The organism is Sinomonas gamaensis (genome assembly GCF_005876955.1).
In the GTDB taxonomy this organism is placed as follows: Bacteria; Actinomycetota; Actinomycetes; order Actinomycetales; family Micrococcaceae; genus Sinomonas; species Sinomonas gamaensis.
The window spans coordinates 1-55,722 of the sequence record NZ_SSCL01000005.1; the positions used below are offsets into that span (position 1 = coordinate 1).

Below are 55,722 nucleotides of genomic sequence, written 5' to 3' on the forward strand. Positions count from 1 at the left end.
CACGCCCTCCGCGCGATGCAGACGACGGATCTCGGCCCAATCCTCCACTCCCAACACCCTCCAAGCGTCGCGGAGGGGGTCAAAATTCACGCGACCCCAGAGGGTCAGTCTTCACGAGTCGCCGACACCCCGATGAGGACCGAGCCCTCCGTGGGGGTCAAGAGTCCCGTGAGGATGTGGAGGCCGGTCGTCTTTCCGGAGCCGTTCGGGCCCAGCAGGCCATAGATCTTGCCGGCCTCCAGACGCAGGCTGAAATCGGACAGCGCGACCTGCTTTCCGTATCGCTTCCCGACGCCGTGGACGTCAACGCTGAAAATCACACCAGCCCCCACATCACTGTCCGTCAGGCCTTGCAGTAGGCCTTGAAGGTGCCACCCGAGTTCCACGACGGGAAGTCAAGCGCGGGATACATGCCCTTTTGCTGGCACGCGATCCACCACGCAGTGAAAACGCCGAAGACCACGATGAGCGCCAGAGGGACCAAGATGAAGACGGCCCACCGGTCGGTCCGGTACTGCGAGCTGGCGGCGATTTCTGCTCGTTCCCGGATTGTTGATGTCAGCACAGCGCCTGCCACGGCGCCCCTTGCCAGGAGTAGGTTCATGAGTTCCTCACTTCCATGCGAAATGAACGAATTGATGGTCTGCGGCTCTACGGCCGCTGCGGATTAGTCCTCGCCTTCCCCGCCTCCCTTCTCGGACTGCCTAGTATTGCTAGACAAAACGGGTACGAAGAAGATCTCAACAGGCAAGCCGAGGGCCTCGCTGATAAGCCGAGCCTTCTTGGGGCCATTCACTGATCGAGTCCGCCCTGCCACGAGATTGTCAATGGTCCCCGGAGCACAGCCCACATACTCGGCGAGGCTGCGGTTCGTCCATCCCTTCCGGGCCATCTGATCCACGAGGATGTCACGCGCAACGAGCCTCATCCGCATCTCGGCGTGCCACCCCCTTCGGTACGTCCGACCCCCAAAGCATGCAGTGAAGCCATTCAATCTGGGGGAACGCATCTTCGTCAAGTCAGAGGTAACGCAAATTGAAGTATAGTTAGGCAAATCTTAGGCACCGTTTGGGCATCTTCCGCGCCAAGCCAGCGCTGGCAGGTTGGAAAAGTTAGGCACTTCTTAGGCATGGCCTGCAGCAATGTCAGCGACGGCGGCGCCAAGCTGCCTAAGATTCAGAGGTTGGAACAAGGATGAGGGAACCGTGATGAGTCAGCAGGACCTTGCGTCGTTGCTGGCAGACGTGAAGTCTGCCCGCCGATGGTCGTTCGAGGCCATGTCGCGGGCATGCGGGGGCGTGCCCACAGGCAAGCGGCTATTCCAACTCATCAACTCGCCGCTGAAGAACTTCCCTGACCCGGACACGATTCGGGGCCTTCAACGGGCCACTGGGGCGAGCGCGACGGAGATCGTCATGGCGGCGGCACGCTCTCTGGGGCTGGATGTGAGCGAATCTGATCCGGATGCACTTCACATTCCCGGGATCTCCCATGCCCCGGACTCGACAAGAGAAGCCCTCCTCGCCCTTGGACGCGAGGTCTCGGCCCTCGTCGGCGACCAGAAGCCGGAAGCCCTCCCCCGCGATTGGCATGACTTGGCCGCATACGAGGGCCCACAGGATCACCTCGAGCGCGAACACGCCTGGAACGCCAGAGGCGAAGAACCTCAGGCATAGCATCAGCCGCAGCCCATCGGCTGACGGGCGGCAACGAGAAGGCCCCGGAATCCAGAACGATTCCGGGGCCTGGTAGGGCTACTGGGACTTGAACCCAGGACCAAGGGATTATGAGTCCCCTGCTCTAACCGGCTGAGCTATAGCCCCCCAGCCCGGGCGCAGTGCACCCGGGCCTTCCCATCCTAGTCGGTCTCCTGAGAGGCCGATCAAACGTGGGGTGGAATGGTGTCCGCGCCCCGGTACAGCGCCTCGAAGGTGTCGAGCGTGTACGTGATGCTGTGCTTCTGCACCATCTCGTGGCTGACCTTGCCCATCGCGAGCCGCTCGGCCTCGGGCAGTTCCAGAATCGCCGCGATCTTGGATGCGAGGTCGTCGCTGTCGTTAGGCCGGAAGAGGAAGCCGTTGTCGCCGTCGCGCACTAGATGCGGCAGCGCCATGGCGTCCGCGAGCACCACCGGGGTCGAGGCGCTCATCGCCTCGAGCGTCACGAGGGACTGAAGCTCTGCGGTGCCGGGCATGCAGAACACGTCGGCGCGCAGATACGCCTCGCGCAGCTCCTCATCGGACGCCAATCCGAGGAAACGGACACGCCCGCCAAGGCCAAGCCGCTCGACCTGGGCGTCAAGACGGTGGCGAATTTCGCCGTCGCCCACAATCTCGAGGTGTACATCGAGCTGGGCTGGCAGCTTGGCAACCGCGTCGATGAGGACATTGATGTTCTTCTCTTCGGCAAGACGTCCGGCGAAGAGCACCGTGGGCCAGGGATTCCTGCGGGCCTGCTCGCCCGGGCGCAACTCATAGGCATGGGCGTCGATCCCGTTCGACAGCGGGATGACCTTGTGGAGGAAGGCATGATTCCGCATGGCCTCTGCGGCCAGCGGCGTGGGAGTGGTGACGACATTCGCCTTGCCCATGACCTTGCCCATGTCCTTCCAGGACACCCGGCCGACGATGTCCTTGAACCACTGGGGGAACGGAAGGAACGGGTTGAGGTTCTCCGGCATGAAGTGATTCGTCGCGATGATCCGAATCCCTCGCCTGGCCGCCTCGTAGAGGACGTGCTCGCCAATCATGTAATGGCTCTGGATGTGCACGACGTCCGGCTGGACACGATCGAACAAGAGGGAGATTTCCTTCTTGATCTCCCAAGGGAACACCACGCGGAAGTACGGGTGGGTCGGCACCGAGTGGGAGCGGAGCCGGTGCACTGTCGCCTCCGGCCTGAACTCGCTGAAGCTCTTGCCCTTCTCCGAGCGGCTCGCGAGCACGTGGACATTGTGGCCGCGCGCTGTCATTCCCTTCGCGAGGCGGTAGCCGAATTGCGCCGCGCCATTGACATGAGGCGGGTAGGTGTCGGCGCCGATCAGGATCGTCAGCGGCTTGGCGCTCTGTGCCGCGCGGTCGGGCTCAGGGTCGGATGGAGTCACGGTTCCTCTTCTGGTCGGCCGGTCACTGTCCTGGCTCAGCGGACCCCCGGAGTTCACGGGCGGCCTCGTTCCGTCGGCTGGTCACCTCGGGATGGTGCCGGGACAGGGCAATGACACCCACGATAGCAATGAGGGCCGCAGCAGCCATGGCAATCCCCACCACGGGCGGCACGTGGGGCATGAGCTCGTGGAGGATGGCGATGCCGATCGCCACCCCCACCATAGGGTCGATCACCGTCAGGCCGGCGATGACGAGGTCCGGCGGCCCGGAGGAATAGGCGTTCTGCACGAACCACGAACCGAGGCCGCCCGCCGCAGCGATCGCGATGATCGAGTACCACTGCACGTTCAGCAGGAACAGCCCGTTCGGGTCGAGCAGCTGGCGTCCGATGATCCGTGTCAGCACCGCGACGAAGCCGAAGAGGACGCCCGCGCCGAGGATGAAGACGAACGCATTGAGCCGCTGGCGCAACGCCACGGCGAGACTGCCGAACACGGCGATGGCGACTGTCAGGAGAAGCACGATCGTCAGCTCTTCGGTGGCGGAGACGTTGTGGTTCTCCTGGGTCGCGTTCACAGCCAGGAGGACGAACAGGGCGGATCCGGTGACGCAGGCGGTAATGGCGACGACGGTCGCACGGTTGAGCGTGATCCCCTGATCTTTGGAGTTCACCACCGTCGTGATGACGAGGGCGATCGCACCGATGGGCTGCACAACGGTCAGCGGCGCCGAAATGAGGGCGACCATGTTCGACACGAGCCCGAGGAACAGCAGGAAGAGACCCAGAAGCCAGCGGGGATTTCGGAGCAGCCGGAAGAAGCCGTTCGAGCTCAGCCCGAGACCGCCCGTGTCGAACTTCACAGCGCTGCCTTGGCGCTGTGCTCCGAGCGCGAGGAACAGGGCTCCCAGGAGCGCGAGGATGACGGCGAACCACACCATCAGGAGCGCACCCCACCAATGCCGCGGGCACCGTCGTCCTCGGATCGCCGCCCGCCGCGCACGGGGCGGCCCTTGCGGACGATGGCCCAGAAGTAGTTGTAGCCAGCCACCCAATGCCCCGCGAGGCCGAGGCTCAGGAAGACCCATGCGGCGACGAGGTAGGCGTCGGCCCCCGGGAGCGGCAGTTTCGAGACCACAAGCAGCGGCGTTCCGATCAGCAGGAGCGCCGTCCGCAGCTTGCCCACGCGGCTGACCGGAAGATCAGGGTGGCTGTGGAAATAGAAGAGGGAGGCTGCGCCGAGAATGGCGTCCGGCACCACGAGCGCAGCAAGGTACCACCACTGGACCACGTCCGCGAGGACCAGCGTGAGAGCCACGGCGAGCAGGGCGAGCCTGTCCGCCGCAGGATCCAGAATGCGCCCCAGTTTGGAGGTCTGGTCGAAGCGGCGGGCGACGTAGCCGTCCACCCAGTCCGTCCCGCCCAGGAGCGCCAGGACGAGGACGGCCCAGCCGTATTCCCGCGCGCCCAGGACAAGCCACATGAACAAGGGCACGCCCATGAAGCGGATAACGGTGAGGACGTTGGGAATCGTCAGCACGCGGTCATGGTGGACAGCCGGCCGTCCGGGCCGGGAACCAGCACCGAACATCCTCATCGGATACCCCGTAAAGAGGCCGGCGGCCTCAGCTTTGGACCAGCTTGCGCAGGAGGACCACGAAGGCCGTCGTCGACACCGCGAAGGCGGCGATCGGGGCCCAGCGCTCCCTGACCGCCTCGCCTACCGCATTCGGAGCTGCTGGACCGCTCTCCGACGAGCGGGCTGCCGACGACGCACTCGGCGTCTCCGCCCCCCGGGCCGTCGCACGCGCCGTCGCCGAACGGGCCATGGAGAGGGCGGCCGCGCGGAGCCGGTAGAAGCTCTCGCGGGCATCCTCGGCCAGGCCTTCAGCCTGGCGCTTGACGTCGAGTTCCTCGACCAGATCATCCCTGACGTCAAGAAGATGGTCGCGCCGCTTGGCGATGCGTTCGCGAAGCTCCGCTTCGCTGGGCGTCGGCGGCTTGATGCGTCCGTGGGCCCGGTCCTCTGCGGCCTTCTCCATCTTTGCCTTGGCCTCGGCGGCTTCCTTCGCTGCCTTGGCCCGCTTGTACTGGATTGTAGAGGGGTCGAGAACCCGCGGGTCGAAGGTGCGCCCCTCCTTCATCACGCCGAGATCATGGCGGAAGCTACGGATTGCCTCGGCTGGGATCAGGGGCATGGCTTTCTTGACCCTGCCGACGCCCACCAGCGAGGCAATCAGCAGGAGGACAAGGCACACAGCCCCGACGATGAGGGCGGCAAGCCACCCGGGCATAATCGTCGCCAGACCAAGGATCGCTGCGACGACGAGCGCGATGACGAGCAGGCCGAGGAAGACGAGGGCGACACCGAAGAGGGCCGCCCCGATTCCGGCCTGAGTCCCGCGATCCTTCAGCTCGTACTTGGCGAGCGCGACCTCGTCGTTGAATTGACGGGGCCCCAGCCGTGCCGCCTGGCCCACCAGGTCCGGCAGGGCCGCGAGGCGCGGCCGCCTCCCGGCAAGCGTGTGGCGTCCACTCATCGCTGGGCCCCTTCCCCTTCGGGCATTCTCTTGACAGGACCGTGGCGGTCCGTCACCAAAGCTACCATCGACCCCGCTGTCAGCGGGCCAAGCAGGGGTGAATGCGGGCAGAGAGGCGGCTTCAGCAGCAGATGAAGTCAGCCGATAGTCCCGAAAGCCGCTTCGGCGACGAGGAACTGCTCGGCGGCTACGACGGCGGCCGCGAAGGCATCGGCGTCGGTGGTGGACCCGCGGGGACCCCGCGGCTGCCACTCGTGCCTGGCCGTCAGCACAGGCTCAAGTCCGTCGCCCGGCGGCGCGTAGTAGATCGCGAACCGTTGGACAGGCCAACCGGCGGGGGTTTCAGGGGCTACGAGCAGCGCGGAGTTGGCGGAGTAGTTGATCCACTGGGCGATGGGGCGCCGGTGATCGCGGACGAACATCCCGTCGGCGTAGTGCTCCGCGGATCCATCACCGTAGATCCGCTCGTACCGGACCCGCCAAATCGTCAGGAGTGGGCCCTCGTAGCGGGTCCATCCCGCAGGCAACGACACCCTCTGCGCGGCCATGGATCCATGATATTCCGGGTAGTGGCTCCCCCGACTGGACTCGAACCAGTAACCCTTCGATTAACAGTCGAATGCTCTGCCAATTGAGCTACGGGGGAATGGGCTGTCTGCCCTCACGAGGGCAGACAGCTCCAAGCTCCCCCGACTGGACTCGAACCAGTAACCCTTCGATTAACAGTCGAATGCTCTGCCAATTGAGCTACGGGGGAAGGCGCAACGCGGTCCAGAGTAGCAGGATGGGGGCCCCGACCGGAAATCGGCTCAGTCCCTCTGACGGAGCTGCCGCCGCCGGAGCTCGAGCTCCATGAGCTCCCGGTTCAGCCGGTGCCGTTCGTCCGCAGAGGCGTCCGGTTCGAGCCGCTGGAGCTGGCCCATGAGCTCGGCTTTCCGGGCCGTGATCTGCAGTTCGAACAGGCCGGCGAGGATGTCCCGGCAGTACCGTTCGAGGGATTCGGGGGTCGCGGCAGGCAACGGTGTCACGGCGAGCTCGGCAAGCAGAGGGCGGAGCGGCTCCGGGGACTCGTCGCGGATCCGCTCCATCCAGCGTGCAAGTCCCTCACGCCCTGATTCGGGACGCCCTGCCGCTCCGAGAGCAGCGTGGACCGCCTGATAGGCCGGCGCCGTGAAATGGGCCTGCCCCACGTGCAGCCACGCGTCGTCGTCCAAGAGGTCTGGGTGCTGGAGGACGACTTCGAGCGCTTGCCGCTCCATCGTCGCCACAGGGTCGCGAGGATCGGGTCGTGCAGAGCGCTGGGGCGCAAAGCCTTCGACGGGGGCCGGGGTCGGTGCCGAGGCTGGCGCAGACGATGGCGCGCGGCGACTTGCGGCGCCCACGGCGCGGGAAACGTCGTCGGGCGCCATCCCGAGCCACTTCGCGAGCTCTCGCGTGTAGGCGGGACGGATGGCGTGATCGCGGATCTGGGCGACGACTGGCGCCGCTTCCCGCAGCGCGGCGACCCGGCCCTCCACCGTGTTGAGGTCATGCTTGCGGAGTGAGGCCTGGATCGCGAATTCGAACAGGGGCCGCCGCGAATCGATCAGCGCAACGACAGCCGCGTCGCCGCAGTGCTGGCGCAGCTCGCAGGGGTCCATCCCGCTGCGCTCCACCGCCACGAAGGTCTGTGCGACGAAGCGCTGGTCCTCCTCGAACGCCTTGAGCGCGGCCTTCTGCCCGGCCGCGTCGCCGTCGAACGTGAAGACGACCTCTCCCCCGGTCCCGTCATCCGACAGAAGGCGACGGGCGATCTTGATGTGCTCGCTCCCGAAGGCCGTGCCGCAGCTCGCAACTGCCGTATCGACCCCGGCGAGGTGACAGGCCATGACGTCTGTGTAGCCTTCGACGACGACGAGCTGGCGCTTCTTCGCGATGTTCCGCTTCGCGAGGTCGATCCCGTACAGGACCTGCGACTTCTTATAGAGCGCGGTCTCCGGCGTGTTGAGGTACTTGGGACCTTGATCGTCGTCGAACAGACGCCGCGCTCCGAAGCCGATGACATCCCCGGCGATGTCCTTGATGGGCCAGATCAGACGTCCACGGAAGCGATCGTAGAGCCCCCGATTGCCCTCGGAGAACATCCCGGTCAACTTCAGCTCGTCGTCCCGGAAGCCCTTGCCCCGCAAGTGCTTGAGGAGGCCGTCCCACCCCTGGGGCGCAAACCCGACGCCGAACTGCTCCGACACCGTGCGGTCGAATCCCCGGTCGAAGAGGAACTGCCGTGCGCCGGCAGCAGGGGGGGTCAACAGCTGGTCGCGGAAGAACTCCGCGGCGATCTTGTGGGCATCGAGCAGGCGCTGACGCCGCCCGACTTCTTCGCGGCGCGGTCCTGCGCCTTCTTCGTAGTGGAGCTCGTAGCCGATCCGCGCTGCCAGCTTCTCGACGGTCTCCGCGAAGGCCGTATGGTCCAGCTTCATGACGAAGCTGATCACGTCACCGCTCTCGCCGCAGCCGAAGCAGTGATAGGTGCCCACCTGCGGGCGCACATGGAACGAGGGAGAGCGCTCGTCGTGAAATGGACAAAGACCTTTCCACGAACCGATCCCGGCACTCTTGAGGGTGACATACCCCTCGACGACTTCACGGATGTCGGTGCGCGCACGCACCTCGGCGATGTCTTCCGGTTTGATCAGGCCTGCCACGCCACCACCTTAGTCACCACAGACTGGGCAGGCTTCCGACGAGCCTCTCGTACCAGGCGAGAGCGGATGCGTCGGTCAGCGACGCGACTTGATCGACGACCACCCGGAGACGCGCCCCATCGTCGTCCGCGGCTCGCCAGTCGGCTGCGAACATCGGCTCCAGATGCCGGTCTCCGCTTGCACTGAGGGCAGAGACCAGGGAGTGGAGCACCTCGCGCTGCCGCTCATAGATGGGCTGGCGATGATCCGTGGTCATGACGAAGGTGGTCGCCAGCCCCTTCATGACGGCAATCTCCAACACCGTCTCCTGAGGCACGACGACCTCGCCCGCATAGCGTGTGAGGGCGGACTCCCCGTATGCGGCGCGGGTCAGTCCCAGCGCGCTGTCACAGAACCGGCCGATGAGCTGGCTGGTCATGTTCTTGAGCGCCGCCATCGACTTTCTCGAGCCGTCCGCCTCGAGTACCCAGACGGGCGTGGACTCGAGCCGCGCGAGGGCGGCATCGATCTCCGCCGGGTCGCTGTGGGGCAGGTACCACTGCTGGGTGTAGCCGATGACCCTCGCCCGATGGTCGGGGTTTGCCATCCACCTGAGCTGGAACTTGCCCGCCACGATGGCGTCTTCGACGTCGTGCACCGAGTAGGCGATGTCATCCGAGAGATCCATCACCTGGGCTTCGATGCAGCTCCGCCCCGGTGGAGCGCTTTGACGAATCCACTCGAAGATCGCCAGATCGTCCTCGTAGGCACCGAACTTGCTGGTGCGCTGACCGTGGACGAGCGGGGCATCCCTTGCGGTCCAAGGGTATTTGCAGGCCGCGTCGAGGCTTGCACGGGTCAGGTTGAGCCCGGCCGGCCGGCCTTCAGGGTCCAGCACCTTTGGTTCAAGGCGCGTGAGGAGCCGCAGAGTCTGGGCATTGCCCTCGAAGCCCCCGATCCGGTGTGCGATCTCGTTGAGCGCGCTCTCCCCGTTGTGGCCGAACGGGGGATGCCCGAGGTCGTGGCTCAGGCACGCGGCATCGACGACGTCCGGGTCGCAGCCGAGAACCCGGCCGAGCTCACGTCCCACCTGGGCAACCTCGAGCGAGTGTGTAAGACGCGTGCGGACGAAGTCGTCGGTGTCCGGTGCCACGACTTGGGTCTTGGCACCGAGCCGGCGCAGCGCCGACGAATGCAGCACGCGGGCGCGATCCCGTTCGAAGTCGCTCCGATAGCTCTTCTTCCTGGGTTCGGCCACCCAGCGCCGGCTGTCCTCTTCGGTGTAGGCGCCGAGGACGTTGCGTCCGTCCTTGAGCGCCTCAGCCACCTGACACATCCAGCTCGGCGGCGGCGATGTCCTGCGTCTGCTCGTCGTTCATGCTCCGGCTCTCGAGCCATCGGTGCGGTAGCGCGGGCCGCTTGGGCGATCCCGCCCGGCCCCTCGGCCCTTCGGCGTCCGCCCCCGGGTAGGGAGCCGACGGGTCGACTTCGTCGAGCAGCTCGCGGAGACCCGCGAGCGACGAAACCTGGGCCAGCCGCGCACGCAGTTCGCCACCCACGGTGTACCCCTTGAAGTACCAGGCCACGTGCTTGCGGATATCCCGCAGGGCCTTGTCCTCGTCCTCGAAGTAGTCGACGAGAAGCTCTGCGTGCCGGTAGAACGCTGCGGCCACTTCGCCCAGATTGGGCTGGATCCGGTCTGCGCGCCCCTCGAAGGCCGCTTGGAGATCTCCGAAGAGCCATGGCCTGCCTTGGCATCCGCGACCCACCACGACGCCGTCCACGCCCGTGTGCCTCACCATCCGGATGGCGTCTTCCGCGCTCCAGATGTCTCCGTTGCCGAGGACTGGGATGTCCGGCAGAGCTTCGCGGAGCCGCGCGATCGCGTCCCAGTCGGCCGTCCCCGAATAGAACTGGGCGCAGGTGCGGCCATGGAGGGCAACCGCGGCCACCCCGGCATCCCGTGCGATCCGTCCGGCGTCCAGATAGGTCAGGTGATCCTCGTCGATGCCCTTGCGCATCTTGATCGTGAGCGGAACGCCGCCGCGCTCCGCCTCCCGCACCGCGGTCGTCACGATCGAGGTGAAGAGATCAGTCTTCCACGGCAGGGCCGAGCCCCCACCGCGCTTGGTCACCTTCGGAACGGGGCAGCCGAAGTTCAGATCGATGTGATCCGCCCTGTTCTCCTCGACGATCATCCGCACCGCCTGGCCCACCGTCACGGGATCAACCCCGTAGAGCTGCACCGAACGGACCTTCTCGTCCTCGTCGTGGGCAATGATCCGCAGCGACTCCGGATGACGCTCGACCAGCGCCCTCGAGGTCACCATCTCCGCGACATACAGGCCGCCGCCGAATTCACGGCAGAGCCGACGGAAGGCCGTATTGGTGATGCCCGCCATCGGGGCGAGGACAACAGGGGTGGTGATCGTGTGGCGACCGAGCCTGAGCGGCGGCAGCTCGAGCCGGGCCGGCGCAGATCCAGCGGGGGCAGCGGCTTCGGAAGGAACGGTGGTCACGGCAGTCACCCATCCATTGTGTCAAACTCCCGCGGGCGCTCTGGGACGGCGGCGGGCGTTCCGATTGGGATCTCTGCCGTCACTGGCTTTCCGGGGGCCCACCAGAAGACTTCGCTGCTGAGCGGGGCCACCTCGTCCGCCCCCAGGATCGACGCGAGATCGCGGATCCGATCCACGTCCTCCTGCGTGGTCTCTTCGGTCACGAGATGAAACCCGAGGAGCCGGTGCGCCGGAATGCAGAACAGGACGCCGAGCGGGCCGACCTCGAGCCCGAGAACCTCCATGAGACGCTCCGGGTACGCGAGCCAGGCCGCTTGGCGCGGGTGCTCTGATTCGAGGACGACCATCGCCGCGCCGCTGGGTGCCGCGTAGACCGTCGGCGCACCGAGTCCAGCCTCGAAGAGGTTGGCCGCCCCCACCTCCCACGCCGCCTCGGGCCCCCCGGCCTTCGAGAGGTGGATGTCGGCGAGGAACGCGGACGTCTGGCGATGGCGGACCGCGAGGAGAAGAGGCAAGCCGCCGACCCGCCGACTGTAGCTGTAGTCCTCCTGCAGTTGCCCTTCCGGAATCCTGCCGGGGGCCGAGAATCTGGGGAAAAGCTCGGATCGGAGCTCCTCCCTCCCGAGATGAGGAGGTGCGGCAAGGGCTCCGCTGACGAGCTGGCCGACAATCTCGGCCACGACTGCCGGCCACTCCTCTTCGTCTACCTGCGCTGCCTCGCGGGCGATGGTGCTGAAGCCGAGCGTGGCTCCAGGCGACCGGAAGGGCCCGCCGGTGATCACGAGGTGACTTCCCCGGTCCCATGCCCTGTAGCCGAGACCTCGAATGGCCTCGGCACAATGCCGCCGCAGGACATCCGCATCGCCCCGCGAGAAGCCTGGAAGGAAGCGGTCCGGAGCCTCCGGATCCTGCTCCTGAACCCGAATCTTCCGCAGCCGTTCTGCTTTCCCCATGGTGTCCCCTGTCCCGTCTTCCTTCGATGTCGTCGACGCTATCGGCCGGGCGAACCCGGGAGGACGGGACAGGAGGCGTATGTGGATAACCTTCCCGAGGGAATAGTCCCGCCTCGCACCGGTTGGACTGGTCATGACGACTCTTGGACTCATCGGCAGCGGTCACATCGGCTCCCAGCTTGCTCGGCTCGCGGTGCGGAACGGATACGAGGTGGTCCTCAGCAATTCGCGCGGACCCGAGACCCTCAAGGACCTCGTTGACGAACTCGGCCCCACGGCGCGGGCGGCCACAGCGCGGGAGGCAGCGGCCGCTGCCGATATCGCCGTCGTGGCGATCCCCCTCAAGAACATCGGACGGGTACCGGCCGAGGAGCTCGCCGGGAAGATCGTGATCGACACCAACAACTACTACCCTCGACGCGACGGCGAGATCCCCGAGCTCGAGTCCGAGGAGACGACCACCGCCGAGCTGCTCCAAGCCCATCTGCCGGCCTCGCGCGTGGTGAAGGCCTTCAACCACCTCTACGCCCGGGATCTGACGGGAGATTCCCTGCCGGCCGGGTCGCCGGATCGGCGAGCCCTAGCGATCGCCGGCGACGACGCCGACGCCAAGTCCGAGGTTGCACGGCTCATCGACGCGTTCGGCTTCGACACCGTCGACGCCGGACCGCTGGCCGAAGGCTGGCGATTCCAGCGCGACGAACCGGCCTACATCCACCGACTCGACAGGGAGAGTCTGACCCGCGCCCTTGGCGAGGCGAAGCGCTACCGGGACATGTAGCTACTGCGATGTGTAGCTACCGCGACATGTAGTCCATGTGGCTCGCAGACGCAGCGGCCGTCGCGCGCCGCCCCGCCCCCGTGGCCTTGACGACGGCGACCGCGACCGCCGTCGTCATCGGGATGGCGAGCACGAGCCCGATGGAGCCGACGAGGGTCCGCACCACTTCCTCGGCGAGCTCGGAGCTCGTGAGCGCCTCGAGCAGCGGGCGGTCGTAGAGCATGACGAGGAGGAGCACCGGAAGGGCGGCCCCGGCGTAGGCGAAGGCGATCGTGTACACGGTGGAGGCGATGTGGTCCCGCCCGATGCGGAGGGCGGACGCGAACAGGGTCCGGGCGGGAGTGGCGGGAGCGAGTTCGTACAGCTCCCAGACCGCTGACGCCTGCGTGATGGTCACGTCGTTGAGGGCGCCGAGGCTGGCGATCACGAGGCCGCAGAGGATGACGCCGGAGATCGAGAGCCTGCCGCCCAGATTCACCAGAGACGCCGCGTCGTGGGACCCCACCCCCGTGAGATTTCCGGCGTCCATGGCCCACGAGGCGAGGAGCGCGGTCACGGCAAGGCCGAAGACCGTTCCGAGGAGCGCCGTAGAGGTCCGCGCCGAGACGCCGTGCGCGAAATACAGGACCCCCATCATGATCACGGTGGAACCGACGAGCGCGAGCAGGAGCGGCGGCTTCCCCTCGGCGAGGCCGGGCAGGATGAAGGCCGCGAGCACCGCGTAGGCGCCCACAAGGCCGAGCAGCGCCCGGAAACCGCGCCAGCGTGCGACGGCCACGACCACCACGGCGTAGAGACCGGCGAGCAAAAGGATCGGCACGGTGCGCACGAAGTCTACGAAGACGTACGACGGCGCCGAACTCCCCGGGGGCTGCACCGCGGTGAGGTTGAGATACCTGATCCTGTCCCCCGCCTTGACTCCGTGCGACAGGATCACGTCCGGGTTCATCGCGACGAGCACCTGGCTTCCGCCGGCGTCCGGCTGGGCCACGGCCAGAGTGCACTGGGATGCGGGTTGCCCCTGGGTGCAGCCCGATTCCACCACCGACTGCACCGTCCCCGTCTCCATCGTCACGCCCTGCGCGACAGAGTAGGGGTTGGCCAGCTTGAGGTCGCCGCGGTCCCCGCTCGGCCACAGGAGGATCATCGCGACGAGCGTCACGAGCCCGAGCGGGACGAGGACGGCGGCGAGGATCCACGTGGCCCGTCGGCGCGCCGCGGCGGCGACGGGCGTGGGCGGAGCCTGCCCGTGCGCATGCCCGGCACCCACCCGTCAGTCTCCGAGGATGAGCGTGTCGGGCCCGAGCTGCTGCGCCGCCCCGGTTTCGAGAAGAGGATCGACGGCGGCCCGGAGCGCCTCCATCGAATCGTCCACTTCCAGCACGACGGGATGCTGATAGGCGATGAGGGCCAGAAGCCCGCGCACGGCGTCTCGCGCGTCGTCGCCGTCGAGATCAGGATCGTGGCCCAGCAGAACCTCGGTGGGCTCGCCGTCGCCATCGGCCGCGGCAGCACCCGCAGCCGGCGAAGCGTAGCTCACGGCGAATGCCCGCAGCCGGCCCTTCTTGGCAGTGGCCACCCCGCTGCCGAAGGCGCTCGCCGCGGGCGCGCGCAGGACGACCGCACCGTGCGCCCCCGAAGCGTCGGAGAGGAACAGCTGCTGGGCCTTCCCCACGCTGAGCGACTCGGGCGGGTCCCAGGCATGCACAGAGGTGTAATAGCGGCCGACGGCGTCGCTCAGCTCGACCGAGCCTGTCGCCAGATCCTGGACGAGCTGAGAGCTCTGCTGCTCGGAGCCGTCGCCGAACACGGGGAGCTTGAGCGCGCCGGGGCGCACCACGAGGTGGCGCGAGCGCTGGAGCAGCCCGAAGCCCGAGGCACGGGCGAACCCCTCCCCCGAACTCCCCGCCACAGCCTTCGTCCGAAGCGCGCGTGCGCCGCCGGGAGCCGTCAGGGCCGCCTCGCGGAGCCGGCGCAGGAGCTCAGTGCCCACTCCCTGATGCCGGTGGTCTCGGGCGACCTCGACGTAGGCCCAGAGCCGCCGCGGGTGCAGCGCGCTGGCGTAGACGACTCCTGCGGCAACCGGGATCCCCTCGTCCACGGCGACCACACAGCGCCGCCACGTCCCGCCGTCGTCCGCCCCGCCATCAGGGGCGAGCTCGCCGCGGAACTGTTCCGCGGCGGGCCCTTCGGCGTCTCCCCAGACCTGCAGGAGCGTCTGGTCATCCCCGGTGCGCCAGGGGCGGTACGCAAGCTCGGCCATCCGGTGCGTCTCCGATCAGTTCTTGGAGAGGCGCTCGAAGAGGTAGCCCTGAACCTTGTCGAGCGAGACGCGCTCCTGCGTCATCGTGTCGCGCTCGCGGATGGTCACGGCGTGATCCTCGAGGGTGTCGAAGTCGACGGTGATGCAGAACGGGGTGCCGATCTCGTCCTGGCGCCGGTACCGGCGGCCGATGGCACCAGCATCGTCGAACTCGATGTTCCAGTGCTTGCGAAGCTCGGTGCCGAGATCGCGCGCCTTGGGCGACAGCGCCTCGTTGCGGCTGAGGGGCAGCACCGCGGCCTTGACGGGCGCAATCCGAGGGTCCAGGCGCAGGACGGTTCGCTTGTCGACTCCGCCCTTCGTGTTCGGCGCCTCGTCCTCGGAGTAGGCGTCCACGAGAAAGGCCATCATCGACCGCGTGAGGCCGAAGGACGGCTCGATCACGTACGGCACATAGCGCTCGTTGGTCGTCTGGTCGAAGTAGCTGAGCTCGTGGCCGGACGCCTTCGAGTGGCTGCTGAGGTCGAAGTCCGTGCGGTTGGCGACGCCCATGAGCTCGCCCCACTCGTTGCCCTGGAATCCGAAACGGTACTCGAGATCGATCGTGCCGGCCGAGTAATGAGCCCGCTCGTCCTCCGGGACGTCGAACTTGCGCATGTTGTCCGGATTGATCCCGAGGTCCACGAACCAGTTCCAGCACTCATCCACCCAGTGCTTGAACCACTCATCGGCCTCGGCCGGGGCCGTGAAGAACTCGATCTCCATCTGCTCGAACTCGCGGGTGCGGAAGATGAAGTTGCCCGGCGTGATCTCGTTGCGGAAGGCCTTGCCGATCTGGCCGATGCCGAACGGGGGCTTCTTGCGGGACGTGGTGACCACGTTGTTGAAGTTGACGAAGATGCCCTGCGCCGTCTCGGGACGCATGTAGTGGAGCCCTTCGGCATTGTCGACCGGCCCGAGGAACGTCTTCATGAGACCCGAGAACATCTGCGGCTCGGTCCACTTGCCCGTGACGCCGCAGTCGGGACACGTGATGGACTCCATGCCGTTCTCCGGCTCGCGGCCCTTCTTCGCCTCGTAGGCCTCGATGAGGTGATCCTGGCGATGGCGCTTGTGGCAGTTGAGGCACTCCACGAGCGGGTCGGTGAACGTCGCGACGTGACCGGACGCCTCCCACACCTGCTTGGGCAGGATCACCGAGGAGTCGAGGCCCACCATGTCCTCACGAGAGCGGACGAACGTCTGCCACCACTGCTCCTTGATGTTCTCCTTCAGCTCGACGCCGAGGGGCCCGTAATCCCACGCCGAACGGGAGCCTCCGTAGATCTCACCCGCCTGGAAGACGAATCCGCGGCGCTTTGCCAGGGAGACGATCGCGTCCAGTTGGGATTTGGGTGCCAAGACATGTCCTCCATAGTGATCAGGGCCGCTGGGTGCGGTCCGGTGATGTCCAGAGTCAAGCGTACCGGCGCATCAGAGGTCGCGGCGCATAGAGTGAGCGGCATGCACGACGTCGAAATCCGCGAAGGCACCATCAGGCTCGGACAGCTCCTCAAACTCGCCTCGCTCGTGGAGGACGGGGTCGAGGCCACGGAGCTCATCCGCAACGGCCTCGTCAAGGTCAACGGCGACATCGAGGAGCGGCGCGGGCGGCAGCTGAAGACGGGCGACGTGGTCGAGGTCAACGGCGAGCGGGTGCGCCTGATCGCGCGCGGCTAGCCCTGGGCCGGCGCGAGCACCTTGAGGTTGAGGAACTCGGCGACATGCGCCATCTCGGGCGCGCTGATGCTGTGGCGGATCCCCTCGTAGGCGATCTTGGTCAGGTCCACGTGGCCCCGCACCCAGTCCAGCGTGTAGGCGACCTTGTCAGGTGTGATGACCGGATCCGCCTGGTCGCGGCCCCAGAACATGGGCACGGTGCCGTCGAGTTCGGCGTCGCGGAAGTAGCGCGCTCCGGTGCCGGTCGAATCTCCTGCCGCGGGATCGATCGCGAAGCCGGAGAGGCCGACGACGGCCGCAAAGTCCCCCGGGCGCCGGCGCAGGAGCGTGGTCGCCATCGCCATTCCCATGGAGAAGCCCAGCAGCGTCACGGATGAATGCTGCCCCCTGATCCCATCGAGCCACTCCAGCACGTACTCGCTGGCTGCCTCCACCTGGGCAAAGTCGAAATCATCCGAGGTCATGAGCGGGAACCACTGGTAGGCGCCAGGCGCGAGGGTCTGGGGAGCGCGCAGCGAGACGACCGTGAACTCCTCGGGGAGCATCGGCACGAGCCCCATGAGGTCCGCTTCGTTGGCGCCATAGCCGTGCAGGAGCACCATGAGAGGCGTGCCCGGGCGCTCGCCCTCCGGACGGCTCCACAGAGCATGGGGCTCAGGGTAGTTCTCGGGATAGCGTTGGGTGGTCTGCGCCTCAGTCATGCACTCCATTGTGGCACATACTTGAACTGTCAACTATCGCCTGAGGCCTCGCCGGGCACAGGAACGCCACGATTGGCGTTAACCTCCGATATACAGACTCAGGAGCAGTGAGATGACCCAAACGAGCCAACGGGACACGGAACTCGCCGAAGGGGCGCGTCACCCCTGGCATCGCTACGTCGCCCTCGGGGACTCCTTCACGGAGGGGATCGGAGACCCAGACCCCGATTCCCCCGGTGGACACCGCGGCTGGGCAGACCGGCTGGCCGAGGAGCTCTCCCGCACGCAGGACGACTTCGCCTACGCGAATCTGGCCATCCGCGGCAGGCTCCTGCAGCAGATCATCGACGACCAGCTCGAACCTGCCCTCGCCCTCGCGCCGGACCTCGTCTCCATCTCCGCCGGCGGGAACGACCTGCTGAGGCCTGGAAGCGACCCGGATGCCCTCGCCGTCAAGCTGGATGCCGCCGTCGGGCAGCTTGCCGACTCGGGTGCCACGGTGCTCCTCTTCAACGGCCCCGACATCGGGTCGACCCCCGTCCTCGCGGCCATCCGTGGCAAGGTCGCAATCTACAACGAGAACCTCCGCACCGTCGCCGCCCGGCACGACGCGATCATCGCCGACATGTGGAGCCTCCGCCAGCTCTCCGATCCCCGGATGTGGGCGAGCGACCGGCTGCACTTCTCCCCCTTGGGCCACCACACGATTGCCATCATGGCGCTCGAGGCCCTCAACGTGGCCCACGAGCTCTCGCCGATGGAGCCCGCCGCCGCGCCGGGCCGTTCGTGGCGCACCGCACGCGCCGAAGACCTCGTGTGGGCGCGCGAGTACTTTGTGCCCTGGGTCATTCGCCGAATCCGCCACAAGTCGAGCGGGGACGGCCTGTCCGCAAAGCGCCCGACGGCGGAGCCCGTGTTCGGGGCGGGTGTGCCCTTGGGCTCGGGCGACGCCGTGGCGGCGTCCGATGCGGAGCTTCGGCAAGGGCTTGAGTAGGAGGCGGTCATGAGCTGGTTCTTCTTCGTGGTCATCTTCGCGTGGGTGGTGCCGATCATCCTGCGCAGGATGGGCCAGGATCCGCGGCGGCGCACCCCACCGCGCGATCGCGGCTACAACCGCCACGGCGGCTACCCGGGCAACCCCTATCCCCGCGGATTCCCTCCCCCGCCGCCTCCCAGGGAGCAGACGGGTCAGAACCAGGGCCAGCAGATTCCTCCGCCGGCGGGCGGCGGATGGTGGCAGCAGCCCATTCCGCCCGGAACGTTCCCCGGCCAGCAGGAGCCGGTCCCGCAGAGGCGTTCGGGTCAAGCGGCGGCACCCCAGGCGGCGCCGTCGCCCGTTCCTCCTCCGGTTCCCACCAGCGAACCGCAGGGCTACCGCGCGCGCAAGCTCGCCGAACTCGATCAGCAGTTCACCGACCAGAAGATCTCGCTCGAGGAGTACATGAAGGCCCGAAACGAGGTCATGCGCGGCTGACGCCGCCGCACGAGCGGTGACGAGCCTGGGTCAGAGCGTGAAGACCTTCCGCCTCAGCTCCGGGCCGAGCTGGCCGATCTCGGTGAGGAAGCCGTCATGCCCGATCTTCGCGTCGATCGTGTGCACTGGCACCTCTCCCGGGAGCGCCCGCGCGAGCTCTTCGCTCTGATCGGGGAAGTAGAGCCGGTCCGAGTTCACCGCGGCGAGGAAGAACTCCGCCTTGGCAGAGGCAAGCGCGCGCTGCAGCCCGCCGCGCCCCCTGCCCACATCGTGGCTCATGAGCGCCTCGGTGAGGATCACGTAGCTGTTCGCGTCGAAGCGCTGCACGAGCTTGTCCGCCTGATGGTCCAGATAGCTCTCCACCTGATAGCGACCGCGGGACGCCGCTCCGGCCGGGGCCTCGAGCGGGTTCTCGGCGCCTTGGCCGCGCCGGCCGAAGCGGAAGCTGAACTCTGGCTCGGACCGGTAGCTGATGTGGGCGATGCGGCGGGCGAGGCCCAAGCCTGACGCTGGGACGGGCCCGCCGTAGTAGTCGCCGTCGCGGAAGTGCGGGTCCTGACGGATGGCCAGCAGCTGCGCCTGGGCGAGCGCGATCTGCTCAGCCGTGCTGTACGCCCCGATGGCGACCACGACGCAGTGCCGCACCCGATCCGGGTACGTGACGCCCCATTCGAGGGCGCGGGCGCCGCCCATGGATCCGCCCAGGACGGCGTGCCACCGACGAATGCCCAGCCGGTCCGCCAGACGCGCTTCCGCCCGCACCGAATCACGGATCGTCACGAAGGGGAAGCGGGAGCCCCAAGCCCGGCCATCCGGATCGGGCGAGCTGGGCCCGGTGCTGCCGTAGCAGCCGCCGAGCATGTTCGCTGCGACCACGAAGAACCGGTTCGTGTCCACGGGCTTCCCGGGCCCCACGAGGGCGTCCCACCAGCCGGGCTCCAGTCCATGCCCTTGGGCCACGTGCGTGTCACCCGTGAGAGCGTGCTGGATGAGCACGGCGTTCGAGGCGTCGGCATTGAGCGTGCCCCACGTCTCGTAGGCGAGTTCCACCTCCGGAAGGGCCCCGCCGGCCTCCAGTTGGAGGGCGCCGATCTGGACGGTTCGGACGACGCCGTCGCGGTGGACCGGAGCCTCAGTGCCCGGGACGGCGGGAACCGCAGTTGCTGCGAGCGGATCAGCCACTGTCATGCGACGGGCTCGGCGACGGCAGACACCGGGGCAGCTTCGGCGGCCGCCCCGCCGGAGGCCTCAACCGCCGCGAACCCGGCCTCGAGGTCCGCGAGGATATCGTCGATGTTCTCGATCCCGACGGCGAGGCGGACGAGGCCGGGCGTGACCCCCGCGGCCCGCTGCTGTTCCTCGGACAGCTGGGCGTGCGTAGTGGACGCCGGGTGGATCACCAGCGAGCGGACGTCGCCGATGTTGGCCACGTGAGAGTGCAGCGCGAGAGCGTCGACGAACGCCTTGCCGGCGTCGGCCGGCGACAGACCGCCTGCGCCCGCGAGCTCGAACGAGACGATGGCGCCCGCTCCCCGCGGCGCGTACTTCTGGCCCAGCGCGTACCACTGGCTCGACGGGAGGCCGGCGTACGCCACCGTCTCGACGTCGTCGCGCGCCTCGAGCCACTGGGCCACCTTGAGGGCGTTCTCCACGTGCCGCTCGACCCGGAGGCTCAGCGTCTCGAGGCCCTGGGCGATGAGGAAGGCGTTGAACGGGGAGACGGCGGACCCAAGGTCCCGCAGGAGCTGGACCCGCGCCTTGAGGATGTACGCGAGGTTGGCGCCGAGGATGCCATCGACGCCGAGATCGCGGGCGAACACGAGGCCGTTGTAGGTCTCATCTGGCGTGTTGAAGCCCGGGAACCGCGAGGGATCCTGCGCGTAGTCGAACGTGCCGCCATCCACGATGACTCCGGCGATCGCTGCGCCGTGCCCGCCGAGGTACTTGGTCGCGGAGTGCACCACCACATCCGCTCCGTGCTCGAGCGGACGCAGGAGGTAGGGAGTCGCAACGGTGTTGTCCACGATCAACGGCACCCCGGACTCGTGGGCAACCGCCGCGACCGCCTCGAGATCCAGGATGTTCTGGCGCGGGTTGGAGATCGACTCGGCGAAGAAGGCCTTCGTCGTGGGTCGGACCGCCGCCTTCCACTCCTCGATACTGTCAGGATCCACCACGAAGGTGGTCTCGATGCCGAACTTCTTGAGCGTGTGCTTGAGCAGGTTGTACGTGCCGCCGTAGAGGCTCGCGCTGGCCACAATGTGGTCGCCGGCCTCCGCCACGGTCAGGATCGAATAGGTCGTGGCAGCCTGGCCCGAGGAGAGCAGGAGGGCCGCGGCGCCGCCTTCGAGGCTCGCGATGCGCTGCTCGACGGCGTCCTGGGTGGGGTTGCCGATGCGCGTGTAGATGGGCGCGAGCTCCGTGAGGGCAAAGCGGTTGGCCGCGCTCTCAGCGCTCGGGAACACGAACGACGTGGTCTGGTAGATCGGCAGAGCCCGCGCTCCGGTCTCCGAATCGGGGGTCTGGCCGACGTGGATCTGACGGGTCTCGAACGACCACTGGGGGTTGCTGGACATAGCAATCTCCTTTGCGCTGCACTTGACCGGCGACTCTCGCCGGACCAGGTCCTCACCCGGGGCACCCCGCCGCAGCGGGAGGGTTGCCGGCCAGCAAACCGGGGTTTGACGCTGGCGCTCATGACCTGATGCGAGTGTAAGAGGCCGAACTTTGACGCCGACAAGTCTGTGACCGTCTGTGAAGAAGCGGCTCAGCCCTCGAAGAGCCGGCGGCGGTGCTTGAGCTCCTTGACCCAGGCACGGGTTACCGCGGCGGCGAAAGGCGAGGCGCCGCCGTCGTCCGTTTCAAGGGCCGCCACGAGCGGGCCCGCTGCTTTGAGCGCGAGGTCGACGACGGCCGTCGCGGCGCGCGACGGGAGGCCCAGCTCGGTGGCCCAGGCCAGGAAGTGCCGGCGCGAGATGCCGGTCCGCTTGCCGCCCAGAGGGAGGGCCATGGACCTGTCGCCATAGGGAACGGTGGAGGGGATGTCGTAGACGGGCGCTACGCTCCACTCCCCCGGGGCCGTGAGGCCCTGGACCACGGAGACGTTCTTCGCGTGCAGGTCGCCATTGCCCACCAGCCAGGCGAAGGCGCCCTGGAGCGCGAGGTTCCGCAGAGCAGGCAGCCTCGCGGCGCATTGCTCGGCCAGCGCGTGGCACAGCTCCTCGTAGCTGACGTTGTACTTGTCCGCGGGGTAGAGCCCCAGAAGCTGGGAGCCGTCCTCGACCGCGAGCCGACCCGTGCCGCCGTTCGGCTGGGCTGGGCGGTCGAAGCGCTCCACGAGGAGGCCCGCGCGCCCCGCGACGTCCCGAACGAGCTCAACCCTGCTGAGCGGCAGCCTCAGTCGGGCCGCATAGCGGTAGACGAGGAATTCGTTCTCGACCACGTGTGGGAACTCGGGCGCGTTGAGCTTGAGGATGTACCGGCGCTCGTCTTGGACCGCCGGGAGCGAGATCATGCCGGCGCTGACCTTGTCCTGGACGCCGGGAAGCGCCTTCGGGTCCACGAGCGTCGGATCGTCCACGAGGGCCGCGAAGTCGGGGGGACGCCGGGCATCGAACTCGACGGCGTGCTCGGCGTCCCTCGCGGTGGCCTCGAGCGGCTCAGCGTGCGGGACGATCTGAACATCGCCCACAGGATCCGCCCCTGCCGCCATGAGGAGGCCCAACTCGTCGTCGGCGCTCGTCTTGACGGCGCGGCGCAGCGACGCGAGGCGTCGACCCTCGGGCAGGAGCCCCGTGAAGAAGGGCGGAACGGCTCCCGCTGGCGTGTCGACCGGGCGGGGGCTGAGCGGCAGGGTCACCGCAACCGCCTCGCGCTGGGCTGAGAGATAGGCGGGGAGATAGGAGAAGCGGGTCCCGCCGTCGATACGCTCGAGCCGCGCCGCGAGGACGCCGCCCTTGTACACGTCGGCGACCCGGTGCCGGGTCATCGTGCACCCTTCTGGCTCGTCTTCTGGCTCGTTGTCTGGCTCGGGACTGCATTCAGGGCGAGCCCGAGGGCGTCGAGGAGCGCGGCGAGCGAATCGACCCTGACGCTCGGCTTGCCCTGCTCGACGAAGCGCACGAAGCGCTCGGAGACCCCGGCGAGATCGGCGACGTCCTGCTGCGTGAGCTCGAGGGCACGACGGCGGTCGCGGACTGCCGCTGCGATCCTTGCCATCGTGTCGCCCACTGCCACGGTGTCGCCCACTCGTCGTCGCCTCCTGCCGGAACGATCGTGCCGGTGGCGTCGGCTCAGCGGCCGCTGGGGTGAACCACGTCACAGGCTCTCGCGGAAATCGGAACGATCTTACCGTTCCCGGAGCCTCTCAGCGGTTCTTAGAACCGTCTTAGATACGGCAGGGCAGGATAGATGCATGACCTCTTCGGACTTCGCCGCGCGCAGCGCACCTCCGGCGCGGCCTCCGCGCAGCCGTTTGGCCACCCTGCCCACCCTCCGCCACTGGATCATCACGCCGGTGGCGATGAGCGTCGTCGTCCTGGTCCTCGGATTCGTGGCCTCGACCTCGGCCCTCACGGGCAGCGAGCTGGCAGTCAACCAGACGATGAGCACCCAGCACGTCGGGTGGCTCAACACGCTCTCCCTCGCGGTCGAGAAGATCCTCGGACCCTCAGGCGCGATCGTCATCCTGCTCGCGCTCATAGCGGTCCTGTGGTTCGTGCGCAGGACGCCCATCGACGCACTCGCCGTGGCCTCGATCAGCGCCTTCGGGTGGGTCTACAGCCTCATCTTCAAGTACGCCGTGCACCGGCATCGGCCGGACCCGACGCTCTTGGCGAACCCGCTCTCCCCCGATATGGACCCGAACAGCTTCCCGAGCGGACACGTCTGCTTCGCGGTCTCCCTGACGATCGCGCTCTATTTCCTGTTCCGTGAGAAGCGCTGGGGTATCTGGGTCCTCGTCGTCGGCATGGTCGTCTCGGGCCTCGTGGCCGTGTCCCGGGTCTACGTGGGCGTTCACTACCCGATCGATGTCATCGCCTCCTTCCCCGCCTCCATCGCGGGGATCATCCTCTGGTGCGGCCTCTGGAACCGCTTCGTGCCGCCGATCCTCGCCCGCGTGCCATTGGTAACGCGCCTCGAGTACCGCTGACTCGGAAGGACCACCCATGCTGGACCCCACCTCACTCCTTGTCGATGCGGGCCCCTGGGTCCTCGGCGTTGTGGGACTCATCGTCTTCATCGAATCGGGGCTCCTGTTCCCGTTCCTTCCCGGCGACTCGCTGCTGTTCACGGTGGGCCTCCTGCACGTCCAGCTCGGCCTGTCCCTGCCCGTCCTCATGCTCGTGGTGATGCTGGCCGCCGTCGCCGGCGATCAGGCCGGCTACATGATCGGCAGGGCGGTCGGCCGGAAATGGTTCCGGGAGGACGCGCGGATCCTCAAGCTGAGCCATCTGGAGAGCGCGGAAGGATTCTTCACCCGCTACGGCGGCCGCGCCCTGGTCCTCGCCCGCTTCGTGCCGATCGTGCGCACCTACACCCCTCTGGTCGCGGGCGCAGCGCGGTACCCGTACAGGAAGTTCCTCGCCTGGAACGTCCTCGGTGCCGTCTCCTGGGCAGTCTCGGTCACTCTCCTCGGCGTCTGGCTCGGACACGTCGAGTTCATCGCGAAGAACATCGATGTGCTGTCGGTAGTGATCGTGCTCGCGTCGGTGGTTCCGATCGGCATCGAGATGCTGCGGCACCGCGGCAAGGCCAAGAAGGCGCAGGCCGGTTCCGACAGCGCCGAGCCGGAACTGGAGCCGGCCGCGGACTGACGTAGAGACTGGGCATCGTGACACCCCGGCCCCGCGTGCTTCTCGTCGAAGACGATCGCCAGCTCGGCCCCCTCGTCGCCGAGCTTCTCGGCGCGGACTTCGACGTGACCCTCGCGGCCGACGGCCGCGAGGGGCTGCGGCTCGCGACCGAACGCGCCTGGGAGGCGATGGTCGTTGACCGCGGTCTCCCGCACGTGGACGGGGTGGAGCTCGTCAAGGCCCTCCGGGCCAAGGGCATCGCCACCCCCGTGCTCATGCTCACCGCCCTGGGCACCGTTCCGGACAAGGTCGAGGGCCTCGACTCCGGGGCGGACGACTACTTGGTCAAGCCCTTCGACGCCGACGAGCTTGCGGCGCGCCTCCGGGCGATGACGCGGACCTACGAGACCCCACGGGCGGACCTCCTGCGGATCGGCTCGTGGGAACTCGACGCGGCCGCGCGAATGCTCTCTTCTCCCTACGGCCATCGGGTGGAGCTCTCGGCCACCGAGACCGCTCTCCTGACCGTGCTCGCTCGGGAACCGCAACGCGTCCACTCGCGGACAGAACTGCTCGCCGTGGCGTTCGATGCCGGCGACACGCCGGGCGCAGTCGACACGTACGTCCACTACCTGCGGAAGAAGACGGACCGCTCGGTGATCAGGACCGTCCACGGAATCGGCTATCAGCTGGGGAGCCTCGAATGAAACTCGCGCTGGGGAGGCGCCTGGTGAGGCCCCCGAAGAACTCGGATGAGGCCGCCGTCCGCCGTGCCGCACTCCGTGTGGGGCTGCAGATCGCGGGAGCTGTCGCCGTCGTCGTCATCCTTCTGCTCGGGGCGGCCGCCGTGTTCCTCTGGGTGAAGACGCAGCCGGCCGAAGTGCTCGCCCACCTCAGCCGCGGCGAGCCGCAGGTGGTACTCGACGCCGTCGATGTCCTGGGCGTCCTCGTGGTCGGCGGCATCGCCGGAATCGTCCTGGGAGGCGTGGTCGGACTGCTCAGCGCACGCAGGGCAGTGCGTCCGCTCGGCGAGGCCCTCGCCCTCCAGCGGCGGTTCGTCCAAGATGCCAGTCACGAGCTCCGCACGCCGCTCGCCGTGCTCGACACCCGCATCCAGCTCGCCCAGAAGCGTCTAGCCTCCGACGGCGAGGCTGCGGCAATCCTTGCCGAGCTCCGCGACGATTCCGCCGCGCTGGCCACGGTGATCGAGGATCTGCTGCGCGGAATCGCCGGATCGGGACCCGACGCCGCCGCGTCGCCGACGGATCTCGCCCGGCTCGCCCAGGACGTCGTTGACGATCTGGCCGTCCTCGCGCTGGAGCGGGGTATCGCCCTCACGGCAGACATCCCGGCCGATCCCGTCCTGGTTGGAGTCGCCCCCGCCGCCCTCAGGCGCGTGGTCGTCGCCTTGACCGACAACGCCATCAAGTACACGCCCGAAGGCGGCCGCATCTCGGTCGGGGTCGCCGCGCGCTCGGCTGGCGGCCGCGGGACCGCCGTCCTCACCGTGACCGACACCGGGCGCGGCATCGCCGGCCCGACTCCGGAGCGGGTGTTCGAGCGCTACTCGCGGGGCAGTACTGCTCCTCGGCTGGATGCTCGGAGAAGCTACGGGATAGGGCTCGCCTTGGTCCGGGAGATCGCCGTCCGCAACGGCGGAACGGTCCGAATCGTGGAGACAGGGTCGAGCGGAACGACGATGGAAGTGACGCTCCCGCTTGCTCCCGCCAAGTAAGGCAAGCCTAAGCTGAGAGGCCAGTCACAAAGTGCCAAGATGACTGCATGCGTATGGACCATGTTTCTTATGCCTGCGAGCCCGACGGCCTGGCGGCCACAACGGAGAGGATCGCCAGCGCGCTCGGGGTCGAGGCGGTCAAGGGCGGGGTCCACCCTCGGTTCGGCACCCGCAATATGATCATCCCGCTCACCGGGCACCACTACCTCGAGGTCGTCGAAGTCCTCGACCACCCGGCGTCGGACAAGGCCCCCTTCGGCCAGGCCGTTCGCGCCCGGTCGGCGTCCGGTGGCGGATGGATGGGCTGGTGTGTCGAGGTGGACGACCTCGCTCCGTTCGAAGAGCGGCTCGGCCGCAAGGCCGTTCCCGGCAACCGGAAGTTCCCCGACGGGCGCGAGCTCGTGTGGAAGCAGATCGGCATCCTCGGCCTCATCGCCGATCCGCAGGTGCCGTACATGCTCAAGTGGGAAGGCGATCCGGGCCTCCACCCGTCGAACGCCTACCCCGGGACCGTCTCGGTCACGAAGCTCACCATCGCCGGCTCGGCAGAGCGCGTGACCGAGTGGCTCGGCGAGCCGGTCGAGAAGCCGCTCGAGGACGTCGAGGTCGAGTGGGTCTCGCCGAAGGGCACGCCCGGCATCATGTCAGTCACGTTCGACACGGGAAGCGGTCTCGTCACGATCTGACAACCCCAGACCACGCTTCACCCGGACAGGACCCCGCAGCGCTGCGGGGTCCTGTTCTCAACCCGGGCGGATTTTCTCATCCCAGGCCGATCGCCTTCCCCACGAGGCTGAAGCCGACGAACGCAACGATGTCCAGGAGCGCGTGCGCGACCACGAGCGGCATGACCCTGCCCCAGCGACGGTAGACCCAGCAGAAGATGAGCCCCATGATCGCGTTCCCCACGAACGGGCCGATTCCCTGATAGAGGTGATAGCTGCCCCTCAGGATCGCGCTCGTGGCGACGGCCGCCGTCGTGCTCCACCCCAAGCGCCGCAGCCAGCCGAGGAGGAAGCCGACGACGATCGTCTCCTCCAGCAGCGCGTGCCGCACGGCCGAGAGGATGAGCACCGGCACAGTCCACCAATACTGGTCGAGGCCGCTGGGAATGATCGAGGTCGTGATGCCGAGGGTGCGGCCGAGCCAGTACAGGCCGAGCGAAGGTATGCCGATCCCGAGGAACAGCCCGACGCCCAGTAGCGCATCTCGGCCCGGCCTCCGCAGATCAAGTCCGAGGCGCCGGAACGGACGCGTCCATGATCCCCTGCCCACCGCCTCCCACACGAAGTACAGAGCGAGGGCCACTGGCACGAGCGAGAACACGATGTCCAGCAGCTGATAGACGAGATCGAAGTACTCCCGCTGGCTGAGCGAGCGGTTGAGCGTCGACGTCCCCTTCGAGAGCGGGGCCTGAGTCGCCTTGTCGAGCAGCTGCACCACCGAGTACACCGCCGACTGGCCAAGGGACAGGCCCAGGACGATGAGGAGCTGCGCTCGCCAGCGCGTGCGGGAGCCGGAACGGACGACGGCGGGTGCATCGGGCATGCATCAATCCTGCCCTAACGCGGCACTACCTCAGTCTCTTGCCCGCCCTCCACACGGCGTGAGTCAGCGGCATGCCTGGCCGGTAGGCGAGGTGGGTTGCCGAGGGCGCATCGAGGAGCTGGAGGTCGGCGCGGTGCCCGACGGCGATCGAGCCCACCGCCCGCTGCCCGTCCGCGTCCCGCCCGAGGTGCCGCCGCAGGGCGAGGGCTCCGCCGAACGTTGCGGCGCGCACGGCGTCTTGGACACTCAGCCCCATCTGAAGGACGGCCGTGGTGACGCAGAACGCGATCGAGCTCGTGTAGCTCGTGCCCGGGTTGCAGTTCGAGGCAATGGCGAGCTGGACTCCGGCGTCCAGGAGGCGGCGCGCGGGCGCGAGCGGAGCCCGGGTTGAGAGGTCACATGCAGGGAGGACCGTCGCCACCGTTCCCGCTCCTTCCTGGGACGAGGCGCCGCCCCACCCGGCCCAGGTTTCGGCGAGCACGTCGACGTCGGCGTCGTCAAGAAAGTTCACATGGTCCACGCTCGCCGCTCCCACCTCGGCCGCGAGGCGCACCCCAGCACCGGGGCCGAGCTGATTGCCATGAACGCGCAGCCCGAGGCCCGCGTCCCGGCAGGCGAGCAACACGCGCCGCGATTGCTCCTCCGTGAACGCTCCACGCTCGCAGAACACGTCCGCCCACCGCGCGAACGGCCGCACGGCCTCGAGCATCTCCCCGCACACGAGATCCGTGTATTCCTCGGCGTCAACTCCTGCTGGGACAAGGTGCGCGCCGAGATAGGTCACCTCGTCCACTGCTTCGGCCGCGAGCTCGGCGCTGCGGCGTTCGTTGGCGACGTCGAGCCCGTAGCCCGTCTTTGTCTCGAGATACGTCGTTCCGCCCGCAGCTGCCTCAGCCACCCGGGAGGCGAGCAGGCGCCTCAGCTCGTGGTCCGAGGCGGCGCGAGTCGCCGTCGTCGTCACGCCGATGCCACCTGCGGCGTAGGCCTCCCCCGCCATCCTGGCCTCGAACTCCGCGGTGCGATCGCCCGCGAACACCAAGTGGCTGTGGGAATCGACCCAACCTGGGAGGGCTGCACGGCCCTCCGCGTCGTAGCGCTCGTCCGCGGCAGGGGCGGACGACGACGGACCCACCCAGGCAATCCGCTCGCCGTCGAGCACCACGGCGGCATCGCGGAGGACGCTCGCGGCAACAGCTTCGCTGCTCCCGTCCCGCCAATCCTGGGTGGAGAGCTCGCCGATGTTGTCGATGAGGAGGGTCATGAACCCATCCTCTAGCGGCGCACTGACAGCCGATGCGGATCGAGCGCGCGCTCCGTCTCGGATACCGGATGCACCCCGCTCCTCAGCGCGTCGTGGCCCGACAGCAGCTGCCCGGCGGCGTCCTCAGCGAGCGCGAACGACGTCTGGAAGCCGTAGCCGCCCTGCCCCGCGAGCCAGAAGAAGCCGGGGGCCTCCGGGTCGAAGCCGAGGACCGGCAGTCCGTCTGCCGGTGAGGTGCGCAGGCCTGTCCAGGCACGGACGATTCCCGTGACGGGGAGGTCGGCGACCGCTCGGATGAGCTCGAGGGTGCGCTCGATGTGGCCGGGACGGGGGATCGCGTCCTCGGCCCGGCTCGGTTCGCTTTCGGACGGCGAGACAAGAGCGCCGGCCGCATCCGGCCGGAAGTACCAGGTGTCGTCCGCGGCGGCCACCATGGGCGTCTCGGCAGCGAGGGGTTCTGCCAGTGAGACCAGCGCCGCGGTGCGCCGGAATGGCTGGAGGCCCAACCGCTCGACGCCGAACAGGATCGCGACGTCGTCCGCCCACGCGCCGGCCGCGTTGACCACGTTTGTCGCATGGAAACCCTCCGCCCCCGCGCCCACGAGCCAACCCTCGCCGACCCGCTGGGCCGTGTGGATCGGGCTGCCGACGTGAATCGCGACCCCGCCCGAGCGGGCGCGCGCCTCGAGATGGGCGAGAAGGGCCGGAGCGTCGGTGCGCCAGGAGTCGTTGTCAAGCGCCGCCGCCTCGAAAGCGCCCTCCCGCAGGACCGGGGCAACCTTCCGAGCCTCCTCGGGCGAGAGCGCGTCCATCCCGGCGTGCGCCTCCGCCGCGACCTGGGCTCTGGTGCCCACGAGCATGAAGCGGCTGGGCCACGCCAGCCGCCGCCCGTCATCGTCCGCCGCGTCGGCGAGCCGGGTGAGCGTCCGGCGGGTGAGCTCCCGCACCGGGGCGGGTCCATAGCTCGGGATGAGCTGCTGGGCCGAGCGCGCGGACGTGTGGTAGGCGAGGCTGGGCTCCGCCTCGACCAGGGCTACCCGGCAGCTGCCCGCAAGCTCGGCGGCCAGGGAGAGGCCGGCAATGCCACCGCCGACAATGAGGACATCAACATCGTTGGTGCTGTCCATGATGACCATGGCCCCACCCTACCTGCGGGCGTCGGAGGAGCCGACGGCGTCGCGAGCCGCGGCGAAAGCCCTCACCGCCGTCTCGATGTCTTCGGGGGTGTGGGCGGCGGAGAGCTGGACGCGGATGCGGGCCTTGCCCTTGGGCACGACCGGATACGAGAAGGCGGTGACATAGACGCCGTGGACGAGCATCTCGGCGGCGATGCGGCCGGCGAGGACGGCGTCGCCGAACATGACCGGGACGATCGCGTGTTCACCGGGGAGGAGATCGAAGCCCTCCTCGGCCATGCGCCGCCGGAACCGGGCCGCGTTCTCGAACAGCCGCGCGCGCAGCTCGCCCGACTCGGCGACGAGGTCCAGCGCGCGCAGGGTCGCGGCGACGATCATCGGCGCCACGGAGTTCGAGAACAGGTACGGGCGGGCCTTCTGCCGAAGGGTCGCGACGATCTCGGCCCGGCCCGAGACGTACCCGCCGGAGGCCCCGCCGAGGGCTTTGCCGAACGTGCCCGTGTAGATGTCCACCCGATCGGAGACCCCCGCATGCTCGGGAGTGCCCGCGCCCGTGGCCCCCATGAACCCGACTGCGTGGGAATCGTCCACCATGACCATGGCCCCGTACCGCTCGGCGAGGTCGCAGATCTCCCGCAGCGGCGCGAGGTAGCCGTCCATGGAGAACACCCCGTCGGTGACGATCAGCGTCCGGCGCGCGCCGACGCCGTCGTTCATCGATCCCGCCTCGCGCAGGCGCGCCTCGAGCTCACGCATGTCCCGGTTGGCGTACCGCAGCCGGGCCGCCTTGCACAGGCGGATGCCGTCGATGATCGAGGCGTGGTTGAGCGCGTCGGAGATCACCGCGTCCTCCGGGCCCAGGATCGCCTCGAACACGCCGCCGTTGGCGTCGAAGCAGCTCGAGAACAGGATGGTGTCCTCGGTGCCGAGGAACTCCGAGACCCGGCGTTCCAAGGCCAGGTGCGCGTCCTGAGTGCCGCAGATGAACCGGACCGAGGCCATCCCGAAGCCGCGCTCGTCGAGGGCCTTCTTCGCCGCCTCGATCAGCTCCGGGTGGTCCGCCAGGCCGAGGTAGTTGTTCGCGCAGAAGTTCAGCACCTCCCCCGCGGGCGCGCCCAGGGGCCCCGCCTGGATGTGGGCGGACTGCGGCGAATCGATGTGGCGCTCCTCCTTGAACGTCCCCGCCTGGCGGATTTCCGCAAGCTCGCCGGCGAGCTGCTCCCTGACTCCTGCGAACATGTTCTCCCTTTCGTCTGCGTCCTTGCGCTTCGGGGCCTAGACGCCCGACCAGTCCAGCACCACCTTGCCGCCGCTTCCAGAGCGGGCGACGGCGAACCCCTCCTCCCAGCGCTCCGCCGGCAGGACGTCGGTGACCACCGCGGCCACGTTCCGGTGCAGCGTCGGGTTCGAGGACAGCATCGCGCTCATCGCGTACCAGGTCTCGAACATCTCGCGCCCGTAGATGCCCTTCAACGTGAGCATGTGCGTGACGACTTTGCCCCAGTCGATCTCCGCTGCCTGCGCCGGCAGTCCGAGCAGCGCGATCCGGCCACCGTGGTTCATGTTCTCGATCATCCCCTGCAGCGCCGACGGCCGCCCGGACATCTCAAACCCCACGTCGAAGCCCTCCACCAGGCCGAGCTCCCTCTGGGCCTCCGCAACCGTCATCGCCGAGACATCCACCGCCAAGTCGGCCCCCATCTGCCGGGCCAGGTCCAGGCGGCGCCGGGAGACATCGGTGATGGCGATCTTCCGCGCCCCCGCGTGCCGGGCCACCGAGATGGCCATCAGCCCGATCGGCCCCGCCCCCGTGATCAGCACGTCCTCGCCCACCAGGGGGAAGCTCAGCGCCGTGTGGGTCGCGTTGCCGAACGGGTCGAAGATCGCCCCGAGCTCCGGGGTGACGGAGGCATCGTGGTGGACCCAGACATTCGTCTCAGGGATCACCACGTACTCGGCAAAAGCGCCGTCGCGCTGCACGCCCACGCTCTGGACGTGAATGCACATCTGCCGCCGGCCCGCCCGGCAGTTCCGGCAGATCCCGCACACGATATGCCCCTCGCCCGAGACCCGATCCCCCGGCCGCACGTCCCGCACCTCATCCCCGACCTCCACGACCTCCCCATAGAACTCGTGGCCCGGGACCAGCGGGACAGTGATCATCGACTGGGCGGTCGCGTCCCAGGACTGGATGTGCAGATCCGTTCCGCAGATCCCGGTCGCCAGAACGCGGATCTTCACATCCGCCGGACCGGGTTTCGGCTCCGGCAGCTCGACCAGCGCAAACCCCGGGTGGGGGCCAGACTTGTACAGGGCTTTCATGAGGACATTCAATATGCCCTAGTTCGTGCGCACAATTGCACCTCGAGTGGATCTTGACGGGGCGGCAGGCCCTACCCTGTGCGAATGTTCTCCAAATTCCGACTCTCCGGTGGCGTGGCCGGCGCCGTCTGCTGCCTCGTCAGTCTTCTGCTCGCTGCCCTCATCAGGGAAGGCCAGCACTGGCTCGTCTGGCCCACGGGTGGTGCGGCCTTGCTGTTGCTCATCGCGCTCGCGCTGTGGCCGATGCCTCCCCGTGTGGGCGCAGTGCTCTTCATCGTCAGCGCGCTCAACGGCGTGGTGTTCCTTACCGCAAGCAAACTCGGGCTGCCCGCGTCGCTGCCGGTCTGGGCGTGGTTCATCCTGGCGTCCGCCATGGCAACTTTGGGTCTGCTGGAGGATGCGGAAGGCACCCAATCCCAGCCGAGGAATCGGCTGTAAGCCCTCCTAGCGACGTGCGGGAGCCGACCGGCCGCCTATGACGTACTCGACGGGCTGGGGGAAGCCTTCGAGGGGCTCGGCGACGGCGTGCCCGATTGCCCCTTCTGCCGGTGTTGGCCCGGGTTCTCGCGGACCTGCTTGTTCGCGAACGGCCCCTTCTTCACCTGATCGGCCACGTACTCGTTGCTGGTCTGGGCCGCGCGCACCATGACGGTGTCGCCCTTGGAGACGTCACCGGACTTGATGGCTGCGCCCTTGGGCTGCCCCTGTCCCACAAACTTCGTCGAACCGTTGAGCGTGTAGGTCTGCGTGAAGCCATCGTCGCTCTTGACGGTCAGCTTGGTGTCGCTGATGTCTGTTACCGTGCCGCGCTGCACGAACACCGTCTCGATCGAGCCGTCCGGCTTCTTGACCGTCATCTGTCCGTGGAGTGTCTCGGCGCCGGCCTGCCCGGCGCCCGGCTTGCTCGCGTGCTTGCTCGGGTGCGCGCTCGCGCTGGCCGAGGGCGACGGCGTCGGGCTGCCGCTCTGATCCGCTGCCCATACCGCGGCGCTTCCCGCGCCCGCGAGACCGAGGACGACGGCGCCGATCACCACAGCGCGACGGGTCCTCGGCGGTTGAGGAACGTTGGAGCTGGGCGGGGTCGGCGGAACAGGCGGATAGGTGTTGCTCATGTGTTCATGATCCCCCGACACGCCCCGCTCAATTCGTATCCACAGGCAGTCGGAAGGAGATTCACAGCGAGACCAAAGCTAGGTCGCTTCAGTTCTCGAAAAGGCAGAAGGGGTGGCCCGCCGGGTCGAAGAAGACGATGACGTCGTCCTGAGGCTGGTGATCAGCCCTGCGCGCTCCGCATTCCTTCGCGTGGGCCGCCGCCTTCTCGAGATTCTCGACCTTGAGGTCAAGGTGCATCATCATCTGCTGCTTCCCCGGCTGCTCGGGCCAGACGGGGGCCTCGAAGTTGTCCTCGACCTGGAAGGAGAGCTTAGGGCCCCCAGCAGGGTTCAGGACTGTGCACCACTCCCGGCTGTCCTCCCCCAGCTCCCATCCGAGGAGATTGGCGTAGAAGCGAGCGAGCTGCCGGGGGTCCGGTGCTCCGAGGACCGTGGCGTGCAGGGCGATCGGTGAACTCATGAAGGTCAGCGTAAGACGCAGCCGCCGGGTCCAGAAGGTCTGGGCCCGGCGGCTCTTAGTGAAGGAGGGGATGCAACGCATTACGCGTTGACGCCCAGCTTCTCGAGGATGAGCTCGCGCACCCGACCGGCGTCGGCCTGGCCGCGCGTGGCCTTCATGACGCCACCGACGATCGCACCCACCGCCTGGACCTTGCCGCCGCGGATCTTGTCCGCGACATCGGGCTGCGCGGCGAGCGCCGCGTCGATCGCCTCAAGGAGGGGGCCGTCGTCGGACACGAGGACCAGCCCGCGGGACTCCATGACCTGCGTCGGAGTGCCCTCCCCGGCGATGACGCCGTCGAGGACCTGCCCGGCCATCTTGTTGTTGAGCTTTCCGCCCTCGACGAGACCGTTGAGCTCGACGATGGCCTCAGGGCTCACTCCGAGGTCTGCGGGATCGACGTCGGCTACCTTTGCACGCCCGACGATCTCGCCCATCCACCACTTGCGCGCGGCCGCGGGAGTCGCGCCAGCCGCGATGGTCTCCTCAATCGCGTCCATCACGCCAGCATTGACCACGTCCCGGAACTCGGGATCGGAGTAACCCCACGCCGTCTTGAGGCGCTTGCGGCGCTCGGCCGGCGGTTCGGGAAGCTGCGCACGGAGCGACTCGACCCACTCGCGCGTTGCCACAAGCGGCACAAGGTCAGGCTCGGGGAAGTAGCGGTAGTCATCGGCGTCGCTCTTCGGGCGGCCCGCCGTCGTCGTGCGCGTGTCCTCGTGCCAGTGGCGCGTCTCCTGGGTGACCTTCTCCCCAGCCGCGAGAACCGCCGCGTGACGCTGGATCTCGAAGCGCACGGCGTGCTCGACGGACCGCAGCGAGTTGACGTTCTTGGTCTCCGAGCGAATGCCGAACTTGTCAGCGCCCTTCGGCATGAGGGAGACGTTCGCGTCGCACCGGACGTTGCCGCGCTCCATGCGGGCATCCGAGACCCCGAGGTTCTTCACGATCTCGCGGATCGCCGAGACGTAGGCGCGAGCCAGTTCGGGCGCACGGCGGCCCGCGCCGACAATCGGTTTCGTGACGATCTCGACAAGCGGGACGCCCGCGCGGTTGTAGTCGACGAGCGAGTAATCGGCTCCCTGGATGCGACCGGTCGCCCCACCCATGTGGGTCAGCTTGCCGGCGTCCTCCTCCATGTGCGCGCGCTCGATCTCGACGCGGAACACTTCGCCGTCCTCGAGTTCGATGTCGATCCAGCCGTCGTGGGCGATGGGCTCGTCGTACTGGGAGGTCTGGAAGTTCTTCGGGGTATCCGGGTAGAAGTAGTTCTTCCGGGCGAACCGGCAGGACTCCGCGATCTCGCAGTTGAGCGCGAGGCCGATCTTGATCGACGACTCGACGGCGGCCTTGTTCACCACAGGGAGCACGCCCGGCATGCCGAGGTCGACCTCGTTGACGTTCGTGTTCGGGTCGTCGCCGAAGGCGTTCGGGGCCGAGGAGAACATCTTGGTCTTGGTGTTGAGCTCGACGTGGACCTCGAAGCCGAGGACGGGATCGAACTGCTCCATGGCCTCGTCGAAGGACAGGATCTGGTCAGCCATTACTTCACACCTCCGGTCTTCTCGGTCCCGAGGACCGGAGCCTTCGCCAGCAGCGGGCCACCCCACTGCGCCTCGAGCAGGGATTCCAGGACGGCCCCGACCTTGTACAGGCGAGCGTCCTCGCGGGCAGGCGCAAGGAGCTGAACGCCGACGGGCAGGCCGTCCTCATCCGCGAGGCCGCCCGGAAGGGAGAGGCCGGGGACGCCGGCGAGGTTGGCCGGGATCGTCGCGACGTCGTTGAGGTACATGGCCAGCGGGTCATCGAGCTTCTCGCCGAGCGGGAACGCCGTGGTAGGCGCCGTCGGCGAGATGAGGATGTCGGCCTTCTCGAACGCCGCGTCGAAGTCGCGCTGGATGAGCGTGCGGACCTTCTGGGCCGAGCCGTAGTAGGCGTCGTAGTAGCCGGCCGAGAGGGCATACGTGCCGAGGATGATGCGGCGCTTCGCCTCATCGCCGAATCCGGCGGCGCGCGTGGCACCCATCACCCGCTCGATCGTGAGCGGGCCGTCCTTCGGCAGGACCCGCAGGCCATAGCGGACGCCGTCGAACTTCGCGAGGTTCGAGGAGACCTCGGACGGCATGATGAGGTAATACGCGCCGAGGGCGTATTTGAAGTTGGGGCACGAAACCTCGACGATCTCCGCGCCCGCCCCGCGGAGCAGTTCCACGGCGTCGCGGAAGCGCGCCTCGACGCCGGCCTGGAAGCCCTCGCCGCCGAGCTCCTTCACAATGCCGATGCGCACGCCGTCGACGCTGCCGTTCCGGGCGGCTTCGGCGAGGTTGTCGAAGGAGTCCGTCAGGGAGGTCGAGTCGAACGGATCGTGGCCGCCGATGAGCTCCTGAAGGAGGGCCGCGTCCAGAATCGACCGGGAGACCGGTCCGATCTGGTCGAGGCTCGACGCCATTGCGATCGCGCCGTAGCGCGACACCGCGCCGTACGTCGGCTTCACCCCTACCGTTCCCGTGACCGCGCCGGGCTGGCGGATGGACCCGCCGGTGTCCGTGCCGAGGGCAAGCGGCGCTTCGAAAGCGGCCACCGCGGCCGCCGAGCCGCCGCCGGAACCGCCGGGGATCCGGTCGAGGTCCCACGGGTTGCGCGTCGGCCCGAACGCCGAGTGCTCGGTCGAGGAGCCCATCGCAAACTCGTCGAGGTTCGTCTTGCCGAGCATCGGAAGCTTGGCGGCCCTGATCTTGCGGATCACGGTCGCGTCGTAGGGGCTCTTCCAGCCCTCCAGGATGCGGGAGCCCGCCGTCGTCGGCTGGCCGACGGTGACGATGAGGTCCTTGATCGCGATCGGCACGCCGGCCAGCGGATGCAGAGCGGCGGCGTCGTCCCCGCCCGCGGCGCGGAGGGAGTCCACCTCGCGGGCGACGGCGAGCGCCTCCTCCGTGTTGACGTGCAGGAACGCGTGGACCTCCTCGTCGACCTCGGCGATACGGTCCAAGTGCGCCTGCGTGACCTCTTCGGAGGAGACCTCCTTCGTGGACAGCTTCTCGGCCAGCTGCGTGGCCGTGCTCGTAATCAGCTCGTTCATTCGGGCGCTCACTCCTCGTCCAGGATGGCCGGGACCTTGAAGCGGCTGTCCTCGGCGTCGGGCGCACCGGACAGGGCCTCCTCGGGGGTCAGCACGTGACCCACGACGTCCTCGCGGAAGACGTTGCTGAGCGCGATCGGGTGGGACGTTGCAGGGACATCCGGGCCCGCGACCTCGCTCACCGACTTGACGGCGTCGACGATGTGGGCGAGCTCGCCCGCCATCCTGTCCAGCTCTTCTGCACTCATCTCGATGCGCGCAAGCTGCGCCAAATGCGCAACGTCGTCACGAGTGATCTCAGCCATGGATCTCCCCTGTGCGGTGGTTAGGTATCGCCGTCCAGTCTAGTCGCGCGGTGAGAAGGGCAATGCCCCGGGGTCGCAGGGAGCTAGCCGATTCCGATGACCCCGATCAGCACGCCGACGGCGAGCATCACGAGCGAGATCGCCGCCGTGCGCCAGAGGACGAGCTTGTGGTGGTCGCCGAGCTCGACCTTCGCGAGAGAGACGAGCAGGAGGATCGCCGGCACCAGCGGGCTCTGGAGGTGGAACGGCTGGCCCGTGATGGACGCACGCGCCATCTCCGCGGCGCCGATACCGTAGTGGCCTGCGGTCTCGGAGAGGATCGGCAGGACGCCGAAGTAGAACGCGTCATTGCTCATGAAGAAGGTCATCGGGATGGACAGGATGCCGGTGATGACTGCCATGAACGGGCCGGCCTCGGCCGGGATGATCGACACGAGCCAGGACGACATCTCCTGGACGATCGTCGTGCCGTTGATCTTGCCGGTCAGCACGCCAGTGAGGACGGCGGCCGCCATCACCATCGAGACGACGGCGACGATCGACGGCGCGTGCGCCACGAGCTGCGCGGCCTGGTCCTTGACCCGCGGGAAATTGACCACGAGGGCGACGGCGGCGCCCACCATGAAGACGTACGGCAGCGGCAGGACGTTGGCCACGAGCAGCACCATGATCCCGACCGTGAGGGCAAGGTTGAACCAGAACAGCTTCGGGCGCAGCGTCGAGCGCGTCGGGTCGAGGGCGGTGCCGCCCATCGACTCGCTCTCGAGGGTGAGCACGGGCTCAGCCGGCGCTGCGAGCGCGAGCCCGCCGCCCGGCGTCGTCCGCTTTCCGCCCCGCACCGCAGCGAAGGGGCTCCCGGAGAACCCAGAGCCGCCGGCGCCCCACACTTCGGGACGCTCTGCGGCGAGGCGGCGGCGCTCCCGCAGACCGAGCTGCCACGAGAAGAGGACCACGAGCACGAGGCCGGCAAGGAGCGACGGGACCATGGGGACGAAGACGTCGTTGACGTCGATCTTGAGTGCCGCGGCGGCACGGGCCGTCGGGCCGCCCCACGGGAGGATGTTCATCGTGCCGTTGGCCAGGCCGGCAACGCAGGTGAGCACCACGGGGCTCAGGCCGAGCCGCAGGTAGACGGGCAGCATCGCGGCCGTGGTGAGGATGAAGGTGGTCGATCCGTCGCCGTCGAGGGAGACCGCGGCCGCGAGCAGGGCCGTGCCGAGGACGACCTTGGCCGGGTCGTTGCCGAGCTTGCGCAGGATGAACTTGACCAGGGGGTCGAAGAGGCCCACATCGATCATGAGGCCGAAATAGATGATGGCGAACATGAGCAGGGCCGCCGTCGACGCCATGGACTTCATGGACGTCAGGACCATGTCTCCGATGCCGAGCCCCGCGCCGGCGAAGAGGCCGAAGACGGTGGGCACGATGATCAGTGCGAGCACCGGGGTGAGCTTCTTGGTCATGATGAGCGCCATGAAGACGGCGATCATCCCGAAGCCGAGCAGTACCAGCATCGCTGGCTCCTCTCTGTGAATGGCATCACTCCGCTGTGATGCGCGCTACAGAAGGTAGCCGGGCTCTTGGGCCGAACCGGGGTTTCCATGAATTGGCCGAAGTACTGCGCATTCTTCGGGTTCTGCGCATTCTGCGCACGAATAGCATGAGCAGATGAGCACGACGACGGAGCGCGCCCATGGCGCAGGAGTGCGGCGGGGATTGCGGTTCTCCACGCGGATCCTGCTGCTCCAGCTGGCAGCCGTGGCGCTCGCCGTCGTCCTCGCAGCCGGCGCCCACCTCTGGCTGGCGTACGAGCGCCTCTGGACAGAGGCCGAGGACAACGCCCTCACGCTCGCTCGGGCCGTCGCGGCGGATCCCGACGTGCGCCGGGAAGTCGCCTCGATCGCCGCCCTGCCGGGCACTCCCCCGCCCGCTCAGCTCGCGGCGGGCCCGATCATGGCCTCGGCAGACGCGGCGAGGCAGCGCACCGGGGCGCTCTTCGTCGTCGTCACCGACGAGCAGGGCCTTCGCCTCGCCCACCCCGACCCCGCACGGCTCGGGGAGAAGGTGAGCACGGCACCGGACGTGGCCCTCTCGGGAGGCGAGGAAACCGTCCGCAACACGGGAACGCTGGGCGCCTCGGTCGGCGCCAAGGTGCCCATCCTGGCGCCCGAGGGCGCGGCGCAGAAGGCGGGAGCCGTCGTCGGGGAAGTCAGCACGGGCTTCGCCCGCTCGAGCGTGGTCGACGGCTTGGGCCGTGACGGCCTCGCCGTCGCCGGCACCGCGACGCTCGCCCTGACGGCCGGGACGCTGGCTTCCCTCGCCCTCCGCCGGCGCCTGTCGCACCTGACCTTGGGCCTTGAGCCGGAGGACATCGGGACCCTGGTCCAGGATCAGGAGGCCGTGCTCCGCGGGATCGACGAGGGAGTCATCGGGATCTCGCGCGACGGCCGAGTGTCAGTCGTCAACGACGCGGCGCGCAGACTCCTCGTCGGGGCCGAGGACATCACCGGTACGGATTGGGCGGCCGCGCCGGTGCCTGAGGCGCTGCGGGCCCTCACTGCGACGGACGCGGACGGCGCCACGCGCGAATTCGTCGCCGGCCAACGGGTCCTGGTGGCCAGCGCCCGCCCGGTGGTGCGCGGCTCGCAGGAGCTCGGTTGGGTCGTCATGCTGCGGGACCGGACGGAGCTGCAACGGCTGACCCGCCAGCTCGACGCTGTCGGCGCCCTCACCGAAGCCCTGCGCGCCCAGCGCCACGAGTTCAGCAACCAGCTCCACACCGTCGCGGGCCTTCTGGACATCGGGGAGGCCCAGCAAGCACGGAACTACCTCGGTCGGCTCGCCGCCTCCGGCCCGCTCGACTATCCCCTCGAACAGGCCGAGCTGCTGGGCGACCCCTCGCTCCAGGCCTTCCTCGGCGCGAAGGGGATCGAGGCCGCCGAGCGCGGGGTGGTCCTTCGCCTCGGGGCGGAGACCTTGGTGCGCCAGCCCGTCGGCGCTCCGCAGGATGTGACCACCGTCTTGGGGAACCTGGTCGACAACGCCGTCCGTGCCGCCGTCGCCGGCTCTCAGGACGAGAACGGCGAGCGGTGGGTGGAGGTCGAGGTTCTCGACGACGGCCCCACCCTTCACCTCGTGGTCGCGGATTCCGGGGATGGGATCGGCGCCGTGGCCCCGGAGCAGCTCTTCGAGCCCGGCTATACGACGCGTGCCGTGGCTTCCGCAGGCTCTGAGAGCGATCGGCTCGAGCCGCCCTGGGGTCACGGGATAGGCCTTCCCCTCGCCCGGCAGCTGGCCCGCCGGCGCGGAGGAGACGTCTGGCTCATCTCGCCGGGACGGCCAGGCGGCCCGGGCGCTGTCTTCGGCGCACGCATTGTGGGGAGGAGCTCCGCATGACGGACTTCAGGGTGCTCATCGTCGATGACGACTTCCACGTAGCCCGACTGCACGCGACCTATGTGGACGGCGTCCCGGGCTTCACGGCCCTCGCGCCGGTCGGTACCGCCTCGCTGGCGCTTCACGCGGTGCACGCGCTGCGCCCAGACCTCGTGCTGCTCGACGTCTACCTCCCCGACACTCCCGGCCTCGAACTGCTGCGAACCGTTGACGTCGACGCCTTCATCCTCACCGCGGCTGCCGATCCTGACTCGATCCGCCTGGCGCTCCGCCGGGGCGCCCTCGGGTACCTCATCAAGCCGTTCACGGCCGACGACCTCGAGGCGGTGCTCCGCGGCTACGCCCGCTACCGCCGTCTGCTCCGGGGCCCTGGGACCCTCGACCAAGCCGCCGTGGACCGCGCGCGGCGGGCCCTGCTCGGTGGGCGCGAGGCAACGGCCCCGGCTCGACCCCGCTCGGGTACAGAAACTGCCGTCCTCGAGGCCCTCGGATCCGGCGACCTCCTGTCCGCCGCGGAGGTTGCCGCCGTCGTCGGCGTTTCCCGCGCCACGGCGCAGCGCTATCTCGCCGCCCTCGCCGACGATGGCTCCGTCGAGATCCAGCTCCGGTACGGCTCTACCGGGCGCCCCGAACACCGTTACGGCCTGCGGGGATGATGCTTACAGCTCCTTCCGGTATACCGGGAGCCAGATGTCCGTGTGCGGGATGGGCCAGTCTCGTTCAGGAGCGCGCGCGTAGCCGAGGCGCGCATAGAGCGCGTGCGGTGCCACCCAATCCGAGCCGGTGGTGAGCACGACGGCGGAAGCCCCGGCGCGCTTGGCCCTCGCCTCGACTTCAGCAACCAGGGCCGTCGCGGCGCCCGTGCGCTGAACTTGAGGATCAACGACGAGCAGCCGGAACTCGAACTCCCCCGCGCGGGCGACCTGCTCGAAGCCGTCGCCCGACGCCATGAGGGTCACGGAACCGACCAGACGGCCATCTCGCTCCGCGACGAGCACCGTCCCGCGGGCCGCCCGATACGCGACGTCAGCCACCTGCTGCATATACGGGTGATTGGCGTCCTCGAAATAGCCGGCACCGAGGTAGGCGGCCTGAGTGATGCGGGCGATCTCCGGATAATCCGCTTCAGTGGCCTCGCGGACTGTCAGAGCGCGGCTCACTCGACCGGGAAGCGGCCGGAGAACTCGATCCCGCCCGCGCACGTCCATGCCGAAAGCCGCTCGGGATCGGAGGGACCGCCGTCGAGCGGGCTCGTGAGCTGTGGGCGCCGCACCCAGCAGCCTGCCTCCTCGGCTATCAGCGCGCCGGCGGCGAAGTCGTGCTCATTGAGTCCGCGTTCCCCGTACGCGTCATGGGTCCCGTCTGCAACGAGGCACAGGTCGAGGGCTGCGGAGCCGAGCCGCCGCATGTCGCCGAAGCCTGCCATGAGCCCCGGGAGGAAATGCGCCTGCTCGGCCCGCACCGAGGGATCGTAGCTGAAGCCCGTCGCCAGCAGGGCTGAGCCCGCCGAATCGCGGCCTGGGACGGGGCCATCGAGCAGCCGAGGCTCACCGCCGTCGTCGCTCCTAAATGCGCCGCCACCGCGCACCGCCCAATACTCGCGCCGCAGGGCGGGCGCACGAACGACCCCGGCAAGCCACCTGCCGGTCTCATCGGCCACTGCCACGCTGGTCGCGTAGTAGACGATGTCGCGGATGAAGTTCGTGGTGCCATCGAGCGGGTCAATGGACCAGCGGAAGCCGCTCGGCCTAGCGACCCTCGTGGTTCCCTGCTCCTCGCCCGTGACGATGTCGTCGGGGCGCTCAATCGCGATCACGCCGCGCACTGCCTCCTCCGCCGCCAGATCGAAGGTGGTGACCCAATCGCTCCCGGAGCTCTTCGTCTCCTCGACGAGGCGGGCACCGTCGCGCGCTCCCAGGACATCCGCGCCCGCCGCCGCGGCGCGCCGCGCGACGGCAAGGAGCTCGGCAAGGAATTGCTCGCTGTATTCCATGCTCACTGGTCCTCGTCCGCTTCCGTCACCGCGGCGGCCTTGGCCTCGAGCGAATCATCGCCGCTTGCCCCGTTGTCCCCTGCTACACCGTCGCCCAGCCCGGCCGGACCCTCCGCCAGGAGCACCGCAAACCTCGCCTCATCGAGGACCGGGACGCCCAGAGACGCGGCCTTGTCCAGCTTCGAACCCGCATTGTCCCCGGCAACCACATAGTCCGTGTTCTTGGATACGGACCCGGCCGCCTTGCCCCCGCGCAGGATGATGGCCTCCTTGGCCTCGTCCCGGCTGAAGTTCTCGAGCGAACCGGTCACCACGACGGTGAGCCCGTCGAGGGTGCGGGGCATGGACTGATCCTGCTCGTCCCGCATGCGGACCCCGGCCTGTTTCCAGCGCTCGACGATCTCGCGGTGCCAGTCCTCGGCGAACCACTCCTTGACGGCTGCAGCGATGGTCGGACCCACGCCGTCCACGTGGGCCAGCTGGTCCTCATTGGCGGCCTGGATCGCGTCCATCGACCCGAACGCGGTGGCGAGCGCGCGGGACGCCGTCGGGCCGACGTGACGGATCGAAAGGGCCACGAGGACGCGCCAGAGCGGCTGCGTCTTGGCCTTCTCGAGTTCGCGGAAGAGCTTCTCCGTGTTGGCAGTCGGCTTGGACGGGGTCTTCGCGGTGGGCTTGGTCCAGAAGTACGGAACGAGCTCCCACTCCCCCGTGCCCACCCCCTTGGAGCGCTTCTCCCGGCGGATCTTCACGTCCCGCAGGTCCTCGGGAGTGAGGTCGAAGATTCCCGCCTCGCTCTCGAGCGGCGGGACCTCAGGTTCGGCGGGCTGCGTCAGGGCGATCGCGGCTTCCCACCCGAGTGCCTCGATGTCGAAGGCACCACGGCTCGCCACGTGGAAGACCCGCTCCCGAAGCTGGGACGGACAGGACCGCGCGTTGGGGCAGCGAATGTCCACCTCGCCCTCCTTCGCGGGGGCGAGAGGCGTGCCGCACGACGGGCACTCCGTGGGCATCACGAAGTCCCGCACGGGCGGTTCCTGCTGGTCACGCAGAGCAAGGACGGGACCTACGATCTCCGGGATCACGTCCCCAGCCTTGCGGAGGATCACGATGTCGCCGATCTTGACGCCCTTGGCCTTCACGACGTCCTGGTTGTGCAGCGTGGCCATCTCGACCGTGGACCCCGCGACCTTCACCGGAACCATGACGCCGAAGGGCGTGACGCGTCCTGTGCGGCCCACGTTGACCGCGATGTCGAGCAGCTTGGTGTGCACCTCCTCAGGCGGGTACTTGAAGGCGACGGCCCAACGCGGAACCCGGCTGGTGTGCCCCAAGGCGCGCTGCGTGGCAAAGTCGTCCACCTTGATGACGATCCCGTCGATCTCGTGGGTCACGCTGTGGCGCTTCTCGCGGTAGGTCTCGATGTACTCGAGGACCTTCTCGTAGCTGTCGAAGACCTCGTAGTACGGGCTGGTCGGCAGGCCCCACTCCTTGAGCAGCCGGTACGTCTCGGACTGGCTCTTCACCCCGATGCCCTCGCGCGCCCCGATGCCGTGGACGAACATGCTCAGGGGGCGCTTGGCAGTCTCCGCCGGATCCTTCTGCCGGAGCGAGCCCGCAGCCGCATTGCGGGGGTTGGCGAGGGGCGCCTTGCCGTCCTCGATGAGGGCCTCGTTGAACTCGTTGAAAGCCTTCGTGGGGATGTAGACCTCGCCGCGGATCTCCACTTCTTCCGGGTGATTCTCGCCGGCCAGCCTTCGCGGGATGTCCTTGATGGTGAAGACGTTGTGCGTGACGTCCTCGCCGGTTCGTCCGTCCCCCCGCGTGGCGGCTCTCACGAGCTCGCCGCGTCGGTACAGGAGGTTGATGGCGAGTCCGTCGATCTTGAGCTCGGTGAGCCAGCGCACCGGCGGGAGATTTCCGATCGCGGCGATGCTGGCCTCGGCCCGGGCGACCCAGGCAGTGAGCTCGTCAACCGAGAAGACGTCCTCAAGGCTGTACATCCGGGTGAGGTGCTGGACCGGTGCGAAGGCCGCGGTCGCTTCCCCGCCGACCTCCTGGGTGGGCGAATCGTTCGCGACCAGCTCCGGGTGCAGGGCCTCGAACTCCTCGAGCCGGCAGAAGAGCTCGTCGTATTCCGCGTCCGAGAGGACCGGAGCGTCCTCGTTGTAGTACAGCGCCCGGTGCCGGCGGACCTCCTCCGCGAGCGATTCATACTCCTCGCGAAGCGTCGCAGAAGGAGTCGCCGACGTGGTCGCGGGCGGGGTGGCAGCTTCGGGGATCACGGATTCTGCGCTCACGTGTCCTATCTTGCCTTACCCCTCCGACACAGGAAGGGGCTCTTCGCCTGCCTGCTCGCCCACGCTTTCGACGCCGACGACGACGACCGTCACATTGTCGCGACCGCCGGCTTCCAACGCCGCCCTCACGAGCGCATCCGCAGCTGCCTGCGCCGTTTCGCCCTCCCTCAGGATCTCGGCGATCTCCCGGTCCTCGAGCTCGGTCGTGAGGCCGTCGGAGCAGATGAGAAGGCGCTGCCCGTCGACGGCGCGGAGGAGCCAGAGATCGGGATCGGCGTCGAATCCGGTTCCAAGCGCCCGCGTGACAACATTCCGGCGCGGATGGATGCGGGCTTCCTCCTGCGTGATCTCCCCGCGCGCCACGAGCTCCTGGACTTCCGAGTGGTCCACCGTGATCTGGACGAACTCGTCCTCGAGCGCGACGTAGACCCGCGAATCCCCCACGTTCGCCACGATCCAGGCGGGAGCGCCGTCGTCGTCCTCGGCGAGGAAGGCCGCCGCGAGCGTGGTGCCTGCCCGCGCGCCGGTGGCGTCCCGGATCGCCCAGTCCGCGCGGCGAACGGCGAGGATCACGTCCAGGGCGGTCACGGCGCGGCCCCCGGAAAGGGTCTCCTCGCGCCCGAGGCTCTCGACGCAGAGCGCGCTGGCGACCTCGCCCGCCTCGTGCCCGCCCATGCCGTCGGCGACCGCGAAGATCGGCTCGCGGGCCAGATAGGAGTCCTCGTTGAGTTCACGGACCTCGCCCCGATCGGTGGCGGCGCCCACATCGAGCACCGGCCGCGCGGACCGCCGTGACACCTCGTCGCCGCCGGTCATCGGCACTCCCCTCGATTGAGCCATCAGTCGAGCACGATACCCGTGCCTTCGCCCCTGCCCAGCGCGACGGGCCGTACTTCGCCGAATCCGCGCACATTCTGGACCTCGAGAGGGGTGAGCACGAAGCGCGGGTCGTCGCCGAGCACGCCCGCGGTCAGGTCGTCCACGAGGACCTGACCGGGCGCGGCGATCGCGGTGAGCCGGGCGGCCAGGTTCACGGTGGGCCCGTAGATGTCGCCGAGACGGCTGAGGACCCGGCCCCACACCATCGCGACCCTGCCCTCGGGGAGCCGCTCGTCCGCGGCAATCTCCCGGGAAAGGGCCAGGGCGATCTCCGCGCCCGCCGTCGGCGTCTCGGCGATGTAGAGGACTTCGTCTCCGACCGTCTTGACGAGCCGGCCGCCGCCCACCGAGATCACCTCGGCGCACTTGTTCTCGAAGGTCTGCACGAGCCGGGCCAACGTCTTCTCGTTCATCCGACGCGAAAGGCTCGTATACGAGACGAGGTCGGCGAACCCGACGGACCGGGCCAACGGCAGCGGCGCGTCGTCCTCGCCGCCGGTGCGGCCCTCCTCGCTGGCCTCGAGGCCCTGCTTCGCTCGGACGGCAAGGCGCTGGACTCCGGCGCTGAGCTGCCGGCGCCAGGAGTAGACGAGCATCTCCTCGAGGGGCTCGATGAGCCTCGGCAGCTCCGCGACCAGGCGGACGCGCGCCTCGGCGTCGGAGATCCCGTGGGTCACGACCATGTCCTCGACAAGGGCCTCGACCTGCCAGACCACCATGCGGTCCGTCATCTGTCCGATGGCCCGGGTCACCGAAATCGCCGCGTCCTCGGTGAGCACGCCCTCGCGGACGAGCTTGGGCATGATCTTGAGGTGCTCGAGATCCTCGGCGGTGAACGCGAGGTCGTCGTCCGTGAAGTTCGGCATGCCGAGAGCACGCCAGAGCTTGCGGGCCGAGAAGAGGGACAGGCCCACCCCCTGCGCTACGTCGCGGCGCTTGAGGGTCCGCTCGCCGCCGAGCAGAAGGTTCTCGAGAGCCCGCGCGGCCCGACGATAGTCGATTCCCGCGGCTGGATCGTCCTGGCCGTCCTCGAGAGGGCCCGCGAGTTCGTCGAGGGTCCCCGAGCCCACGGGGAGGTCGGCGGGCATGGGGGGAGGCAGCTCGTCGTCCATCGCTTCGCCCTCCATCAGTCCTCGCCCAGCATGCGCGGCGCAGCGCCGTCGTCCGTGCCCGGAAACCCATACTCCGCCGGCAATTCGTCGATCGCATCCAGCACGAGCCGGCGGAAGCTGCGCACGTCGGGCACGTCGTCGAGCCTGAGGCTTGCCGCCTGCCCCGTGGACAAGGTTATCGAACCCGAGTGGGCGAAGGACTGAAGAATCGACTGGGTGACGGCAACGTCCTGAACCATGGCGAGGGGCAGTTCGCGATCGTGGCGCCGGAACCCGCGCTGCCTCCGGAGGACGCGTCGGCTCGTGAGGATGTAGTGCAGCGAGGACCATTCCGCGAGCCGGCGGAGCGGATAGATGACCAGGATCCAGGCGCCCAGAACGGCTGGCACGAGCGAGAGCCAGGGCCCCGTGCCCCAGGGGAGCCACGGGATGAGGGTGTCCAGATGGCCCTTGTTGAGCCACCCCGCGGCAAACGACGCGACGCCGCACACGAGCACCCCGACGACCGCGGGAATCACGAGCACGGAACCATGTCGCCGGGTATTCACGATCACCTGCTCCCCTGGGGCGAGCAGCTTACGCATAGCCGCCATCGGCTGGGCGGAGATGAACGACGTCGCCCGCGGACACCGCGTGCCGCTCGCCGCCGTCCTCAACGACCTGCAGCGCACCGTGCCCATCGAGCCCCGTGGCCCGCCCCTCGAGCCTGCGGCCGCCCGGGAGTTCGACGCGCACCCTGCGACCGAGGGTGATGGTCGCGTCCTGAACCCGCGAGAGCAGCGTCTGGCCGCCCAGCAGCGGCGCGTCAGCGTTGCCGTGGACGGCACAGAAGCCGCGGTAGTAGCGGGCGAACTCCTCGAGATACGCGATCAGCAGGCCGGTCCGATCCACGGGACGGCCAGCGGCGAGGCTCGCCGAGGTTGCGGTGGGGACGGGCAGCTCGTCCTTGGTCAGCGACACATTGATGCCGGTGCCGAGCACGACGGCGGGCGGCTCGCCGTGCACTCCCGGCGCGAGGTGGGCGAGGATCCCCGACACCTTCAGGCCGTCGACCACCACGTCATTGGGCCACTTGAGGGCGGATTCGAGCCCCGCCACGCCGGCGAGAGCCTCCCGCAGCGCCAGCGCCGCGAGTGGAGAGAACCAGGAGTAGGACTGCGTCGGGAGGGGGCGGCCGCCCGGTCCGTGGGGACGCAGGAGGATCGAGACGGCGAGGGAAGCCCCCGAGGGCGACTCCCATGGCCGGTGCAGGCGACCCTGGCCCTGAGTCTGGTTTTCCGCGACGAGGACCGCGAGGTCCCCCCATTCCTCTGCCTCGGCGCTGGCCAGGCGCATGAGCTCGGTATTGGTCGAGCCGATCTCGTCGAGGATCTGGACCCGGGACAGCCCGGCGCGCACCACGAAGTCGGCACCGAGGCGCGATCGGTCGAGGGGGCCGCGAGCGGGCGCCTGCACGGGGGTGTCGTGATCCATACCGGAATCCTAGCGAGCGAGGGCGTTGCCCCGGGGGCGAATCGGGCCGCGCGGAATCAGCTGTCAGAGGAAGATGTCCCGCACGAGCTGCTCCTCGCCGGCGCCCAGGCTGTAACGGGAGAAGTCCGTCACCCCGGCGCCTCGAAGCGCCTCCTCGTCCGTGAAGAAGTTGCCCGTGGTGAGGCGTGGGTCGCTCGTGAGGATCGCGTGGGCGGCGTCTGCAACGATCTCGGGACTCCGGGACGCATGCGCCATCGCCTGGCCCCCGGGGAGGTTGCGGATCGCCGCCGTGTCGATGAGGGTGCAGGGCCACAGCGAGTTGACGCCGATGCCGTCTCCTCTGAGCTCCTCCGCGAGGCCGAGGGTGACGAGGCTCATGGCGTACTTCGCCATGGTGTACCCGAGATGCTCGCCCGCCCATTTGGGGTCGAGGTTGAGCGGCGGGGAGAGCGTGAGGATGTGCGGACCACGGCCCGCGCGCGCCGACTCCCGCAGCGCCGGGAGCGACAGCTTGGACAGGAGGAAGGTCCCGCGCGCGTTGATGTCCTGCATGAGGTCGTACCGCTTCATATCGAGCGCGTCGGTGCGCGAGAGATCGATCGCCGAGGCGTTGTTGACGACGACGTCGACCCCACCGAAGCGCTCGACGGCGCTCCCGACGGCGCGGGCTACGTCGTCGTCATGGCGCACATCCCCCACAATGGGGAGCGCCTGTCCGCCCGCGGCCTCGATGGCTGCCGCGGCGTCGAACACGGTGCCTGCGAGCTTGGGATGGGGCTCGGCGGTCTTCGCGAGGAGGACGAGGTTGGCCCCGTCACGGGCTGCGCGCAGCGCGATGGCGAGTCCAATGCCGCGGCTCCCGCCGCTCATCAGGAGGGTTCGGCCGGCGAGGGTGGGCCGCGGCCCGATGCCGCCGGACGTGATCGTCGTCATACTGGTGAGTGTACGCCTCTTGTTACTGGTGAGTAACAAGAGGCGGGCCGACGCCTTGCCGCGCGCCGCCGTCGTACGCGCTGCGGCAACGAGAAATTGTAGGATTCCTACACAAGCGGCCCGAACAGGGCTTACTAGACTTAGTTCACGGCTTCGCAGTTTGTGCGGAACCTACATCTGACCGAATGCTGACCGAGAGCTGGAGCGCGCGTGACCCACGACCTGACCACGACTGCAGGCAAGATCGCGGACTTCCGCGAGCGGCGAGCCGCCTCGCTCCTTCCGTCCGGTCCCGACGCCGTGGAGAAGCAGCACGCGCGGGGGAAGAACACCGCCCGCGAGCGGATTGAAATGCTCCTCGATGAAGACTCCTTCGTCGAGTTCGACGCGCTGGCAGTCCACCGGTCCACTGCTTTCGGCATGCAGAAGAACATGCAGAAGAAGAAGCCGCTCGGCGACGGCGTCGTCTCCGGGTACGGCACCGTCGATGGGCGCCTCGTGGCCGTCTACAGCCAGGAATTCTCGGTCTACGGCGGCTCGCTGAGCCAGGTCAACGGCGAGAAGATCGTCAAGGTCCAGGAGTTCGCGCTGCGCAACGGATGCCCCGTCGTGGGCATCAACGACGGCGGCGGGGCGCGCATCCAGGAGGGCGTCGCCTCCCTTGCGATGTTCGCGGACATCTTCCGGAACAACGTCGCGGCCTCGGGCGTCATCCCCCAGATATCGCTCATCATGGGCCCCTGCGCCGGCGGCGCCGCATACTCCCCCGCGCTCACCGACTACGTGGTCATGGTGGACAAGACGAGCCACATGTTCATCACCGGTCCGGACGTCATCAAGACGGTCACCGGCGAGGAAGTGGACATGGAGACGCTCGGCGGCGCGCGCCAGCACAACGCAACCACCGGCACGGCCACGTACCTCGCCGCCGACGAGAAGGACGCGATCGAGTTCGTCCGCGAACTCCTCGACTACCTCCCCTCGAACAACCTCGTCGAGGCGCCCGTCCTCGATTCCGACCAGGAACTCGAGGAAACCGAGGAAGACCTGGCGCTCGACACCCTCGTCCCCGACGCGCCGACCCACGGCTACGACATGCGCCGGGTGATCGAGTCGATCCTGGACGATGCCGCGTTCCTCGAGATGCAGGCGCTCTACGCGCCCAACGTCATCATCGGCTACGGCCGCATGGAGGGCCACACCGTGGGGATCGTGGCGAACCAGCCGATCCAGTTCGCCGGCACGCTGGACATTGCCGCGTCCGAGAAGGCGGCACGGTTCGTGCGCCACTGCGACGCGTTCAACATCCCGATCGTCACGCTGGTGGACGTCCCCGGCTTCCTCCCGGGCAAGGACCAGGAGTTCCAGGGCATCATCCGGCGCGGCGCGAAGCTCCTGTACGCGTACGCCGAGGCCACCGTTCCGAAGCTCACCGTCATCTGCCGCAAGGCCTACGGCGGCGCGTACATCGTCATGGGCTCGAAGAAGCTCGGCGCCGACCTCAACTTCGCGTGGCCCACGGCGCAGATCGGCGTCATGGGCGCGCAGGGCGCCGTCAACATCCTGTACCGCCGCGACCTCGCGGCCGCCCAGCAGGAAGGCGCGGACGTCGAGGCCAAGCGCGCCGAGCTCATCCGCCACTACGAGGAGGAACTCCTCAACCCGTATCAGGCCGCGGAACTCGGGTACATCGACAGCGTGATCGCGCCGTCCGAGACCCGCGTGCAGCTCCTGCGCGGCCTCCGGGCCCTGCGCGACAAGCACGCTTCCATGCCCGCCAAGAAGCACGGGAACATCCCGCTGTGAGCGCGGAACGCCCAGCCGACGGAGCCGAGAACCCTCCGGCCCTGTTCTCCGTCACGCGCGGGAACCCCACGCCCGAGGAGCTCGCCGCGCTCACCGCGGTGCTTGCCGCCGTCGGCTCCTCCTCGGAGGAAGAGGCTGCGCCAGCCGCTCCGACGCGCCGTGAGCGCATCCGCCGCGCGACCCTCCGCCCGCGGCACATGATGAACCAGCGGCGCGGGCGGTACTGACCCTCCGGGACGCCTCCCGCCCGTCCCGTCTCCCCCCGTCCCCCTCGTTTGCGCCGTCACGTTTGCTGGGTGTGGACCCTGCGGAGCTGACGGCGCAACCGAGGGTGCAAAATCTGCACGGGTTCTTTCACGTGTCGGGGTGTGCCGCTAGGCTCGGAGGCGTGACTCAGAACACCCCAGACCTGCATCGCACCCCGACGAAGGTCGACGCCGTCGCCGAAACCTTCACCGACCGCTTCCTTGAGCTCAACCCGTCGCTCGCCACCGAACTCGGCTTTCCCGGCCACGAGACCGAGTACCCGGACTACTCCCCGGCCGGCCACGAGGCCAAGCTGGCGCTGTTCCGTGAGACGCTGGCGAACCTCGACGCGGTCGAGCCCACCGATGAGATCGACGAAGTCACGCTGGACGCGATGCGCGAGCGGCTCGGGCTCGAGATCGAGGAGCTCGAGAGCGGCTGGACCGTGGCCGAGCTGAACAACATCGACTCTCCCGCCCAGAACATCCGCGCGATCTTCGACCTCATGCCCACGGAGACGGCCGAGCAGTGGAGTCACATCGCGGGCAGGGCCGCCAACGTTCCCGCCGCGATCGACGGCTACATTGAGTCACTGCGCAGCGCCGCGGCCAGCGGCAAGGTTGCGGCCGCGCGCCAGGTTCGCGCCGTCGTCGGGCAGGCTCGGCAGTACGGTGCCGAGGGCACAGGATTCTTCGCGCGTCTGGCAGCCGACGCGAAGCTCGACGGCGGTTCACCGCTTCCCGACGACCTCACCGCCGCCCTCGCGGCTGGGTGTGCCGCCGCCGCAGACGCTTACGGAAAGCTCGCGGAATTCCTCCAAGGCGAGCTCCTGGCGCAGGCTCCCGAGAAGGACGCCGTGGGGCGCGAACGCTATTCCCTCGCCTCGCGCCGCTTCCTCGGCGCGACCGTGGACCTCGAGGAGACCTACGCGTGGGGCGTCGCGGAACTCGACCGCATCATCGCTGAGCAGGAGACCGTCGCCGAGCAGATCAAGACGGGCGCCAGCATCGAGGAGGCCAAGAAGGCGCTCAACGAGGACCCGGCCCGTCAGCTCAAGGGGACCGACGCGCTGCGGGCATGGATGCAGGGCCTGTCCGATCGGGCGATCAACGACCTGGCAGGCACGCACTTCGACATCGCCGAGCCGATGCACAAGCTCGAATGCAGGATCGCCCCGACCCACGACGGCGGCATCTACTACACCGCACCCTCGGACGACTTCTCCCGGCCCGGCCGCATGTGGTGGTCGGTGCCGGAGGGCGAGGACTCCTTCACCACGTGGTCGGAGACGACGACGGTCTATCACGAGGGCGTCCCGGGTCACCACCTGCAATGCTCGACGGCGGTCTACCGGCGAGAGCTGCTCAACCGCTGGCGCCGCCTCATCTGCTGGGTCTCCGGCCACGGCGAAGGCTGGGCGCTCTACGCGGAGCGGCTCATGGACGAGCTCGGATACCTCGCCGATCCCGGCGACCGGATGGGCATGCTCGATGCGCAGAGGATGCGAGCGGCCCGAGTGGTGTTCGACATCGGTGTCCACCTCGAGCTCGAAGTGCCCGAGCGCTGGGGTGCTGGAACGTGGACCCCAGAGAAGGGCTACGACTTCCTCCGGGCCAATCTGGAGATCTCCGAAGGGCAGCTCGATTTCGAATTCCACCGGTACCTCGGATGGCCGGGCCAGGCGCCGTCCTACAAGGTCGGCCAGCGGCTGTGGGAGCAGATCCGGTCCGACCTCGCCGCACGCGCCGAAGCCGAGGGCCGCGAGTTCGACCTCAAGGAGTTCCACACGAGGGCCCTCAACCTCGGTTCGGTTGGACTCGACACCCTCCGCCGCGCGCTCCTCGCCTGAGATATAAATCACATCTGAAAAGGGAATAATGTAACAATTCCCTGCGGTGGTGCGGGATTCCGGGGATTTACGGAATCCCGCATCACCGCGTTTAAGTAATATTTCTCAACAGAGATTCGATGTGTTATACGCCCGCATCCTATTGTGCTGCGGTGAGCACATCAACCAGCACCCGCACGCGCCGCCTCCCGGCGTGGGCCACGTCGTTCGGGACGCAGATCATTGCGGCCCTCGTCGTCGGCCTCATCCTCGGCCTCATCGCCAAGTACACCGGCAGCACCTCTGCCAAGCCCAACGGCCTTGGCGCGACCCTCTCCACGATCGGCAGCAGCTATGTCGCCCTGCTGCAGACCGCCGTCGTGCCCCTCATCTTCACCGCCGTGGTGAGCTCGATCGCCAACCTGCGCCAGGTGTCCAACGCCGCCAAGCTCGCGTGGAACACCCTCCTGTGGTTCGCCATCACCGCACTCGTCTCGGTGCTCATCGGCATCGGCCTCGGCCTTCTGTTCCAACCGGGTGCTGGGACGGGCATCACGCAGCAGGCCAAGTACGCCGGCAAGACCGGCGACTGGTGGGCTTTCCTCACCGGGCTGTTCCCGCACAACTTCCTCGGCCTGAGTGCCAGCTCGACCGTCGCGGACGGCGGTGCGGTGACCACGAGCGTGAGCTTCAACGTCCTGCAGATCCTGGTCATCGCGATCGCCGTGGGCATTGCGGTCCTCAAGGTCGGCGCCAAGGCCGAGCCGTTCCTCTCCTTCACCCGCTCCGCGCTCGAGGTCATCCAGAAGGTCCTCTGGTGGATCATCCGCGTGGCCCCGCTCGGCACGGTCGGCCTCATCGGCAACGCCGTGGCCACCTACGGCTGGGACACCATCGGTGCCCTGGGCAAGTTCGCGATCGCCATCTACGTCGGCCTGGTCCTCGTGCTGTTCGTGTTCTACCCGATCCTCGTGAAGAGCCACGGGCTCTCGATCAAGCAGTACTTCTCCGGCGTCTGGCCCGCCGTTCAGCTCGCTTTCGTGTCCCGCTCCTCCATCGGCACGCTGCCGCTCACGCAGCGCGTCGCGGAGCGGAACCTCGGAGTCCCGCAGGCATACGCCTCCTTCGCCGTGCCGCTGGGCGCGACCACCAAAATGGACGGCTGCGCTGCCATCTACCCTGCGGTCGCATCCATCTTCGTGGCCCAGTTCTTCGGCCTGCACCTGGACTTCAGCCAGTACCTGCTCATCGTGATCGTCTCGGTCCTCGGCTCCGCCGCGACCGCGGGGACCACGGGCGCCGTCGTCATGCTCACGCTCACGCTGTCCACGCTGGGGCTGCCGCTCGCCGGCGTCGGCCTCCTGCTCGCGATCGACCCGATCCTCGACATGGGGCGCACCGCGGTCAACGTGGCCGGTCAGGCGCTCGTGCCCACAATCGTCGCGAAGCGCCAGGGCATCCTGGACCTCGGCCTGTACAACGCCGAGCGCTCGCGCAGCGCGTTCGTGGAGGACACGGCTTCCGAGGCCGCGACGGACGACGACGCTCTGGTCGCCGCCCACTGACACCCGCTGCGGCCCCCCTCCGGGCCGCACCCCTGACGGCACCGGCCCCTTCCGCGTCCCGGCATCGACTGCTCCAGAACTGTCGTTTTGGGCGGTCAAAACGACAGTTCCGGAGCAGTCGATGAGGGGAGGAGGGAGGGGAGGTGAGAGCCGAAGTCTCAAGTTTGCACTCAGTGCAAAGTTGCACTTAGTGTAATGGGGTGACACCACTCGAGAGCCCGTCCCGACGCGAGCTGAACAAGGCCGCGACGAGGGAGTCGATCGTCGAGGCCACCGTGCAGCTCGCGCGCGAGCGTGGGCTGGGCGAGTTCACGGTCGAAGACATCGCCGACGCCGCCGGCGTCTCGCGCCGCACGTTCTTCAACTACTTCTCAAGCGCCGACGAGGCCCTCGCGGCCCCGACCTTCGGCTTCCTCGATGCCGCCCTCGAGCGCTTCCGGGACCGCCCCCGGGGGGAACCACTCCTCGAATCGGCCATCCAGATCCTCCTCGCCCTCGCCGACAACAAGCTCATCGAGCCGATGGCCCAGTCGTTCCTCGTCTCGCACGGCCACGATCCGGTCACGCGATTCCAGCTCCAGGCGTTCGACGAGTGCAGCGACAAGATCGTGGCTGCCATCCGCGAGCGCGAGGGCGACACGCTCGACGCCATCTACGTCCACTCCCTCGCCGGCTGCGTCA

56 protein-coding genes, 3 tRNA genes and 1 riboswitch (1 of these 60 only partly in view) are annotated in these 55,722 nt (G+C 68.3%); of the genes, 18 read left to right on the forward strand and 41 right to left on the reverse strand.

Annotated elements, in window-relative coordinates; translation table 11 throughout:
• Positions 1–104: 104 nt before the first annotated feature.
• Positions 105–320: an ATP-binding cassette domain-containing protein gene (locus tag E5679_RS08425; protein WP_171042295.1), complete on the reverse strand. Its 216-nt coding sequence runs from the start codon at positions 318–320 to the stop codon at positions 105–107.
• 23 nt (positions 321–343) lie between these two features.
• Entirely contained in the window at positions 344–604 is a 261-nt protein-coding gene (locus tag E5679_RS08430) for a hypothetical protein (RefSeq protein ID WP_138414760.1), read from the reverse strand.
• 604 nt (positions 605–1,208) lie between these two features.
• Here E5679_RS08430 and E5679_RS08435 point away from each other — a divergent pair.
• Entirely contained in the window at positions 1,209–1,676 is a 468-nt protein-coding gene (locus tag E5679_RS08435) for a hypothetical protein (protein ID WP_138414762.1), read from the forward strand.
• Positions 1,677–1,746: 70 nt separating this feature from the next.
• Here E5679_RS08435 and E5679_RS08440 read toward each other — a convergent pair.
• The 12 genes from E5679_RS08440 to E5679_RS08495 form a co-directional block, all read right to left on the reverse strand.
• Positions 1,747–1,823 (reverse strand) — tRNA-Ile (locus E5679_RS08440).
• A 59-nt stretch (positions 1,824–1,882) separates the two neighbouring features.
• Complete coding sequence (locus tag E5679_RS08445) at positions 1,883–3,103, reverse strand: glycosyltransferase (RefSeq protein ID WP_138414764.1); 1,221 nt, start codon at positions 3,101–3,103, stop codon at positions 1,883–1,885.
• A 22-nt stretch (positions 3,104–3,125) separates the two neighbouring features.
• Entirely contained in the window at positions 3,126–4,043 is a 918-nt protein-coding gene (locus E5679_RS08450; RefSeq protein ID WP_138414766.1) for a DMT family transporter, read from the reverse strand.
• Entirely contained in the window at positions 4,043–4,699 is a 657-nt protein-coding gene (locus tag E5679_RS08455) for a CDP-alcohol phosphatidyltransferase family protein (protein ID WP_138414768.1), read from the reverse strand. The genes E5679_RS08450 and E5679_RS08455 overlap by 1 nt, the downstream gene beginning before the upstream one ends.
• 28 nt (positions 4,700–4,727) lie before the next feature.
• Positions 4,728–5,642: a phage holin family protein gene (locus E5679_RS08460; protein WP_138414771.1), complete on the reverse strand. Its 915-nt coding sequence runs from the start codon at positions 5,640–5,642 to the stop codon at positions 4,728–4,730.
• Between the two features lie 137 nt (positions 5,643–5,779).
• The gene (locus E5679_RS08465; protein WP_138414773.1) at positions 5,780–6,190 is read right to left on the reverse strand and encodes a hypothetical protein; all 411 of its coding nucleotides are present in this window, start codon (positions 6,188–6,190) and stop codon (positions 5,780–5,782) included.
• A 22-nt stretch (positions 6,191–6,212) separates the two neighbouring features.
• Positions 6,213–6,288, reverse strand: a tRNA-Asn gene (locus E5679_RS08470).
• A 38-nt stretch (positions 6,289–6,326) separates the two neighbouring features.
• A tRNA-Asn gene (locus E5679_RS08475) sits at positions 6,327–6,399 on the reverse strand.
• A gap of 52 nt (positions 6,400–6,451) precedes the next feature.
• On the reverse strand, positions 6,452–8,326 hold the full coding sequence (gene dnaG / locus E5679_RS08480; RefSeq protein WP_138414774.1) for a DNA primase: 1,875 nt from the start codon (positions 8,324–8,326) through the stop codon (positions 6,452–6,454).
• Positions 8,327–8,339: 13 nt separating this feature from the next.
• Positions 8,340–9,641, reverse strand: coding sequence for a deoxyguanosinetriphosphate triphosphohydrolase (locus E5679_RS08485; RefSeq protein WP_138414776.1), 1,302 nt, complete (start codon positions 9,639–9,641; stop codon positions 8,340–8,342).
• Positions 9,625–10,833: a tRNA dihydrouridine synthase DusB gene (gene dusB / locus E5679_RS08490; protein ID WP_420821066.1), complete on the reverse strand. Its 1,209-nt coding sequence runs from the start codon at positions 10,831–10,833 to the stop codon at positions 9,625–9,627. The genes E5679_RS08485 and dusB overlap by 17 nt, the downstream gene beginning before the upstream one ends.
• The gene (locus E5679_RS08495; RefSeq protein WP_138414778.1) at positions 10,830–11,777 is read right to left on the reverse strand and encodes a hypothetical protein; all 948 of its coding nucleotides are present in this window, start codon (positions 11,775–11,777) and stop codon (positions 10,830–10,832) included. Before E5679_RS08495 ends, dusB begins: the two co-directional genes overlap by 4 nt.
• Positions 11,778–11,910: 133 nt before the next feature.
• On the opposite strand from E5679_RS08495, the gene E5679_RS08500 reads away from it, so the two are divergent.
• Positions 11,911–12,558: an NADPH-dependent F420 reductase gene (locus E5679_RS08500; protein WP_138414780.1), complete on the forward strand. Its 648-nt coding sequence runs from the start codon at positions 11,911–11,913 to the stop codon at positions 12,556–12,558.
• Positions 12,559–12,574: 16 nt separating this feature from the next.
• Here E5679_RS08500 and E5679_RS08505 read toward each other — a convergent pair whose 3' ends face one another.
• Genes E5679_RS08505 through E5679_RS08515 form a run of 3 tightly spaced genes read right to left on the reverse strand, consistent with a single transcriptional unit; the run spans position 12,575 to position 16,222 of the window.
• A complete protein-coding gene (locus E5679_RS08505; protein WP_138414782.1) occupies positions 12,575–13,828 on the reverse strand; it encodes a YibE/F family protein in 1,254 nt (417 codons plus the stop codon).
• Positions 13,829–13,831: 3 nt separating this feature from the next.
• The gene (locus tag E5679_RS08510; protein ID WP_138414784.1) at positions 13,832–14,821 is read right to left on the reverse strand and encodes a GNAT family N-acetyltransferase; all 990 of its coding nucleotides are present in this window, start codon (positions 14,819–14,821) and stop codon (positions 13,832–13,834) included.
• Positions 14,822–14,836: 15 nt separating this feature from the next.
• Positions 14,837–16,222: a glycine--tRNA ligase gene (locus E5679_RS08515; protein WP_138414786.1), complete on the reverse strand. Its 1,386-nt coding sequence runs from the start codon at positions 16,220–16,222 to the stop codon at positions 14,837–14,839.
• A gap of 102 nt (positions 16,223–16,324) precedes the next feature.
• Between E5679_RS08515 and E5679_RS08520 the strand changes: the two genes are divergently transcribed.
• Positions 16,325–16,540 carry an RNA-binding S4 domain-containing protein gene (locus E5679_RS08520; protein ID WP_138414788.1) on the forward strand — a complete coding sequence of 72 codons (216 nt, stop codon included), beginning with the start codon at positions 16,325–16,327 and terminating at the stop codon, positions 16,538–16,540.
• On the opposite strand, the gene E5679_RS08525 is transcribed toward E5679_RS08520, so the two are convergent.
• A complete protein-coding gene (locus tag E5679_RS08525) occupies positions 16,537–17,241 on the reverse strand; it encodes an alpha/beta hydrolase (RefSeq protein WP_249336028.1) in 705 nt (234 codons plus the stop codon). The two genes, E5679_RS08520 and E5679_RS08525, sit on opposite strands and share 4 nt — an antisense overlap.
• Positions 17,242–17,353: 112 nt before the next feature.
• Here E5679_RS08525 and E5679_RS08530 point away from each other — a divergent pair, with 112 nt between their 5' ends.
• Positions 17,354–18,235, forward strand: coding sequence for an SGNH/GDSL hydrolase family protein (locus E5679_RS08530; protein WP_138414792.1), 882 nt, complete (start codon positions 17,354–17,356; stop codon positions 18,233–18,235).
• Positions 18,236–18,244: 9 nt separating this feature from the next.
• Complete coding sequence (locus E5679_RS08535) at positions 18,245–18,715, forward strand: hypothetical protein (protein ID WP_138414794.1); 471 nt, start codon at positions 18,245–18,247, stop codon at positions 18,713–18,715.
• A 30-nt stretch (positions 18,716–18,745) separates the two neighbouring features.
• Here E5679_RS08535 and metX read toward each other — a convergent pair whose 3' ends face one another.
• The 4 genes from metX to E5679_RS08555 all read right to left on the reverse strand — a co-directional run bounded on the left by metX (position 18,746) and on the right by E5679_RS08555 (position 22,963).
• On the reverse strand, positions 18,746–19,903 hold the full coding sequence (gene metX, locus E5679_RS08540) for a homoserine O-acetyltransferase MetX (protein WP_138414796.1): 1,158 nt from the start codon (positions 19,901–19,903) through the stop codon (positions 18,746–18,748).
• Complete coding sequence (locus E5679_RS08545; protein ID WP_138414798.1) at positions 19,900–21,291, reverse strand: bifunctional o-acetylhomoserine/o-acetylserine sulfhydrylase; 1,392 nt, start codon at positions 21,289–21,291, stop codon at positions 19,900–19,902. The genes metX and E5679_RS08545 overlap by 4 nt, the downstream gene beginning before the upstream one ends.
• A gap of 13 nt (positions 21,292–21,304) precedes the next feature.
• A riboswitch (SAM riboswitch) is annotated at positions 21,305–21,417 on the reverse strand.
• 65 nt (positions 21,418–21,482) lie between these two features.
• Positions 21,483–22,703, reverse strand: a complete 1,221-nt coding sequence (locus E5679_RS08550) for a type II toxin-antitoxin system HipA family toxin (protein WP_138414800.1) — start codon at positions 22,701–22,703, stop codon at positions 21,483–21,485.
• Complete coding sequence (locus E5679_RS08555; protein ID WP_249336029.1) at positions 22,700–22,963, reverse strand: type II toxin-antitoxin system Y4mF family antitoxin; 264 nt, start codon at positions 22,961–22,963, stop codon at positions 22,700–22,702. Before E5679_RS08555 ends, E5679_RS08550 begins: the two co-directional genes overlap by 4 nt.
• Positions 22,964–23,129: 166 nt before the next feature.
• On the opposite strand from E5679_RS08555, the gene E5679_RS08560 reads away from it, so the two are divergent.
• The 5 genes from E5679_RS08560 to E5679_RS08580 are packed head-to-tail and all read left to right on the forward strand — an operon-like array spanning position 23,130 to position 26,931.
• Positions 23,130–23,867, forward strand: coding sequence for a phosphatase PAP2 family protein (locus E5679_RS08560; protein ID WP_138414803.1), 738 nt, complete (start codon positions 23,130–23,132; stop codon positions 23,865–23,867).
• A gap of 16 nt (positions 23,868–23,883) precedes the next feature.
• A complete protein-coding gene (locus E5679_RS08565) occupies positions 23,884–24,531 on the forward strand; it encodes a DedA family protein (RefSeq protein WP_138414805.1) in 648 nt (215 codons plus the stop codon).
• A 17-nt stretch (positions 24,532–24,548) separates the two neighbouring features.
• On the forward strand, positions 24,549–25,217 hold the full coding sequence (locus tag E5679_RS08570; protein WP_338055897.1) for a response regulator transcription factor: 669 nt from the start codon (positions 24,549–24,551) through the stop codon (positions 25,215–25,217).
• Positions 25,214–26,245, forward strand: a complete 1,032-nt coding sequence (locus E5679_RS08575) for a sensor histidine kinase (protein WP_138414810.1) — start codon at positions 25,214–25,216, stop codon at positions 26,243–26,245. The genes E5679_RS08570 and E5679_RS08575 overlap by 4 nt, the downstream gene beginning before the upstream one ends.
• Before the next feature lie 47 nt (positions 26,246–26,292).
• The gene (locus E5679_RS08580; protein WP_138414812.1) at positions 26,293–26,931 is read left to right on the forward strand and encodes a VOC family protein; all 639 of its coding nucleotides are present in this window, start codon (positions 26,293–26,295) and stop codon (positions 26,929–26,931) included.
• 76 nt (positions 26,932–27,007) lie between these two features.
• Here E5679_RS08580 and E5679_RS08585 read toward each other — a convergent pair whose 3' ends face one another.
• From E5679_RS08585 to tdh, 5 genes are read right to left on the reverse strand one after another with little or no spacing between them, the layout of a single operon-like run.
• On the reverse strand, positions 27,008–27,793 hold the full coding sequence (locus E5679_RS08585; RefSeq protein ID WP_138414814.1) for a CPBP family intramembrane glutamic endopeptidase: 786 nt from the start codon (positions 27,791–27,793) through the stop codon (positions 27,008–27,010).
• Positions 27,794–27,818: 25 nt separating this feature from the next.
• Positions 27,819–29,054: an imidazolonepropionase gene (hutI, locus tag E5679_RS08590; RefSeq protein ID WP_138414816.1), complete on the reverse strand. Its 1,236-nt coding sequence runs from the start codon at positions 29,052–29,054 to the stop codon at positions 27,819–27,821.
• A gap of 11 nt (positions 29,055–29,065) precedes the next feature.
• Positions 29,066–30,190 carry an NAD(P)/FAD-dependent oxidoreductase gene (locus tag E5679_RS08595; RefSeq protein WP_249336030.1) on the reverse strand — a complete coding sequence of 375 codons (1,125 nt, stop codon included), beginning with the start codon at positions 30,188–30,190 and terminating at the stop codon, positions 29,066–29,068.
• Positions 30,191–30,199: 9 nt separating this feature from the next.
• On the reverse strand, positions 30,200–31,429 hold the full coding sequence (locus tag E5679_RS08600; protein WP_138414818.1) for a glycine C-acetyltransferase: 1,230 nt from the start codon (positions 31,427–31,429) through the stop codon (positions 30,200–30,202).
• A 36-nt stretch (positions 31,430–31,465) separates the two neighbouring features.
• Positions 31,466–32,512, reverse strand: coding sequence for an L-threonine 3-dehydrogenase (gene tdh / locus E5679_RS08605; protein WP_138414820.1), 1,047 nt, complete (start codon positions 32,510–32,512; stop codon positions 31,466–31,468).
• 84 nt (positions 32,513–32,596) lie between these two features.
• On the opposite strand from tdh, the gene E5679_RS08610 reads away from it, so the two are divergent.
• Positions 32,597–32,950: a hypothetical protein gene (locus tag E5679_RS08610; RefSeq protein ID WP_138414822.1), complete on the forward strand. Its 354-nt coding sequence runs from the start codon at positions 32,597–32,599 to the stop codon at positions 32,948–32,950.
• A 35-nt stretch (positions 32,951–32,985) separates the two neighbouring features.
• Here the strand turns inward: E5679_RS08610 and E5679_RS08615 are convergent, their stop codons facing one another.
• The 6 genes from E5679_RS08615 to E5679_RS08640 form a co-directional block, all read right to left on the reverse strand.
• Positions 32,986–33,624 (reverse strand): DUF5666 domain-containing protein, encoded by a 639-nt coding sequence (locus E5679_RS08615; protein ID WP_138414824.1) that lies wholly within the window; start codon positions 33,622–33,624, stop codon positions 32,986–32,988.
• Between the two features lie 88 nt (positions 33,625–33,712).
• Entirely contained in the window at positions 33,713–34,084 is a 372-nt protein-coding gene (locus tag E5679_RS08620) for a VOC family protein (RefSeq protein ID WP_138414826.1), read from the reverse strand.
• Between the two features lie 80 nt (positions 34,085–34,164).
• Entirely contained in the window at positions 34,165–35,670 is a 1,506-nt protein-coding gene (gatB, locus tag E5679_RS08625) for an Asp-tRNA(Asn)/Glu-tRNA(Gln) amidotransferase subunit GatB (RefSeq protein ID WP_138414828.1), read from the reverse strand.
• A complete protein-coding gene (gatA, locus tag E5679_RS08630; protein ID WP_171042296.1) occupies positions 35,670–37,205 on the reverse strand; it encodes an Asp-tRNA(Asn)/Glu-tRNA(Gln) amidotransferase subunit GatA in 1,536 nt (511 codons plus the stop codon). The genes gatB and gatA overlap by 1 nt, the downstream gene beginning before the upstream one ends.
• Before the next feature lie 8 nt (positions 37,206–37,213).
• Entirely contained in the window at positions 37,214–37,510 is a 297-nt protein-coding gene (gene gatC / locus E5679_RS08635) for an Asp-tRNA(Asn)/Glu-tRNA(Gln) amidotransferase subunit GatC (RefSeq protein WP_138414832.1), read from the reverse strand.
• A gap of 83 nt (positions 37,511–37,593) precedes the next feature.
• Positions 37,594–39,024: a CitMHS family transporter gene (locus E5679_RS08640; protein ID WP_138414834.1), complete on the reverse strand. Its 1,431-nt coding sequence runs from the start codon at positions 39,022–39,024 to the stop codon at positions 37,594–37,596.
• 154 nt (positions 39,025–39,178) lie between these two features.
• Between E5679_RS08640 and E5679_RS08645 the strand changes: the two genes are divergently transcribed.
• A complete protein-coding gene (locus E5679_RS08645) occupies positions 39,179–40,906 on the forward strand; it encodes a sensor histidine kinase (protein ID WP_171042297.1) in 1,728 nt (575 codons plus the stop codon).
• Entirely contained in the window at positions 40,903–41,562 is a 660-nt protein-coding gene (locus E5679_RS08650; protein ID WP_138414836.1) for a response regulator, read from the forward strand. Before E5679_RS08645 ends, E5679_RS08650 begins: the two co-directional genes overlap by 4 nt.
• Positions 41,563–41,565: 3 nt before the next feature.
• On the opposite strand, the gene E5679_RS08655 is transcribed toward E5679_RS08650, so the two are convergent.
• The 8 genes from E5679_RS08655 to E5679_RS08690 all read right to left on the reverse strand — a co-directional run bounded on the left by E5679_RS08655 (position 41,566) and on the right by E5679_RS08690 (position 49,596).
• Positions 41,566–42,066: a GNAT family N-acetyltransferase gene (locus tag E5679_RS08655; protein ID WP_138414838.1), complete on the reverse strand. Its 501-nt coding sequence runs from the start codon at positions 42,064–42,066 to the stop codon at positions 41,566–41,568.
• On the reverse strand, positions 42,063–42,899 hold the full coding sequence (locus tag E5679_RS08660; RefSeq protein ID WP_138414839.1) for an inositol monophosphatase family protein: 837 nt from the start codon (positions 42,897–42,899) through the stop codon (positions 42,063–42,065). The genes E5679_RS08655 and E5679_RS08660 overlap by 4 nt, the downstream gene beginning before the upstream one ends.
• A 2-nt stretch (positions 42,900–42,901) precedes the next feature.
• Complete coding sequence (ligA, locus tag E5679_RS08665; protein ID WP_249336031.1) at positions 42,902–45,199, reverse strand: NAD-dependent DNA ligase LigA; 2,298 nt, start codon at positions 45,197–45,199, stop codon at positions 42,902–42,904.
• Between the two features lie 15 nt (positions 45,200–45,214).
• Positions 45,215–46,015 (reverse strand): PP2C family protein-serine/threonine phosphatase, encoded by an 801-nt coding sequence (locus E5679_RS08670; RefSeq protein ID WP_171042298.1) that lies wholly within the window; start codon positions 46,013–46,015, stop codon positions 45,215–45,217.
• A gap of 23 nt (positions 46,016–46,038) precedes the next feature.
• Entirely contained in the window at positions 46,039–47,205 is a 1,167-nt protein-coding gene (locus tag E5679_RS08675; protein WP_138414845.1) for an adenylate/guanylate cyclase domain-containing protein, read from the reverse strand.
• Positions 47,205–47,738: a PH domain-containing protein gene (locus tag E5679_RS08680; RefSeq protein ID WP_171042299.1), complete on the reverse strand. Its 534-nt coding sequence runs from the start codon at positions 47,736–47,738 to the stop codon at positions 47,205–47,207. Before E5679_RS08680 ends, E5679_RS08675 begins: the two co-directional genes overlap by 1 nt.
• Positions 47,739–47,766: 28 nt before the next feature.
• The gene (locus E5679_RS08685; RefSeq protein ID WP_138414849.1) at positions 47,767–48,663 is read right to left on the reverse strand and encodes a biotin--[acetyl-CoA-carboxylase] ligase; all 897 of its coding nucleotides are present in this window, start codon (positions 48,661–48,663) and stop codon (positions 47,767–47,769) included.
• 63 nt (positions 48,664–48,726) lie between these two features.
• A complete protein-coding gene (locus tag E5679_RS08690) occupies positions 48,727–49,596 on the reverse strand; it encodes an SDR family oxidoreductase (protein ID WP_138414851.1) in 870 nt (289 codons plus the stop codon).
• Between the two features lie 210 nt (positions 49,597–49,806).
• Between E5679_RS08690 and E5679_RS08695 the strand changes: the two genes are divergently transcribed.
• The 5 genes from E5679_RS08695 to E5679_RS08715 all read left to right on the forward strand — a co-directional run.
• A complete protein-coding gene (locus tag E5679_RS08695) occupies positions 49,807–51,402 on the forward strand; it encodes an acyl-CoA carboxylase subunit beta (protein ID WP_138414853.1) in 1,596 nt (531 codons plus the stop codon).
• Positions 51,399–51,629, forward strand: coding sequence for an acyl-CoA carboxylase epsilon subunit (locus tag E5679_RS08700; protein ID WP_138414855.1), 231 nt, complete (start codon positions 51,399–51,401; stop codon positions 51,627–51,629). Before E5679_RS08695 ends, E5679_RS08700 begins: the two co-directional genes overlap by 4 nt.
• Positions 51,630–51,790: 161 nt before the next feature.
• Positions 51,791–53,497: a DUF885 domain-containing protein gene (locus tag E5679_RS08705; RefSeq protein ID WP_138414857.1), complete on the forward strand. Its 1,707-nt coding sequence runs from the start codon at positions 51,791–51,793 to the stop codon at positions 53,495–53,497.
• 152 nt (positions 53,498–53,649) lie between these two features.
• The gene (locus tag E5679_RS08710; protein WP_249336032.1) at positions 53,650–55,041 is read left to right on the forward strand and encodes a dicarboxylate/amino acid:cation symporter; all 1,392 of its coding nucleotides are present in this window, start codon (positions 53,650–53,652) and stop codon (positions 55,039–55,041) included.
• A 200-nt stretch (positions 55,042–55,241) separates the two neighbouring features.
• On the forward strand, positions 55,242–55,722 hold the 5' portion of the coding sequence (locus E5679_RS08715; protein ID WP_138414861.1) for a TetR/AcrR family transcriptional regulator. It continues 137 nt past the right edge of the window; only the first 481 of its 618 coding nucleotides appear in the window; its start codon is at positions 55,242–55,244; its stop codon lies beyond the right edge, outside the window.

What these genes read in the sequence shown, in the direction of transcription:
- E5679_RS08615 (WP_138414824.1), bottom strand. Translation starts at nt 33,624, where the DNA reads ATGAGCAACACCTATCCGCCTGTTCCGCCGACCCCGCCCAGCTCCAAC.
- E5679_RS08600 (WP_138414818.1), bottom strand. Translation starts at nt 31,429, where the DNA reads ATGTTCGCAGGAGTCAGGGAGCAGCTCGCCGGCGAGCTTGCGGAAATC.
- E5679_RS08675 (WP_138414845.1), bottom strand. Translation starts at nt 47,205, where the DNA reads ATGGAGGGCGAAGCGATGGACGACGAGCTGCCTCCCCCCATGCCCGCC.
- E5679_RS08455 (WP_138414768.1), bottom strand. Translation starts at nt 4,699, where the DNA reads ATGAGGATGTTCGGTGCTGGTTCCCGGCCCGGACGGCCGGCTGTCCAC.
- E5679_RS08660 (WP_138414839.1), bottom strand. Translation starts at nt 42,899, where the DNA reads ATGGAATACAGCGAGCAATTCCTTGCCGAGCTCCTTGCCGTCGCGCGG.
- E5679_RS08560 (WP_138414803.1), top strand. Translation starts at nt 23,130, where the DNA reads ATGACCTCTTCGGACTTCGCCGCGCGCAGCGCACCTCCGGCGCGGCCT.
- E5679_RS08565 (WP_138414805.1), top strand. Translation starts at nt 23,884, where the DNA reads ATGCTGGACCCCACCTCACTCCTTGTCGATGCGGGCCCCTGGGTCCTC.
- E5679_RS08435 (WP_138414762.1), top strand. Translation starts at nt 1,209, where the DNA reads ATGAGTCAGCAGGACCTTGCGTCGTTGCTGGCAGACGTGAAGTCTGCC.
- E5679_RS08610 (WP_138414822.1), top strand. Translation starts at nt 32,597, where the DNA reads ATGTTCTCCAAATTCCGACTCTCCGGTGGCGTGGCCGGCGCCGTCTGC.
- E5679_RS08500 (WP_138414780.1), top strand. Translation starts at nt 11,911, where the DNA reads ATGACGACTCTTGGACTCATCGGCAGCGGTCACATCGGCTCCCAGCTT.
- E5679_RS08465 (WP_138414773.1), bottom strand. Translation starts at nt 6,190, where the DNA reads ATGGCCGCGCAGAGGGTGTCGTTGCCTGCGGGATGGACCCGCTACGAG.
- metX (WP_138414796.1), bottom strand. Translation starts at nt 19,903, where the DNA reads ATGACAGTGGCTGATCCGCTCGCAGCAACTGCGGTTCCCGCCGTCCCG.
- E5679_RS08485 (WP_138414776.1), bottom strand. Translation starts at nt 9,641, where the DNA reads ATGTGTCAGGTGGCTGAGGCGCTCAAGGACGGACGCAACGTCCTCGGC.
- tdh (WP_138414820.1), bottom strand. Translation starts at nt 32,512, where the DNA reads ATGAAAGCCCTGTACAAGTCTGGCCCCCACCCGGGGTTTGCGCTGGTC.
- E5679_RS08530 (WP_138414792.1), top strand. Translation starts at nt 17,354, where the DNA reads ATGACCCAAACGAGCCAACGGGACACGGAACTCGCCGAAGGGGCGCGT.
- E5679_RS08620 (WP_138414826.1), bottom strand. Translation starts at nt 34,084, where the DNA reads ATGAGTTCACCGATCGCCCTGCACGCCACGGTCCTCGGAGCACCGGAC.
- E5679_RS08460 (WP_138414771.1), bottom strand. Translation starts at nt 5,642, where the DNA reads ATGAGTGGACGCCACACGCTTGCCGGGAGGCGGCCGCGCCTCGCGGCC.
- E5679_RS08580 (WP_138414812.1), top strand. Translation starts at nt 26,293, where the DNA reads ATGCGTATGGACCATGTTTCTTATGCCTGCGAGCCCGACGGCCTGGCG.
- gatB (WP_138414828.1), bottom strand. Translation starts at nt 35,670, where the DNA reads ATGGCTGACCAGATCCTGTCCTTCGACGAGGCCATGGAGCAGTTCGAT.
- gatA (WP_171042296.1), bottom strand. Translation starts at nt 37,205, where the DNA reads ATGAACGAGCTGATTACGAGCACGGCCACGCAGCTGGCCGAGAAGCTG.
- E5679_RS08645 (WP_171042297.1), top strand. Translation starts at nt 39,179, where the DNA reads ATGAGCACGACGACGGAGCGCGCCCATGGCGCAGGAGTGCGGCGGGGA.
- E5679_RS08495 (WP_138414778.1), bottom strand. Translation starts at nt 11,777, where the DNA reads ATGGGGAAAGCAGAACGGCTGCGGAAGATTCGGGTTCAGGAGCAGGAT.
- E5679_RS08670 (WP_171042298.1), bottom strand. Translation starts at nt 46,015, where the DNA reads ATGACCGGCGGCGACGAGGTGTCACGGCGGTCCGCGCGGCCGGTGCTC.
- E5679_RS08520 (WP_138414788.1), top strand. Translation starts at nt 16,325, where the DNA reads ATGCACGACGTCGAAATCCGCGAAGGCACCATCAGGCTCGGACAGCTC.
- E5679_RS08585 (WP_138414814.1), bottom strand. Translation starts at nt 27,793, where the DNA reads ATGCCCGATGCACCCGCCGTCGTCCGTTCCGGCTCCCGCACGCGCTGG.
- E5679_RS08535 (WP_138414794.1), top strand. Translation starts at nt 18,245, where the DNA reads ATGAGCTGGTTCTTCTTCGTGGTCATCTTCGCGTGGGTGGTGCCGATC.
- E5679_RS08685 (WP_138414849.1), bottom strand. Translation starts at nt 48,663, where the DNA reads ATGGATCACGACACCCCCGTGCAGGCGCCCGCTCGCGGCCCCCTCGAC.
- E5679_RS08640 (WP_138414834.1), bottom strand. Translation starts at nt 39,024, where the DNA reads ATGCTGGTACTGCTCGGCTTCGGGATGATCGCCGTCTTCATGGCGCTC.
- E5679_RS08450 (WP_138414766.1), bottom strand. Translation starts at nt 4,043, where the DNA reads ATGGTGTGGTTCGCCGTCATCCTCGCGCTCCTGGGAGCCCTGTTCCTC.
- E5679_RS08650 (WP_138414836.1), top strand. Translation starts at nt 40,903, where the DNA reads ATGACGGACTTCAGGGTGCTCATCGTCGATGACGACTTCCACGTAGCC.
- E5679_RS08430 (WP_138414760.1), bottom strand. Translation starts at nt 604, where the DNA reads ATGAACCTACTCCTGGCAAGGGGCGCCGTGGCAGGCGCTGTGCTGACA.
- E5679_RS08575 (WP_138414810.1), top strand. Translation starts at nt 25,214, where the DNA reads ATGAAACTCGCGCTGGGGAGGCGCCTGGTGAGGCCCCCGAAGAACTCG.
- hutI (WP_138414816.1), bottom strand. Translation starts at nt 29,054, where the DNA reads ATGACCCTCCTCATCGACAACATCGGCGAGCTCTCCACCCAGGATTGG.
- gatC (WP_138414832.1), bottom strand. Translation starts at nt 37,510, where the DNA reads ATGGCTGAGATCACTCGTGACGACGTTGCGCATTTGGCGCAGCTTGCG.
- E5679_RS08510 (WP_138414784.1), bottom strand. Translation starts at nt 14,821, where the DNA reads ATGGCCGAGCTTGCGTACCGCCCCTGGCGCACCGGGGATGACCAGACG.
- E5679_RS08550 (WP_138414800.1), bottom strand. Translation starts at nt 22,703, where the DNA reads ATGACCCGGCACCGGGTCGCCGACGTGTACAAGGGCGGCGTCCTCGCG.
- E5679_RS08595 (WP_249336030.1), bottom strand. Translation starts at nt 30,190, where the DNA reads ATGGTCATCATGGACAGCACCAACGATGTTGATGTCCTCATTGTCGGC.
- E5679_RS08525 (WP_249336028.1), bottom strand. Translation starts at nt 17,241, where the DNA reads ATGACTGAGGCGCAGACCACCCAACGCTATCCCGAGAACTACCCTGAG.
- E5679_RS08545 (WP_138414798.1), bottom strand. Translation starts at nt 21,291, where the DNA reads ATGTCCAGCAACCCCCAGTGGTCGTTCGAGACCCGTCAGATCCACGTC.
- E5679_RS08690 (WP_138414851.1), bottom strand. Translation starts at nt 49,596, where the DNA reads ATGACGACGATCACGTCCGGCGGCATCGGGCCGCGGCCCACCCTCGCC.